This window comes from Oribacterium parvum ACB1 (assembly GCF_000238055.2).
Taxonomy (GTDB): Bacteria; Bacillota; Clostridia; order Lachnospirales; family Lachnospiraceae; genus Oribacterium; species Oribacterium parvum.
The window spans coordinates 1,170,172-1,227,842 of record NZ_KE148312.1 but is presented as its reverse complement, the minus strand read 5'-3'; the positions used below and the strand labels follow the sequence as shown (position 1 = coordinate 1,227,842).

The following is a 57,671-nucleotide window of genomic DNA, read 5'->3' as shown; positions in this document are numbered from 1 at the left end:
GTGGACAGAATGATAAAGGAATTGGAAAGTGGATCTTTGGAAGATATTTGTGCGCTTGGCGGCAATCTCTTGGAGAAAGTCAGTATTTCTCTCAGGCCGGAAATTCAAGTATTGAAGGACTTTTTTATAAAGGAGGGCGCGCTGCTTTCCCTTATGAGCGGATCCGGTCCAACCGTTTTCGGTATTTTCCCGGAAAAAGAAAAGGAAAAAGCGAAAATGATACTTCAAAGCCTTCGTAGTGGAGAACATAAAGATCTAATTGAGAATGCCTGGATTACAGAGGCTTATGCTTAATTAAGACAAAGAGAGTTTCCACTTTATGGCATACATATAATAGATAGATAAAAAAACTCCCTATTAGCGCATCAGACATAACTGCAATACCCCATTCAATATAGGAAATGTTTTTAAAGGAGGATAGTATGGGTAGCGATTTCACAATCAATATGAACGAATATCTCCCGCTTCGGGACTTGGTTTTTAACACACTTCGGCAGGCAATCCTAAAGGGGGAGTTGAAACCGGGCGAAAGGCTCATGGAGATTCAGCTTGCAGAAAAGCTCGGGGTGTCCAGAACTCCCATTCGCGAAGCGATTCGTAAGCTGGAACTGGAGGGGCTGGTACTCATGATTCCTCGGCGTGGAGCTGAAGTCGCAAAAATCTCCCATAAGTCCCTACAGGATGTTTTAGAGGTACGCGGTGCACTGGAAGAACTCGCTACAGACCTTGCCTGCCAGCGCATCACCGAAGAGCAGTTACTGGCGCTTCAAGAGGCGGAAAAACATTTTAAAAAAATCGTGGAGACCGGTACGGAGATGGAGATTGCCGAAGCCGATGAAGCTTATCACGATATCATTTATACCGCTACCGGAAACAAGCGTTTAATTCAGATGATTAACAACCTCCGGGAGCAAATGTATCGTTACCGCTTGGAGTATATTAAGGACGAAGCGCAGCGCGGAACTCTGATTAGCGAGCACGAAAAGATTCTGGAAGCCATCCGCATTCGAGACATCATTCGTGCAAAGGCCTTGATGAAGGAGCATATTGATAATCAGGAAATTACCGTATCCAAGAATCTGAACGAAGCGGAGGAGCGCAGTAGACAATCTGCAAAAAAACGTTAAATCAAGAAATACAGAATTGTTTGAAAAGTAAGAAATATAATCCTTCTCTGAACAAAGAATTTTAACAATTGTATTCTATAATGGATAAGTCTCTAAAGGCTTTTCCAGGAAGGAGCACAAAATGAAGAAAATTGTATTATTGATAGGAGTAGTCGGTTTACTTGGTCTGATGGCTTGCGCGAAGAAAGCCACTACGGAAACGACAAAAGCTGCCGAAGTCTCAACGGAAATCACATCGGGGGATGAAGGCGAAAAAAAGGATACAGAGTCTAAGGACGGTACGGAAAAAGCAAGTGAAGTAGAGAATGAAGCAAAAGGAAAGGAATCCGGCAAGAAAGAAAAGAAGGATTTAACCGTAATCAACGGAACCATTACCGATGCCGCCATGTTTAGTGTAAGCATCCAAGGAAATGACGGAAAAGATTACGAGCTGACAAAGACCGAGAAAAGTGATCTTTCCGGACTCTCACAGGGTATTGAAATCGGCACCAAGGTTGAAGTAACCTTCGATAAGGATATGAACATCATCTCCATGGTTGATCCGGGGAAATAAAGATATGACTTTTCATCAGAAAAGTCATTTTGTATTCATAACACCTACTCCATTATCCGGATAAAGCGTTTGGAGACGTCGGCACTTGCAGAGAGCAAGCTATGTGAAGCTCGATGCTTAGTGCTGCTACGTCGGAACCGAGCGCGAGCGTCTTTAGACGGGTAATGGAGTGGGGTGTTTATTGATTATACAAAACGACTTCTCCCCTCCTCCTGCTTTCTTCAACAAGAATCAACCTTTGGTTCTTAGACCCCCGGAAGAGGAGCGTGATATCTTTTTCCGCTTCTATAAAGCGTCCGTCCACAAGGACGGTAAGGTATGAAAAGAGCTCTTCGAGTTCTTTTTTTTCTTCCCCTTTTCTGGAAAGAAGCTCCTCGTAGGTATAGCCGGAATAGCACCAGATGTCCTTTTTCGGGAGCCTTTCCCTTAGTTTCCGAAGAAGTGGCAAAAGGGCACGAAGATTCGCAGGATATAGAGGCTCTCCGCCAAGTAGACTCAAGCCCTGAATCTCCGCCTTGGAAACAGCCTTAAGAATCTTCTCCTCCACTTCCTCCGTATACTTTTCTCCATATTCATAATTCCAGGCAATCTCGTTAAAACAGCCCGGACAGGCATGAGGACAGCCGGAGACAAAGAGACTGACTCTTATCCCCGGCCCGTTTGCCACATCGAAATATTTCACTTCTGCATAATGCATGGTTTTCTTCCCCTAAAAGATAAAAACATCCACAATGATGTGTATATTGAAATAAGGGGTAATCTGAGCCCGTGGGTACTTGCGAAAAACAAATGAAATGCAGTTTTTCGCTTAGTATCCCCTACGTGGCGAGGTTAGCGAGAGCGTGCCCCTGTTTCAATATACACATCATGTGGAAGCATAATTTTATGCGCAGAAATAAAGTCTACAGGTGCAACACCCGATCCTTTATCTCCTGTGTTCTCCCCTGATTCCAAAACTGCGTTCCGATATAACCGCAGGTTCTTCTTGCCACGGAAAGCTGTTCCTGATTCGTATTTCCGCAGTTCGGGCAGCGCCACTGGAGCTTGCCGTAGCTGTCTTCGATAATCTGAATCTCTCCGTCAAAGCCGCAGGCACAGCAGTAATCGGACTTGGTATTCAGCTCCGCATACATGATGTTCTCATAGATAAACTTCATGAGGCTCAGTACCGCCGGAATGTTGTTTTGGAGATTCGGTACCTCCACATAGCTGATTGCGCCGCCCGGAGAAAGCTTCTGGAAATCCGCCTCAAAGGAAAGCTTCGAGAAGGCATCGATTTTCTCCGAAACGTGTACATGGTAGGAGTTCGTAATATAGTTCTTGTCCGTCACCCCGGGAATCTCCCCGAAGCGCTTCTTTAAAGCCTTTGCAAACTTATAAGTAGTGGATTCCATAGGAGTACCGTATACGGAGTAGCTGATATTCTCTGCCGCTCTCCAGGTCTTGCAGGCCTCATTCAGCTTTTCCATAACCTTTAAAGAGAACTCTCTTCCCTGCTCTGTCGTATGAGAAACACCGAGCATACGGACACACATCTCGTAAAGCCCTGCATAGCCGAGAGAAATGGTGCTGTAGTTGTTAAAGAGGAGCTTATCGATGGTCTCTCCCTTCTTCAGTCTTGCGAGTGCGCCGTACTGCCAAAGAATCGGTGCCACATCGGAAACCGTGCCGAGGAGTCTCTCATGACGAAGACGAAGTGCCTTATGGCAAAGCGCGAGGCGCTCATCCAAAATCTCCCAGAACTTCTCCATATCGCCCTCGGAAGAGCAAGCCACATCCACTAAATTGATGGTTACTACACCCTGATTAAAACGACCGTAGTACTTATGCTTTCCGTTTTCTCCGAGTCCTTCTTTGTCTTCCGTAAGGAAGGAACGGCAACCCATACAAGGATATACGTCTCCTCCCTTATACTCCTTCATCTTCTTTGCGGAAATGTAGTCGGGCACCATCCTCTTTGCCGTGCACTTTGCGGAAAGTTCGGTCAAATAATAGTAAGGAGAGTTTTCAAAAATATTGTCCTCATCCAAAACGTAAATGAGCTTCGGGAAAGCAGGGGTAATCCATACGCCCTTTTCATTTTTCACCCCCTGCATTCTCTGTCGAAGCACCTCTTCAATAATCAGGGCAAGGTCATCCCGTACCGGTCCCTTCTCCACTTCATCAAGGTACATAAACATCGTCACAAAGGGAGCCTGTCCATTACAGGTCATAAGGGTAATCAGCTGATACTGGATAGTCTGGATACCGCTCTTGATTTCTTCTCGTAAGCGGCGGTTCACGATTTTAGTGATGATTTCCTCATCCATGCTTTCACCGGTTTCTTTTCTCTCCTCGATGACAGCTTCTCTTATCTTCTGTCTGGAAATGTCCACAAAGGGCGCTAAGTGGGAAAGCGTAAAGGACTGTCCGCCGTACTGATTGGAAGCCACCTGTGCCACAATCTGTGTGGTTACATTGCAGGCAGTAAAGAAGCTGTGCGGCTTCTCAATCATCGTTTCGGAAATCACGGTTCCGTTCTGAAGCATATCCTCCAAGTTAATAAGGTCACAGTTATGCTCCTTCTGCGCATAGTAATCGGAATCATGAAAATGGATCATGCCTTCCTCATGGGCATGCACAATATCTTCCGGAAGTAAGAGTCTCCTGGTTAAATCCTTGGAAACCTCTCCCGCCATATAGTCTCTCTGTGTGGAGTTGATAACCGGGTTCTTGTTGGAGTTTTCCTGCTTTAACTCTTCATTGGCCTGATCAATGAGTGCCAAGATATCGTCGTCCGTGGAGTTCGCCTTTCTCGCCATCTCTCTCTTATAACGATAACGAACATACTTCTGCGCCACCTCATAGCCGCGCATCTCCATGATGGCGGTCTCTACCATATCCTGAATCTCTTCAACATTTACAGCATAGCTTTTCGCCTGAATCTTCTTGACCACAGACTCTGCAGCTGCCTGAATCTGGAAGCTGTTTAACTGAAAGATGGGATCTACCTCATGATTGGCCTTCTCAATAGCATGAACAATCTTTGAGACATCAAACTTTACTTCTTTTCCATTCCGCTTAATGACATTCTTCATGAGTAAAACTTCCGTTTCCATATTTCCCCCTATCCGTGAAAAAAAGCCGGAAAAGACAATCTTTCCAGGCTTTATGAATCCTTAAACTTGTATGTATAACTTAGCCTTGTTTTCAAAAATGAACATGATATTGTTTTGAATTTTTGATTCTGCACTACATATTGTGTTTTCGCTCCTTATCATACGACAAAAGCTCTATTTTGAAAAGGGGAAATCCTATAAAAATAAATACAAAAAAAGAGGAAAATTTTATACACTTTTCCTCTTTCAAAATAAAACTCTGCATCCCTTAAAGGATCGTCTTTAAGAACTCAAAAAAGGACTGTAAAAAAAACACAATAATAAATATTTTTGGGCAATATAGGTCTGAATGCGGGGGTAGTCTGAGCCCGATACTTGCGAAAAACAAGAGAAACGCAGTTTTTCGCTTAGTATCCGTTACGAGGCGAAGCTAGCGAGAGCGTGCCCCCATTTCAGACCTATATTGCTCAAGAATTAATTTGATTTTTTACAGCCCTGATAAAATTTACTTAAAGAAATTAACCGGATTATAGCTCTTTTCATTTCGTATTGTTGTGCTTTCCTCATGCCCCGGAAAAACCAAGGTATCATCCGGAAGCAGAAAGAGCTTTTCTCGTATACTTTTGATAATGTCCTTCTCGCTTCCGCTAAATAAATCCGTTCTTCCGTAGGACTCCAAAAAGAGCGTATCGCCACTGAAAAGATAGGGAATTTCTCCTGCCAAAAAGTAGCAGACAGAGCCCTTAGTGTGTCCCGGACTTGTGATGACTTTCCATTTCCTTCCAAGAAATTCCAGTTCCTCCCCGTCATGAAGAGGAATGAATTCCTTAATCTCCACACTGTCCTCCGGATCTCTTCCGGAAAGATTCAGTTCTCCGTCTCCGAGCATTTCCCGCTCTTCTTTAGCTGCATATAACGGGATCTTGTACTTCTCTCTAAGTGCCGGTACCGCCAAAATATGATCGAAATGCCCGTGGGTGAGCAGAATCGCTTCCGGCTTTAAGCCCTCCTCTTCTATGAAGGAAATGATTCTTTCCTCCTCCGCACCGGGATCAATCACAACCGCTTCCTTCGTATCCTTGTCATAAACAATATAGCAGTTTGTCCCAACGATTCCCACTAAGATTCGTTTTACTTGCAACATTTACCCCTTACCTCTCTCTATTTCATAAACACCCTGAATCTTTCTGAGCTTTCCTATGATTGTATTCAAAACCTCCCTGTTCGGCACCTCAAAGGACAGAAGAATCGTTACCTTTCCGTTCTTTGCGGAGTGGGTATTCATCCCCTGTATCGCAATATTGTCATCCGCTAAAACCTTGGAAATGTCTACAATTAAGCCGATTCTGTTGTTGGTAAAAAGCTGTAATTCCGTAGAATAGCTCTCTCCGTTTCCGGGGTTATTATCCCACTCCACCTCAATTCGGCGTGCCTTCTCATCCTCAGATAAATCCATGATGTTAATGCAGTCGGTACGGTGAACCGTGATTCCTCGTCCTCTTGTCACAAAGCCGACCACCTCGTCTCCCGGTACAGGGTTGCAGCATCTTGCATAGCGTACCGCAAGGTCATGAATCCCCTTTACAATGATACCGGACTTGGACTTTCGGATTACCTCCGGCTTCTTTGTCAGATCTTCAATATTCTTTAAAACCGTCTTATCATCAATACTCTTGTCTTCCGCCTTGTGCTTTGCATCGAGAAGCTTCGAAATAACCTGTGACTCTTTGATACCGCCTCGTCCCACTGCCGCAAGCACGCTGTCCCAGTCTCTATAGCTGTATCTGCGCAAAACTGCCGCAATATACTCGGGCTTGGTCAACTCCGGGAGGGAAAGCCCCTTAGCCTTCACATATTTATCCAAAAGGTCCTTACCGCGATCCTGATTCTCATCCTTCTGCTCGTGTCTGAACCATTGGTTAATCTTATTTTTCGCCTGGGTGGACTTTACAATTTTCAGCCAATCTCTGGATGGTCCCCTGGAGTTTTGGCTGGTGATGATGTCTACCCGGTCTCCATTTTGTAATTGGTACTCTATCGGAACAAGCTTATCGTTGACCTTTGCCCCCACCATCTTATTTCCCACGGCAGAGTGGATGGAATAAGCAAAGTCAATCGGCGTAGAGCCCTGCGGCAGGTTTTTGACATCTCCCGTCGGTGTAAAGCAGTAAACATTTTCATTGAAGAGAGAGAGGTCGGACTTCACCATGTTCATAAATTCCTTGGAATCCGACTCGTCTTTTTGCCACTCTAAAATCTCATGCAGCCACTTCATCTTGGACATCTCCGTCTCCGTGGCTTTCTCGTTGGATCCGCCCTGCTCCTTGTACTTCCAATGCGCCGCAATACCGAACTCTGCGGTTCTGTGCATCTCATAGGTACGAATCTGTATCTCAAAGGGCACTCCGTCTCTTCCGATAACAGTGGTATGAAGAGACTGATACATATTGGGCTTGGGCATCGCGATATAGTCTTTGAAACGGCCCGGAATCGGAGTGTACATCTTGTGAATTACCCCCAGCACCGCATAGCAGTCCCGCACCGTCTCCACAATGATACGAATCGCAAAAAGATCATAGATCTGGTCTATGGTCTTGTTCTGATTCACCATCTTCTTGTATATCGAGAAGAAATGCTTGATTCTTCCCTTAATATTCGCTTCAATACCGCTTTCTTCTATATGTTCCCGCACCTCTTCCACGATGGAGTTGATCCGGTCTTCTCTTGCCTCTCTCTTAAAGTGCACCTTATCCGCAAGGTCATAATAAACTTCCGGCTCCAGGTACTTTAAAGAAAGATCGTCCATCTCAATCTTAATCTTACTGATACCGAGTCGATCCGCAAGAGGGGAGTATATCTCCAAAGACTCTCTCGCCTTCTCCTTTCGCTTTTCCGGACTCTGGTATTCCAGCGTTCTTAAGTTATGCAAACGGTCCGCAAGTTTTATGATAATCACACGGATGTCCTTTGCCATGGAGACGAACATTTTCCGCAGATTCTCCGCCTGCATCTCCACCTTGTCGGAATTCAGATTCAACTGTGTCAGCTTGGTTACACCGTCCACAAGACTTGCCACATCCGGATTGAATTCCGCCTCCAGGTCCTTTAAGGTCATACCGGTGTCTTCCACCACATCGTGAAGAAGCCCTGCCGCAATCGTTTCCTTATCCATTTCCAAGTCGGCAAGGATGATGGCTACGCAGAGGGGATGAATAATATATGGCTCCCCTGATTTTCTCTTCTGGTCCTTATGTTGCTCCTTCGCCACTTCGTATGCCTTCGTAATCATGGAAAGGTCTTCGGAAGGGTGGTAGGAACGCACATTTTCAAGAAGCATCTGCAAGAGCTCTTCAGGTGGAGTATTGTCCTTAGGTCTTTCTAAGGGTCGGTCTTCCTTCTTGTCTAAAAGCATAATGACTCCATTCTTTGATATAGGAGTATTTTACTCTGTTCCTTAAGCCTTGTCAAAATGAGTCTATTTCACTCGTATTTTAAGTAGATAGCCATCCCTATCCTTTTCCTAAGGATAAGTTTTCAAAATATCGCAGTTCTTTTTTCTTTTTTAAGCTTCCAGTCACAATTCTGTCATATCTTCTTTTTATGCTTAGAGCAAAGGTATATTTTTGTGAATCTTGTCGATATATAAGAAGACGAGAATGAAAAGTGGGAGGTTTCACTTTTATGAATATTTTGTTCTTCATGACTCCTAAGTGTGATGTAGCTTATGTGGAGGAAGAGGATAGTCTGCGGAACACTCTGGAAAAAATGGAATATCATCGGTATTCTTCTATTCCCGTTTTAACAAAGGACGGAAAGTTCGCCGGAACTCTGACAGAAGGTGATTTGCTCTGGGAGATAAAAAATCAGTTGAAATTAGACCTTCGGGAAGCGGAAAAAATCATGGTAAAGGATATCCCCATGTGTAAGCACTATGAAGCCGTGGATATCAACAGTTCCATGGAAAGCTTGGTACATAGGGCTGTAACTCAAAACTTTGTGCCTGTAGTCGATGACTTGGGGCACTTTATCGGGATGGTAAAGAGGAGGGAAATCATGAACTACCTCTATCGCCATGCAGACTTCCAAAACTTTGGGCATAGCGACATCATGGCTTTCCCCGTGGAGGATTCCTCTCTGACAGGGTAGTTTTCTATCCGAAAGCCCGTGCGCCTCGCGTGTGATACTCATAATACAAGATACCGCACAATTCGCGTGTGACACTTGTTATAAACCATATCGCACGATGCGCGTGCGATACTTGTTAAGAATAAAAGAGAGCATCTAGAATTTCCGGATGCCCTCTTCTTCTTTTTCTCCCGTTTTTTCTATTTTCCGAATCTCAACTGTATAGGATGCGCCGGTTTCGAGTCTCACCTCTACCGTTTCACCCTCTCTCTTCCCGACAATCGCCTTTCCCAGCGGGGAAATATTGGAGATTTTCCCCTCCAAGGACTGTCCGCGTATAGAAGTCACGAGTCGATAGACTTCCTCTTCTCCTTCCTCAGGAAAGAACAGGGTCACCGTATCATTGATTCCAACTTCACCGTCCTTACTCTCCGTAGAAATCACCTTGGCAAACTTCAGAATTCTCTCCAGGTAACGGATGCGGGATTCATTTTGATTCTTCTCCCGCTTTGCGGCATAATATTCAAAATTCTCGGACAAATCCCCCTGCGCTCTTGCTTCTTTTACCGCTTCTATCAGCTTCGGACGCGTCTCCAGCTTTCGCTTTACAATCTCTTCTTCTATTTTTCGGACATCTTCTTTCGTTAATTCTTCAGACATGACCCTATTTTCCTTCGTAGCAGATCAAGGATTCCAATTTATAGCCGGAAAGCTTCTTCCTGCCCTCCAAGCCGGCAAGCTCCATCACAACGGAAATCTTCACTACTTCTCCGCCAAGCATTTCTACAAGCTTACAAGCGGCCTCCAGGGTTCCTCCGGTAGCAATGAGATCATCCACGATAACCACCTTTGTTCCCTTCTTTATGGCGTCCTTATGAATCTCCACCTCCGCCTTTCCGTACTCAAGATCGTAAGCAACGGAAATCGTCTCCCGGGGAAGCTTTCCTTTCTTTCTTACCGGAACAAAACCTTTGTGAAGCTCATAGGCAATTGCCGTTCCGAAGATAAAGCCTCGGCTTTCCAAACCGATGACCAGGTCAAAGTCAATCCCCTCTAACGAACGAATGAGCCCGTCCACAGAATCTTTTAAACCGTCAGGATCCTGAATCAGGGAAGTAATGTCTCTGAAAATGATCCCCTTCTCCGGAAAATCCGGAATAGATAAAACATAATCCGCCAAATGCTCTTTTTTCATACTCTCCTCTTTTCTTAATCTCTTGCCTGAACCTCCAATAACAGACAAGGATTATCTCCTATAAGCCGTTGCCGCGTGATTAAGCAAGAGTCCTTGTGCACAAAGTTCCGTTTCTATTTACGCATTGCGAAACTTTGCCGCATAGCTCTGTATTGCCGCTACCGTCTTCCCGTCCGTAAGCTTCCCTGCATAAATTAATTCCTGCAGGTCCGAAAGTTCCCATTCTTCCAAGAAAATCTCTTCATCGATATCAAAATGTTGTTCGCCCTTTTTCAAATCTCTTGCCACATAGATGCCGATTTTTTCATCCAAAAAGGCAACGGTTGTGTTGACATAGAGTAGGAACTCCCAGTTTTCGCTGCTGTAGCCCGTTTCTTCGGAAAGTTCTCTCTTCGCACAAAGAAGAAAATCCTCATCTTCACTGTCCCTCTTTCCGGCAGGAATCTCCAGGGTAAACCTGCCCAAAGCATGTCTGTACTGCCTGACCATAAGAATCTTCCCGTCGGGAAGAACCGGAAGTACGGCCGAGGCTCCCATATGATGAATAAAATCCCAGTGGGTCTTGTGCCCTCCCACATCCACATAGTCATCATACACTTCCAAAACGGAACCCTTATATTTTAGACTCCGTTCAATCAGCTTTACCGGCTTTTTTTCTTCGATGTCTTCTACATGAAAGTCTTTTTGCTCTTCTCTCATATTGTCCTTCCGTTTCGTGATTTTCCATCTCTTTCAAACTCATCTATTTTACCATGATTATGGACGGATTACCATAAAACGGAATGCCTCTTCTTTTAGATTGGCATTCCGTTTTGCATTTTTTTTTTATTTCTTTTCGTTTTTTTCTCGTTTATTTCTTTTCTAGTTTATATCTTTTCCAGTTCTACATGAGAAACGCCGTAGCCGGCCTTATTGATCCACTCTCGAATCTCCATCTCCGTATGCTCTTCCTTCATCCGGACTTCTGCCGTTTTACTCTTTAAATCAACCTTTCCCCAAACACCGTGTACTGCATTTAAGGCACTCTCCACCTTCTTCTTGCAGTTCTCACAATGCATATCTTCAACAGTAACGACTGCTTTAAAGGGATAGTGACTCAAGTCCTGATCCTCCGCTTTTACTTCATGCACGGAACAGGATCCGCCTCCGCAGCAACCGTTCTTTCCTCTTTTTATGACACTCTGCACCGCAAAATATATGATTACGATTACAAGTCCTATAATGATATAATTTCCCATATCTGCCTCCATAATTAATCGGTTTAACACAACTAACTATGCTAGACTTTTTTCGTCATTTGTCAAGTGCATTCTTTATTTCTCTTTTTTTATTCCTCTTCCTCTTTTTTCTCTTCCGGCTCAATCAAGCGCACTATCGTCTTTCCGATTCTGTGATTCTTGATCTCCGCTACATCAATACTGAGATTATCCGTATCCAGATGGAAGCTCGTTCCGTCCTCCGGAACCTTTCCGAGAATTCCCATGATATATCCGCCGAAGGTATCGGCCGCTTCCAAGTCCAGATTAATCTTAAGTTCCTCATTTACATCCTCTAGATCGGCTGTCCCCAGAATAATCCATTCATTTTCCGTTACCGCTTCAATCGGATCCGGCTCCGGTATCTCATCCTCTTCATGCAAATCTCCTACAAGCGCTTCAATCAGGTCATGGAGAGTCACAATTCCCGTCATTCCGCCATACTCATCCAGTACCACGGCATAGTACTTCCGCTCCTTTTTCATGGTTTCAAACAAATCGGAAACCTTCATGTTTTGAGAAATAAAGAAGGGGCGTTCCACCGCATTTTTCATTACGTTGGGGCGGCTTAAGTCATTTAAACGGAAATAGTCTTTGGTGTTCAGGATTCCGATAATGTCGTCATCGTCTTCTCCGCAGATTGGATAACAGGCATAGCGGTGCTCATGTATGGTTCTCCTCCACTGCCTATCCGTATCCTCTATATAAAGCATTGCCACATCCGTTCTATGGGTGCAGACTTCCTCCACTATCAAATCCTTAAATTCAAAGACATTCTGGATAAATTCGTTTTCCGAGGATTCAATGGTTCCTTTCTCCATCCCTTCGTCTACCATCAAAAGTATATCCTCTTCAGAAATGCGTGTTGCATCCTCATCCGGGTCAATACCGATCAAACGAAGAATGGCGTTGGTCGATGCGGAAAGAAGAAAGACCAAAGGTGTACTGATAAGAGAAACAAAGCCGAGTATCGACGCAATATTCAGAGCAATTGCTTCTGTATGTACCTGCGCAAGCCTCTTCGGTACCAGTTCTCCAAAAACAATACTGATGTAAGATAATACAAGGGTAATCAGGACAATAGAAATAGGATGAATCACACCTATGCTGAAAGAGGGAAGGAAGCGGAGCGCCAAAGCATCCAACAAGCCTGCAAAACTCTCCGCCGCAAAGGCACTCGAGAGAAATCCCGCCATGGTGATCGCCACCTGTATGGTCGACAAAAAGCGAGAGGGCTCCTCCGTAAATTGCAAAAGCTTCTTTGCTTTTTTATTTCCCTCTTCGCTCAGTTTCTTTACTTTTGCTTCTCCTACCTGTAGTACCGCGATTTCCGCACAGGAAAAAAATCCATTGACCAAAATCAATACAAATAAGAGTACAACTCTTCCCAGCATAATGCTTTTTTAATCCTCCTTTATGCAACGAGAAAAAGGCATAGCAGCAATCCACTATACCTTCTTCTTGATCCTCAATATAAAAATACTTCTTTTTTCTTACTTAGAGTAGGGTTTTGCGTATTCCCGTCCCCGTCGTCCTCCATGACTGTTCCTTTCCAAAGCTGTATATCATGAATCTTTTTACTTCTTTAACTTTTCTCCGCAAAGGAACATCATTTCTCTATGCTCCCGGCAGGAAATATTATCGGAATTATACGGAAACTTCCTTGTTTTGTCAAATTCTACGCTTTTTTCAGCCATGTGAACTTCAAAAATCACTCTTTAATCGATTACGGAATTATATCTGGAAGTCACATCCGAACCGCATTCTGCAAGATGCTCCAATGAACCGTCTGCAGTTCTTAAAATCAACTTCTCCGCTTCAGAGTATTCTCTCTGCTCCTCTACGCGAGAAATCAGCGCCTGAGTCTGTACCTTAAAGTTTACTACCGCATCATAGAACAGACCAAGCTGTGTACTTTGGTATGTTTCAAAGCCTTCCTTTTCCTGTTCCGCTTTATCTTTGTAGTTTGTTGCAAACTCAGCCAAAATGGAAGAATACTCCTCATACTTAGGCTTAATGTCCGTTACATCCAGAGAAAGAATATTTTCATCCGAAACACTTTCCTGCGTATAGATAACATTCATAATCTCGGACTTCAGTACTGTGAGCTTCAGCATCTGATAGCGAATCGTGTAGCCCTCTTTTTCCAAACGCTCCAGATCCTTTTTCTGCTGCTCTTTCAGGATGTCTCTTAAGCTGTTCAAGAAAGGAACACGCAAATCATCATAGCTGTTTACGGCAGGAACAAAACGAGTATGAATTTCCTCTCCCTTTGCATAATTATCGTCCAGATAGCTCTTCTGCTTTCCGTAGTCCGCCGCTTCATCCAAAACCTGCATCAGGTTTCTCAATGCGGGAATCAATTCCATAGCTGCATTATCTACATCCGGATAGGCCGTGCCGAGATCCGCCTGAGACTCCACGGTATCCAGAAAATCATAATTTGTAGAAGAAAAACCGTTCGCGATATAATATCCGTTCTCCACCGGATGAAAATCGGATGACGCCTCCACGCCGGCAAAGTATCGGTCCAAGGCACTTTCCACATCTCCGGTCATAAAGTTACTCAAATCAACATAATTGTTGTAGGCTTCCAAGTCACTCACCGGAGTATCGTCTTCATAGGATTTTTTATTACCCTGCATTGCCCCCAGAAGATTGTTTAAAGCGGATTTCTTTCCCTCCGCTGCAGTTTCCTTCTCTTCGTTTCCCTTCTTAAATGCATTCTGTGCTTCCTTTAACTCTCCGCAAGCCGAAAGACTCAGTACAAGCACAAGTGCGGTCATTCCTAAAGTTATTTTCTTCACTTCTTCTCTCCCTTTTTTGTAAATGGGCTTTCGGATACTCCACTTTCCCATTCCCCTTATTGTTCTTAATTTTTTCATAATAGTGATGAAATTTCACAATCATCGTTGCCGTACGATATCTTATCATTGGCTGTCCCTTACGTCAAACAGAACAGAGCTGCAAAAACAAAAATAGTTCAAAATAAGGAAGGAGGCAGGGGTGGGGTGGGAGAAAAAAAACACTCAGCTTAAATCCATTTCCGAAATCTGTTTTCGCATATCTTCTAAGATAACGAAAAATTCCCGTGAAGAATAACGACTGACTCCCTTTCCGGAGAAGGCCTGTACCTGTACCGCCTGATCCGAAGTCACGACGCTGACCCTCCTTCCCTTTTCCGAAAAGTCCTTAGCAAGCTTTGTGAGTGTAAAATCCGCCGATTCTCCTTCTTTTGTAAAAATGAGCTCGAGGTTCTTTCCAAACTGCTTTCTGCTTCCCTGATTTCCTTTTACATGATAGGCATCAAAAATCAGATAAACCTCTTTGTCATAAAATACCGCATACTCGGATAAAAGCTGTACCACCTTTTCCCTTCCGGCCATGAGATCTTCCGTCGCAAGCTCCTTTAAGTCATTTTTCGCGAACATAAAATTATACCCGTCCACAAGAAGGATTTCCTTCTTCCCGGGACTCCACTTTCTTTCATACTGTGCTCTGGCTTCTCTCTGCTTTTCTTCCTTTTCCTTCGACAAAACAAGTTTTTGCTCGGAAAGCAAGGCTTCCTGCCCCCGGTTTCGAATTGGGCCGAAGGTCTTTAAGAAGATTTCTTCCAGTTCTATATCGCTGATGAACTCTCCCGTCTTCTCCTTCTTCTTAGGCAAAATCCCCCTCTCGATACATTCCGCCTCTTCTCTGCCGTAGAAAAGAGCTTCCCAATCTTCCTCATCGCCCATGCGTTCTATGAAAACTTTCCTTTCCTTCTCTTCTTCCATTTCCGCAAAATGAGAAAAATGATAGTCTGCATCGATTCCCCTTCTTTGCAGAATCTCGAGAAACTCCGGCAAGCTTTCCCCCGGCATCTTTCCTTTTAGAAGGACCTTTTCCTCTTCCATAAAAAGCTCTTCCTGCTTTCCGGAAAGTCTTTCAATCTCTTGGAGAACCTGCCCCGTAGTATCCTGCTCTGTTCGAATCGCATAGGAAAAAACAGGAGAATAGAGATGAAGCCCGGCATTGTTCTTCGCCATGTTAAGAGCCTCCCAAAGAGCTCCTTTTAAATCCATATAATAGGAACGGCTTTCCGTCCACTCTGCCTCCAAAATCTCTATCCGATAGTTAGTAAAGGGTCCTGAAAAAGCCGGGCCTCTTAGGTCCAAGTCTTCCCATTCATTTTGTAAAAGACTGATCCAGTCCTTTTTTAGAGAACTCTTTTCCGAAATAGAAAGAAGACCTCCTGCTTTTCTTCCTTCGCTTTTCAGTATTTCTTCCTTTTGCAATATTTTTTCTTTTTCGGACAAGGTATAAGAAAGAGGTGAAAGTCGTATAAAGATTCCAAAATAATGCCCCGGACTTTCTATGACGGCTCTTCCGTAGGCTTCTTTCCGCGGACCTTCCCCGTACACAAGCTCCGGCGCGGAGAACTCCAGTTCCTTCCCGGTTCTTTTCTGAAAAATGTTTTTCATAAGCTCTCTTTGCAGATTTCCGAGAGAGTTCAAAAGGACCGTCCTGCTTTCTTCTTCGATATGCAGCTTCCACTCCGGAAATTCCTTCGCGATGGCCGAAATCTCACGAGCGTAGCGCAGAATATCATCTCCCTCTATCGTAAGCTTCAGTCTGAAAAAACCGTTTTCTTTCGTCTTATTCCCGGCCTCTTCCGGAAAATATCCTTGATTGACCTTTTCCGACACAGGGCAGGAAAAAAGCATACCCGGTTCAACAAGAGAAATCTCATCATAGCGCTCTCCCTGCTCCATACGAAGCTCCGTCAGCTTCTCTCCTTCTATCCATTCCTCTCTAAGAGCCAAACTCCCCTTAAAGAGCCGTCCTTTTGCAATTCTTCTTCCCTTTTCGTCGTGGGTGATTTTATATATAAAGCCTGCCTTCTCGGACTTATCTCTTACTGTCTTTACCCCTCGTTTTTCCTCAATTTTCTCCTCTCTTTTCTCCTCTCTTTCTCTCCCTGTCCCATCTTCTCCTGCTTCTTCTTTTCTTTTTTCCGCTTTACGCATCACAGTAAGCGCGGAAAGGGCCTCTAAAAATGCGCCTATCCCCTCTTGTTGCAAGGCAGAGCCAAAAAAAAGCGGCATCAGTTGTCTCTTCTCTATAGACTCCACTACCGTCGAAAGCCTAAGACTCCCTGTTTCCAGATACTCTTCCGTGCTTTCCAGATTGGAAAGGGCAATAGACTCAAGAAAATCACATTGCGCCGGATTCTTTTCCGGAAAATCATTTTGAAAGGAATCATTTTGAAAGGAATCATTTTGAAAGGAATCATTTTGAAAGGAACCCTTTTGGAATAATTCACCTCTAGACAAATCATCTTGAAACAACTCTCTTTGAAATAAATGGAAATCCAGGATATTTTCCTCCGGGAAATTCCTTTTCAAGTCCTCCAGCAAGTCTTTTTTATCCCCGTGGAAAAGATCCATTTTGTTGACAAAGAAAAAGAGTGGAAGCCCTGCCTCCTTCGCAAGTGTCCAAAGCTCCTTTTCCCTCTTTCCTATCCCTTCCTTCGCGTCCAAAAGGAGTATCCCATAGTCTAGAACCTGCAGAGCACGCTCCATTTCTCCGGAAAACTCTCTGTGCCCGGGAGTATCCAAAAGAAAAAAGCGCTTATTTCCCCTTGAAAAATAAACACTCTTTGCATAAATGGTTATCCCTTTTTTTCGCTCCAGCTCATCATGGTCCAGATGGCTGTCTCCATGATCTACACGACCCTTCTTTGAAATCTGCCCGCTTTCAAAGAGAAGGCTCTCCGAAAGACTGGTCTTTCCCCGATCGACATGGGCTAAAAGCCCGATTACAATATTTTCCATTGTTCTTCCCTAAAGTAAATCCTCGCGCCGTCCGCCCTGAAAATTCCGCTTCTCAATATCCTTTATATACGGTCCAAGTACTGCATCAGTTTCTCCAGACACTCTTCCGCCGATAAATTCTCTTCTTCCAGTGTGAATTCGGCATATTTACGGTAGAGTGCCGTTCTTTCTTCGTAAAGATCCTTTAACGTAAAGCCTTCCGGAATCGCTACCCCGCGCTTCACCGGATCACCGATTCTTTTTTCCATTTCCTCATAAGGGACATGCAGGAAAATAACCTTCGAAATCTCCCGTAAATGCTTCATCGCCCTCTCTCCATAGCAGATGGATCCTCCCGGAGAAATGACCGTATTTTCCACGGAAAGAGACGCCCCCGCCTCTTCTTCTATCCGAAGAAAGCCTTCTCTGCCCTCCTCCGCGATGATCTCTCTTAAGAGCTTGCCGGTATTTTCCTGAATCAGCGTATCAAGATCCAAAAATCGCATCCTTCGTTTCTTCGCAAGCATCTTTCCGAGGACGCTCTTCCCGCTGGATGGCATCCCGATTAAACATATATTCATTCCTTCTTCCTCTTTTTGCTTCCTACAGCAATTGTTATTCAGGCTTATTCCTGCACAGCCTCGTAGAATGCTTTTATGAATACAATCCAGTGATTTCCGAGCTATCCTCTATAGCAAAGCGTTTGGAGGCTTCGGCACTTGCAGAAAACGAGCGAGAGCGAAGTTCGATGCTTAGTGCCGCTAAGCCGGAACCGAGCGAGAGCGTCTTTGCGGAAGAGGATGCTCGGGAACCACTGATGATTTATTATAATTATAACTGTTCCGCAAAAAGAGAAAGGGGCGGAATCAGCTGTTTCTTTCTGGAAACCAGCTCGGGAATTCGTGCGGAATAACCTTCTACGCTCTCCCCGTGAAGCGTATAGACCACCTTTTCGCTCTCCAGGGAGAAGGCCATATTGATCAGCTCTCCGGAACGGGGACCTACTGCAAGAAGAATCGTATCCTGACGAAGAATATTCGTAAGCATCACAAAGGCCATGTTCAAATTCTCTTTTTCCAGAGCGCTCTTCGCAAAATGCAATAGTCTCTCTTTTAAACCGTCCAGCTCTTCTTCATTTAGAGAAGTGACCTGGCTCACACCGAAACGAATCTTCCCTGCGGTAAAAATCTTAAAGTCCTGATAAAAGATTTCTTTATCTGTCTTTTGTTTTAAATTGGAGCCTGCTGCAAACATTTCCATTGCATAAGCCTCAATATCGACGCCCGCAATTTTTGCAAGCTCCCGTGCAGCCTTCTCATCTTCGGGTGTACAGGTAGGGGAACGAAAGAGCAGAGTATCGGAAATGATGGCGGACATCAGAAGCCCTGCCGTTTTCTTATCCACCTTCACTCCATTTTCCTGATAGATTTTGTAAATAATGGTGCTGCAGCAGCCCAAGGGCTGATTTCGGAAGCTGACAGGAGAAAGAGTCTGTATGGTTCCCAGCCGGTGATGGTCGATAATCTCCAGAATCTCTGCATTTTCCATCCCTTCCAACGCTTGCCCGAGTTCGTTATGGTCTACCATAATAACCTGTTTTCCATGGGCACCCATCAGGTTTCTACGGGAAATCATCCCGAGGTATTTTCCTTCCTTACTTAAGACCGGGAAGTCTCTATGCCTTTTACTCGCCATAACTTCCCGGATATCATCTACATAGTCTTCTTCCTGAAAACTCAGGATTCCTTCCTTCGTCATGAAGAAGTCAATCGGGATAGATTGATTGATGAGGCGTGCCGCCGTATAGGCATCATAAGAAGTTACCATGATGATCATGCCGTTTTGCTCGGCAAGGTCACGGATGGTCGGAGAGGCATTTGCTCCTTCACAGATAATGATGCAGTCCGCACCGTTATCTAAAGCGGAGAGCTGACTTTCCGCTCGGTTTCCGAGGATTACAATATCATGCGGTTCAATATAGTAATTCATCATCTCCGGATTGGCTGCCGCAATCACGACCTTTCCCTTTTGGCAGAAGCGTTCAATATCTCCCGTAATCCGGGTTGCCTCCAGGGTTTCTAAAATATTCTTATACTGTGTCTTCGCCGTAGAAATGATAGCGGAATCATAGACATTCATATAGGATTTTGCGATATCCGAAATTGTAATCAGCCCCTCTAATATTCCTTGCTTCGTCACCGCAGGAAGAGTTACCACATGACTGTCCCGCATAATCTGGTAGGCCTGTTTTAAGGACATATTTTTCGGGACACCCGGGGTTTTCCGATAAGCCACGTCCGAAACCTGTGTTTTGACACTCTCCAAGAGGCGCGGCTTTTCTTCCTTAAAATAATCAAGGACAAAGCTTGTCTCCGCATTCAAGCTACCTGCCCTGCAGGGGATATAGTGATTCGTTTTATTGTATTTATTTTTAAAACGGGCATAGGAAATGGCGGCACAGATAGAATCCGTATCCGGATTGCGATGGCCTGTGACCAGAATATCTCTTTCCGTATTATGGGACATCTTAGCTTCTTTCGTTGGCATAAGTCCTTCCTTTCTCCACTACTCTCTTGAAAAATCTTATTGCAAGTACTGCACTCTGTCAAGGATAGCTTGACAGTGCTATGGTATGCTCGTTATAATTCCAATGTAGTTTTAAAAACTACATTATTTTTTAAAAAAGACAATACTATTCTCTTCCGGTGTTTTATCACGCAAGAGATTTTTAAACCTATAGATAAGAAAGGGGAGGACTTATGTCATACCAAATTATTGCCGACAGCTGTGGAGATTTTACGGAGGAAATGCAGAAGAATCCCGTCTTCCGTAGCGTTCCCCTCACCCTGGAAATCGCTTCCTACTCCATCTTGGATGATGAGCATTTTGATCAATTGGATTTTTTAAAAAGAGTTAAGGAATCTCCTGTCGGACCAAAGACCGCTTGCCCCTCTCCGGAAGCTTTTCAGAAGGCGATTGAAGATTCGGATGCGGAAGAGGTCTATATTGTGACTCTCTCCGCTAAGCTATCCGGAACCTTTCAGGCTGCAACAATAGGGCAGAGCCTTTACGAGGAAAATGCCGGAGAAGAAAAGAAAAAGGTTCATATCTTTAACTCCAATTCGGCAAGTGCCGGAGAGTGTAAACTCTGTATGGAGATTCAGGAATTAAAGGAAGCAGGAAAAAGCTTTGAAGAAGTTATCTCCCTAATCGAAAAGGAATGTTCCGAAATCACCACCCTTTTTGTACTGGAAAGTCTGGACACCTTGCGGAAAAACGGACGCCTTACCGGTGTGAAATCTTTCCTTGCCAGTGCCCTAAACATTAAACCCGTAATGGGAGCGGTAGATGGTGCCATCGTACAATTCGGGCAACAAAGAGGGATGCAAAAAGCGCTCAAGAAAATGGTGGAGCTTGCCGTAGAAAAAGCAGGTGGAGTCGATGCCGTAAAAAATAAGCGTCTCGTCATCACTCATGTAAACGACCCGGAAAGAGCAGAGCAGGTAAAGGCTGATTTCGAAAAGGCGGCAAAGTTTAGAGATATTGTGATCACGAATGCAAGAGGAGTCGCTACCATCTATGCCAACGACAAAGGGATTATCGTAGCCCTATAGAATGAATCGTAAAGGGACTGTAAAAAATCAAAATAATAAAGGAATTCTTTGCAATATAGGTCTGAATGCAGGGGTAGTCTGAGCCCGTCGGTACTTGCGAAAAACAAGAGAAACGCAGTTTTTCGCTTAGTATCCGTTACGTGGCGAAGCTAGCGAGAGCGTGCCCCAAGTTCAGACCTATATTGCTTAGAAAATTATTTTAATTTTTTTACAGCCCCTTTTTATTTCTTCTTTCTATTTATCTATCTTCACATACTCCTGATACACGGAAAAGAAGAAGTCCGCCGTGCTGCCTTCTCCGGCGTGCAAGTCGATTGTCTTCCAGAAAGGCTCTCTGAAACGCACAATATGCTCTTTCTGATATGCATCATAGCTTTCATTAAAGCGCAACACTCGAATGGATTGCTCCAGTCTTTCTTTTCTATCCTTCGTCGCCTCTTCATCATAGGAATCCAAACATTTAATGATATAAAACTTGCCGTTTTCCGAAACAATGTCGGAAATTTCATTATTGTTCAAGGAAAATGCCGTTTCATAGACTTTATCTTCCTTTTCTCCGAAGGAAAGTTGCTTTTGAAACTCCGGATCCTCCGAATACTGTCTTGCATAGTAGGTGAAGTTTGCTCCGCTTGTTCTCACCTTTTCCAAGAGATCTCTGGCCGTCTCTTCATCACTTACGACAATCTGCTCTATCCGGATTACCTTGGATTCCGCCGCACTCAGCTCCGTATCTACCTTGGAAAGAAGTGCGTCCACCGTTTTTTCCGCCGTAAAATAAGCGGTATACATATCCACTACATCCTTTTCCGTACAATCTCCGAAAAAGACCTTATCTTCCTCGGACAGGGAGGTGTAGAACTTATTTGCCGCCTTTCGTATCCCTTCCATCTCCGTACTGTTGGGCTGGATTCCCTTTTCCTCCGCAAGGAGATTTAAGGTACGGATATCCTGCAGAAATTCTTTGGTTTTATCAATAAAATAGGCTCCATAAGTTTTTTCCAGCTGTCCCGTAATTGGAATATTCCAAACTTCCGGCCCCATGATATTTTGGTAACGGTTTCTTTCCGATCCGAGAACCAGCATGGCTTCCGCCTTGCTGTAGCCCGGTACATTTTCCGTCTTCCCGCTTATGGCAATTCCTTTACAGGAGTTGAAAAACAAGACGGAAAAAAGCAATACGAAAAAGAGATAAGAACGAAATCCGACTCTCCTTCTTCCCTCTTTAAATAAAAATAAATTCATATAAATATCCCATTATGAGTGCTATCATAAGTCCCAAAATAGCCCCCATTAAAACCTGTAAAGGGCTGTGTCCGACGTACTCCTTCAGCTTCTTTTCAAACTCTTTTCCGGTCCAGGAGAAAGGATTATCCAATAAAAGCCGGTTTAAAATCACGGCCTGCTTTCCCGTCTCTCGCCTCACTCCTGTCGCATCATACATAACTACAATAGCAAAGATCAGTGCCACTGCAAAAATAGCACTGTCTACACCATAAGATACACCGGCAGCGGTAGCCAAAGCAACAACCGTCGAAGAATGGCTGGAAGGCATCCCGCCGGATCCGGTCATTCTTTCCCAGTTTATTCCTTTATTGAAATAGGCATCAATAGCTGTTTTAATAAGCTGCGCCACAAACCAGGAAACAAGTGCCGACATCAGTAAATAATTTGATAACAACTGTTCCATGAAAAAGCCCATGTTTCGCTTTCTCTCTATCCCTTTCTATTTAGCGGAATCACGATTTATTCCGCCTGTTCCACTTTTCTTCCGTCAGGGGCAAAATCACAAAGTAATACTAAGTACCAAGCCTTATCTCCACTCTACGAGCCAGTCATAGAGTTCCTGATACTGTAATGCGGAGCTCTTCCATGAGAAGTCCGCCTTCATTGCTCGACTCACAAGTCCTCTCCAGGACTTCTTATCGTCATAGTAAATACGCTCCGCATATCGTACACACGCCATCATTTCATGTGCGTTGTAATTGGAGAAAGAGAAGCCCGTACCTTTCTTCTCATATTCATTAAAGGGCTCTACCGTATCACATAGTCCCCCCGTCTCTCTTACGATAGGAATCGTTCCATAGCGCAGTGAAATCAACTGAGAAAGTCCGCAAGGCTCAAAAAGCGAAGGCATCAGGAAGGCATCACTGCCGGCATAAATCTTGTGACTGATTTCCTCCGAATAATAAATCTGTGCGGAGACCCGATCGGGATACTTCCATGCAAAGTAGCGGAAGAGGTTCTCATAATGCTCATCTCCGGTTCCCAAAATCACAAACTGTACTCTATCCTGACAAAGCTCATCAAAAACACGCTCCACAAGATCCAAGCCCTTTTGGTCCGTAAGTCTCGTTACCATGGAAATCAGCATCGTCTCATCATCTACGGCAAGTCCAAGACTCTCCTGCAAATCCCGCTTGTTCTTTCCCTTTTCCTTATGCACGCTTACCTTATCATACGGATAAGCAAGGTAAGGGTCTCTCTTCGGATTCCATGCATTGTAATCAATTCCGTTTACAATACCGCGAAGGTCATGGTCTCTTGCCTGTAAAAGCCCCTCCAGCCCTTCTCCATAGAACGCGGTCTGGATTTCCTTCGCATAGGTCCTACTTACCGTTGTGATGGCATCCGCATAAACAAGACCGCCTTTTAAGAGATTGGCATCCTTCTTAAATTCGAGCTTATCCGGAGTAAAATAGTAGTCGGAAAGCTCTGTAAAACGCTGTATCGTCTTCTTGTCCCAAGTTCCCTGAAAGCGCAGATTGTGAATTGTAAAAACAGAGCGAATAGAACGGAAGAACTCCCCTCCCGCAAAACGATCCTTTAAAAGAACCGGTACCAATCCCGTCTGCCAATCATGGCAATGAATTACATCCGGATGAAAATTCAAAAGCGGCAAAGCGGAAAGAGCGGCATAACAGAAAAAGCAGAACTTTTCCAGATCCCAGTACCAGTTTCCATAAGGCTTGTTTCCGGCAAAATAATATTCATTGTCTATAAAGTAGTAAAGAACCCCGTCCACTTCCTTCTTCAACACCCCGACATAACGGGATTGTCCCATATAGTCCATGTAAAAGTGCGTTACATACTGCAGATTGTTCCGGTCATCTTCCTTCATACACATATACTTGGGAATCATGATTCGGGCATCAAAATAGTTCTTGTCTACCTCTCTGGGAAGAGAACCCACCACATCCGCAAGACCACCGGTCTTAATAAAGGGAACCGCTTCCGACGCCAAAAATAGTATATTTTTCATCTTGAACTCCTTCGCATTATTTCCGTTCTGCTTTCTTCTTCAAGCTTCTTGCATTCTGGAGAGCTTCCTCAGTCAGATCCTCCCCCCCTAAAAGCCTTGCAAGCTCCTCAACAGACTCCTCTTCCGACAGTGCGTGAATCTCTGTTTTCGTCTTTCCGTCCACTACATTTTTTTCAATGAGAAAATGCCTGTCCGCCTTCGCTGCAATCTGCGGCAGATGTGTAATCAAGATAACCTGGTGCTTTGCTGCTATCTTTTGCAGCTTCTCCCCCACCTTTTCCGCCGTTCTTCCGGAAATACCGGTATCAATCTCGTCAAAGATAAGAGTCGGAACCGCATCCGTATCAGCCAAAACGGTCTTAATGGAAAGCATAATACGAGAAAGCTCCCCTCCACTTCCCACTTCTCGAAGCGCCCTAAGCGGCTCTCCCGGGTTCAAACTGACGAAACATTCTACCTCATCAAAGCCCTTTTCCGTAATCTCCTTCTTTTTTTGAAACTGAAAGGCAAATTGTGTATCCAGAAATCCCATATCCTGCATTTCTTTTTGGATGAGCTTTTCCAACTCTTTTCCAACCTTTTGCCTTACTTCGGACAGGGCTTCCGCCTTCTTTTCCAGCTCTTCAAAAGAAAAACGCAATTCCTTCTCCGCCTTTTCCCGTTCTATCTCATAGTCTTCCAGAAAACGTTTCCGCTCTTCCTTTTCCGTCATCGCCTTTAAGGCCTTTTCCTCCGAACCGCCGTACTTCATCATCACGGTACGAATCGTATCCAAACGTTCTCCCAGAAGATGGAACTTCTCCTCGTCCACTTCTGCATGATCCAGATAATGTGCTGCTCCTCTTAAGCAGTCTTCTCCTACCGCTTCCAGCTCGTAGGCAGTATCCAATAGATTCTGTAAAGAATCATCATATCCGACTGCTTCTTCCAGTTCTTTTACCGGAGCGTGAAAATCCATCCCGGAAAGATTGTCCTGTACGCGTAAAAGCAAAGATTTCAGATGATCCATATTCTCATAAAGGGAGTATTCCTTTGCAATCCGCTCCTCTTCTCCGACTTCTAAAGCCGCATTTTGCAACTCCTCCAACTCAAAGTTCAGAAAATCCAGTTCTCTCAGTCTTTCCGTATCGGGAAGTCGATACTGTTCCAGCGCTTTTTTCTTCTCCCGATAGTTTTCGTAACTTGCCTTTACCGCAGAAAGAATCGTTTCTCCCTTTCGTTCCAGATAATTATCTAAAATCGCAAGCTGTGCTCCTTCCTTAAGAAGGCTGTAATGCTCATGCTGGCCGTGCAGATCCAGGAGTTCCCCGCTGATTTCCTTTAACTTTCCCAGTGTTACGGCAAGGTCATTTACCCGAATATCCGACTTTTTCTCAGAAATCTTTCTGCGAATGAAAAGGCTCCCCTCTTCAATCTCCAGGTCTTCTTCCAGCTCTTCAAGTGCCTTCTCCTCTTCCTTCTTTAACGAAAAGGAAAGCTCGATTACGGCCTGCTCCTTCCCGTGACGAATCATATCTTTATTCGCCTTCTGCCCCAAGGCAAGCTGAATGGAGCCGAGCAGGATAGACTTTCCGGCTCCGGTTTCTCCCGTTAATATATTTAAGCCGGGGCCGAATTCGACAAGCGATTTCTCAATCAATGCCAAATCCTTCACCATCAGTTGCTCAAGCATGCTCTTCCTCCTTTTTGAGGATTTCTTTTATAATGAAGCGCAGTCTTTAGGGAATGTATACCATTCTGTCGGCTCTTCTTCATCGTTCCCCTTTCTGAACGCACTCTAAACCAATGCCATCTTCTCTCTTAAAGTATGCAGAAAGCTTTCTCCCGAAAACTTCACCAGCACCGTCTCTTCTTTAGCCTTTTCAATAATGATCTTGTCTTTGGAAAACAGTTCCACAGGCTCTTCCCCATCAAAGGAAAGGACCTGATCTCCTTTTTCCATGATAATCTCCAGCACACGACGATCATCCAAAACCACCGCTCTGTTGTTAAAGCTGTGGGCACAGATGGGATTCATGATATAGACTTGTGCTTCCGGAGAAATAATAGGGCCTCCCGCAGATAAATTGTAAGCAGTCGATCCGGTGGGGGTGGAAATAATGATTCCATCCGAAGAATATCGAACCAGCTCCATACCGTCGCAAAACACCTGAAAATGATGAATACTGACCCCTCTGACTCTGGAAAACAGAATTTCATTCAAAGCAAGACGGGAAAAAATCTCTTTTCCCTCCCGAACGATCTTCCCTCGTAGCATGGACCTCCGGTCCTCAACATAGTCTCCTGCCAAAAGTCTTGTAATTGCACCGTCTATTTCTCTTCTCTTCCGAATCTCGGTCAAATAGCCGAGGTGCCCGGTATTGATGCCCAAAATAGGCACTTCCATCCCTTCCAGCACTCCCGCCGTATGTAAAATCGTACCGTCTCCTCCAAGAGTAATGATGCAATCGGTATTTGTAAAATCATCCCTTTGAAAATTTTTATTTAAAAACAGCTCCGGATGAATCTTTCTCTCCGCAAGATTCTGCAAAATAATATTCTGAAAACTCTCCGCATCCTCTTTTTTTTGATTCACAATCAGTGCCAGTTTCATTTCATCAGACCTTTCTAGTATAACAATCTTAGCCTTAAAAAACCATCTGTAGATTTCATCTTATTTTACACGATAATCCCTGTCTTGCCTATACTTCATAATCGGACAAGCTTTTCTCCACTAAAAAACCGCAGTCTCTTCATGCATCCCTTACGCTCATCCGAGCATGCACTTAAAAACAGCGGTTTCCGGATTCCCACCTTCCCTCTCTCTAACGAACTATCGTTTTCTACCGGGCTATGGAAATGACCTTATTAAGTTAATTATTCTTTTCCTTATCCTCTAACTTATTCTGCTTACGTATTCTCTTATGTGTTTTCTTACTCGTTTTCTTACTTAATCTCTTAGTCTTCGTTTTCTTACGTATTCTCTCAGTCTTCCTTTTCTTTCTTAAGCTCTTCTTTCATCTCCTCTTTGTGCTTCTTAACTTTGTAAAGCCAAAGGAGAAGACTTCCCGTCGTAAAAAGCGTTGCAAGTCCGTAAAGCATCATACTGCTTTCATCGCTAGTCGCCATTTTCCTTGCTAGTCGTAGAGCTTTGGGAATCACTCCCTGTAATTTTCCGACCATTCCTCGCTCTGCCCCCAGTACCTCTCTTTTTTTTGTATGAGGCGCAGACAGCTGATTGGATGGAGGAAGTCCTTTTTCGGAAAGAGCCAAAGACTTTTCCGTCTTCGTCGCCTTATAGGAGTTTATAAAGGTAAAATACTCCGTTTCTTTATTTTCCCCTTCCTTCTTCCCGTGAACAATTGCATAAAGGTAAGGAGAAACTGCATTTCCTTTGGCATCCATATCCGCTTCCAGCACTTCTATCTCCAAGTCATAGACCGTTCTGTCATAGTGAAAGCCCTCATAATTTTTCTGTTCCTGCTTAATCTTATAAAAATATCGTCCCGGGCTATAAAACAACATTTTTCCGAAGCTGCGATCTTCCCTTCTCGATTCACTTCGAATATCCAGATAGTAGGGTTCCGGCAAAGTTGCGTTGGGACTCTCAACAGAGGGCTCCATATAGACACGAAAATCCGTAACGGGAGTATCATCTCCAAGCAGTTCCACACTAAAGGGAATCTCCACTTTCACCGGTGGAAGTGTGCCGAAGGCACTTTCTCCCGCTTTTGAGGAAAAGACCAGCCTCAAAGAAATCATCAGGGCAAACACAATTAGGCAAACGATTCGTTTTCCCCTCCCCATATTTTCCCTCTCTTTCTATGGATTGATACGGGCAAATACCACCATTCGTCCATTGGTGGAAGCAGAGACACAAGTGGATAAGCTGATAATCTGATCTGTATCCTTTATATTAATCTCTCTATACTGTTGGGCATTTTTCCGGATATATCCCAGAAATCCTCCCATATTGCCATCCTTATCCAAAACATTGTAGATGTAGGGGTCATAGGCATCCCCCTCAAAACACGCAAAAATCTCCAACTTCCTTATCTTGTCCGGTAATATCAGGCTTCCTGTCCGATGCGCTTCGAAATATTCCGGTTCAATGAACTGCATTACATCTCCGTACATCCCTCCACTATCCATGTGGTGTCCGTATGTCAGGATATAGGGGTCGGAAAAATCGGGCTTGTTCCGGTAGCTCATAAAAATGGAACCGGAAAGGGAAAAGTTCCCCATTACATCTTTATTGACATATTCCATATCGTTCTCCCCCTGTACCATAGGGTAGTCAATATGGGTATCGTCAATGGTAATCCAAGCCCGAACATCTTCATTTATCATAAGGAGATCTTGGAAGCTTAAGCTTCCATCCTTATCTGCGAAGGGCTTTAACGCCATCAGTTCATTGTTCAGAAAGCCCTCCTGCATGGTCATATAGGTATACCAAAGGGAGAAGCTTCCGTAGCTCATCAGAAGAACCATGAGTATTACCGCAAAAATGACGATTACTTTGTCCCCGACTTTCGCGGCAATAACGCCAATGTTCATCTTCCGCCTCCCTTGTTATTCTTCTTTTCTCTTAGTAAGGAACATAAACGCCATACTAATGGATACAAAAATCATCATGGCATACGGCACTACCGTAAGGACTACACCGGTCGGCGTAATCTCATCCACATGGTTGTGGTAGAGAAGACCCAAATCATTCGCAGTCAACTGTCTGGTTACTTCAGCGGAGAAAGAATCCGGGTCTGTAGAAGTAGCATCCGGCTTTAAAACCTTGGTCGGCACCGTAATGGTGGTATCCTTATTCGCATCAATCAAATCAACGGACTTATAGCCGGTCAAATCTGACTTTACCGCACCGACAAAGTTCTTGTTCTGCTCCTTTACAACCACTGTAGTGCTCTTCGGTAAACCGATGATTTCCACCTCTTCATCATGCTTCAAATTCCGCACCGCTGCGTTAAATTGATCAATGGTCATAATCTCATAAGTATTGGGAGCTGTCGCAGTGAATCCCGGATACTTTACCTTAATTTGCATATCTTTGTTGTCATTTCCTGCAACGGTCTGTGTTGCGCCGTGCAATAGTTGAATCGTAAAGGGGAAAAGTGTATCCGTCGGTACCAAACCGGAAATTTTCTTTTTAATCTTAACCTTTCTCGGGATATACCTTGTATAACCCTGTGGAGTAAGCTTACCATTTCCTTTTTGTTTACCGCCGTCAAAACCGGAGTTCTTGTGCTGTGCCCACTTATTTCCGGTTGCATTATGATCCTTATCCGTATCTCCGCTATGCATTACGTAACCATAAATTTCATACGTTATGACTCCTGCGTTATCTTTTGATCTGACATAAACATCCAAAAAACGCTCTCTTTGATAAGGAACATCTGTTTCGCCTGCTCCATTATCTCCTTTTCCGCCAATATCTTCCACATCGGTCTTATTGGCTCCCTCCGGATCACTCTCTGTAATAACGAAGCGATATACTCCCGGTTTTGTAAATTGCGTAGTGTCAAAGCTGAAGCTGACCGTCTTGGTAAAGGTCTGTACATCCGGTGCTGTAATCACAGCGGTAGGAATATTATAGGTATCCGCCTTAAACTCCGCCGTCTTCTCCGTACCGCCTGTAATCTGTGCCGCTTGTCCGGGCTCTACAAGGATTGTATTGGTTCCGTCCGAAATCGTAGTTGTCCCCTTTTTGTAGGTCGCCGCAACATCCGGAGCGAGACCGGCATTAATGGTGTCTACTGTACCGTCGTCTTTTACCGGACGAATCGTATATTTCCATTTAACATAGGGTTCATCTACAGCTTCCGTTCCTCCATCTTCCACCAAAATCACCTTATCAAAGGATACCGTGTTTCCCAAAGCTTGACCGGTCGAGTGTACACCGACGTTTGCAGTTCCTGAACCTCCAAAAAAACTAAGGTTCTGGTCTGTATCAAAGTCTCTCGCAAAGCCCGTCGCTCCCATGGCGATGACCATGATTGCCGCTGCTGCGCAACCCAGCCATTTTTTCATTCTTTTTTTCATCCTTCTCCCTCACCTCTTTCTTTATGCTGCTAAACCCTGCCTTCCTGCAGATGTAAATGCTTTCCAACCGCAGTTCTCGGCTTTACCGTTCCTTTTTCTCCTGCTTTTCATCCTCTATTTTCTGCAGGGGAAATATATTAAAATACTACCTCATGTATGTATATCGGTATTATTTTTTAATATATAAGGCAGTTTTATCTTATCGAATGATTATTTTTGAGGGAACGAAAGCCTGATGAAGTCTGCTAAAATCACTTTTTTCATACAAAAAAGGGGCTGTAAAAAAATCAAAATAATTAAGATATTCCTTGCAATATAGGTCTGAATGCGGGGGTAGTCTGAGCCCGTCGGTACTTGCGAAAAACAAGAGAAACGCAGTTTTTCGCTTAGTATCCGTTACGAGGCGAAGCTAGCGAGAGCGTGCCCCAAGTTCAGACCAATATTGCTTAGAAAATTATTTTGATTTTTTTACAGCCCCTTCTTCTATTGAAATGTATTGTTTTTTAGTTTACTGCACGCATAGAAGAACAGGTAAAGTAGAAAATCTGTCTATCCTTTGCAAGCTCCTGCAGTAAAGCAAGACCTTTCTTTCCTTTTTCATCATCAAAATGACTGAAGGGATCATCCAGGAAGAGGACCGGCTTTTCTCCCGGGAACATAGCATCAAAAACAGCGAGCTTTAAAGCAAAACGACAGAGATCCTGTAAGCCCTCACTAAAATACGCCAGATTCCTACGGATTCCCCTTTCTATAAACTCAATTTCCAGCTCATCCGTAATGGCAAATTCCTGCTCCACTCCGCATAGTGCATGGAAGTAGTGAACAAAGCCCTCAAGGATTGGCCCTCTATACTCGGAAGAAAAAGCTTCCTTTGCCTTCTCCATGTATTCTTTGCATGCCTGGAGGATGTGAATCCGCTCCTCCATTGCAATTCTTTCCTCTCTTGTAGCTAAAAGTCTTCTTTCCTGCTCGGACAGGGCTTTCAGGCTTTCCACCCGATCTTCCCTTTCCTCTCGCTTCTCCCTGATTCTGTCCCGTAAGAACTCCTGCTCTTTTCTTACTGCATCAAGCTGTTTCTGACTCTCTTCCAGGGAAACATACTCTTCCTCGGAGATTTCCTTTATTTCTCCTTCTTTTTCCATAAAAGCAGCCAACTCTTCTTTTCTTTCTTTCTCTTCCTTTTCCAAGGAAAGCATATCCTCCAGCTTATGGAAACGGGTAAGCAACTCTTCCAAAGATAGAATTCTAAGGGACTCCGTCTTTCGTCTTTTCTCTTCTTCCAAACTCCTCTTTCCTACGGCCCGCTGTTTTTTCTCCTTCTCTCCGTAAAAAACGGCAAAAGCAATGCAGGACAAAAGCAGCGCAATCAAAAGAGAAAGACTTCCGGGAAGCGGAAGAGGGAGACCTGCAATTTTAAGAACAAAAAGAAGGAGAAAAAGTCCTGCAATAAAAAGCAGAAGGAAGGGAAGCGGATTTCTCTTCTCTTTCTCTTCCTCTACTTCCGGAAGAACAGACTCAACAGGCTGTTCGGCCTCCTTCTTTAGTAAAGCAATCTTCTCTCTGAGCTCCTGCATCTCCTCCTTCCAAAGATTGTCCCGCTCTAAAGAGCTTAAATCCTCGTATCGCTCCTGATAATACCATTTTTTTGCATTTTCATAGCGGAAACGGGCCTTTTCCAACTCTTCCGAAAGTTTCTTGTACTCCACTCTTTTTCCAAGGCTCTCCTTTTCCAGAATGCCCTTCCGGACTTCTTCTGCCAGCTTTTCTTCCTCTTCTTCCTTCTTTCTGCTCTCTTCTTCCAGACGAAGCACTTCTGTTTCTAAAGCAAGCGCCCGTTCCTCCTCTTCCTTCTTTTGGAAGAGTCCTATACCAAGACTCTCCTCTTCCATTTTCTTCTTAAAAATGGCACCGGTTCGTCGATTCGGGGAAAGTGCATTGATGGCATCTTTTAAAGTATCCTGCACCTTCTGGAACTTCTTCATATCTTCGTCATCATCGGAAACATTTCCAAGCTTTGCATGTACGGTTGAATTAAAGTGAAGGGAAAGGTCCTCATGGCTGATCATGCAAACCCTTTGAAAGGCTTCACTATCCAGGGAAAACAGCTCTTCTCCTATATTTTCCGTAAAATCATGGCTATCCTTCCCGTTTTCCTCCAAGAGGCGAAAGCTGTCCTCCGCCTTTCTAAGTCCAAAGCTCCTCTCCAGGATATAATTCTTGCCATTTTTCTGAAAATGGATATTCCCGCCGAAGCTTCCGCCTTGAAACGGCATGTAATGCTTCCTCTCATTTTCGGAAACATCCTGCTTTCTCTCGCCGGATAATCCGTAAAATAGGATGTGAAAGAAATGCATAAGGGTAGTCTTCCCTTCTCCATTTTCCCAAAGGAAAGGATTTAAGCCCTCCGAAAAGTCGAAGTTCTTCTCCTTCCACTTTCCAAATTGTGCTATATGACAAGATTGGATAATCATAATTCTTCTCCCTGTAAAAGCCCGATTCCGAGCAAAATAATCTTTTCCTTTTCCTCTTCACTCAAGCTTTCGCTATCACTGACCATGCGTAAAAACTCACCCTTTAAGCTCTTTTCATGGATATAATCTTCTTTTCGAAGCACAAGCCGACTTTCTTCCTTGACTTCTACATAAGAGAATCTCTCAGAAAGTGCTCTCTCCAGATAGCGAAGATTTCGTTCTCCCTCGGGACTCTTTTCCCCCTTTAAGAGAATCCTTAGGCTGTCTTTCTCCGTACAAGCCTCTTCCTTTATTTTTTCTTCTATCTTTTCCAAGGCGGAGAGGCTGTCGTCTTCTTCACAAAGCTCCAACTCTAAAATCCGGAACTCCCCCTCTTTTATGGGAATAAATTCCGTTTGGATTTCCTTCGTTTCTTCATTTACCTCCAGATAGAAAAATCCCTTCTCTCCCTCTTCATCAAAGCCTCTTCCCTGCAGACAACCGGGATATGCATACCGTATGCTGCCAAACTGTCCTTCTCCCCTTTTATGGATATGCCCAAGAGCAAGGTAATGAACAGGGTAGCGGGAAAGTGCTTTTAAGGAGATTCCTGCATTGTCCTGCACCTCGTTTTCCGCATCCTTATCCTGCTGCTCTTCTCTGTCTCCCCATGTATCTCTGCCCTGCTGTACTTTTCTATCTGTCTGGGCATTTCTATCCTGTTTAGTCCTTCCTTCGCTTCCGAACCCTATACCGGAATCAGAATCTAAAGGATATCGTATGTCCGACTCGGTAAGCTCCCCATGCAGCATGAAAAGATTGCAGTCCTCTTCCTTGAAATCCCAAAAGGACTGCCCCGAAAAACCGTCTTTGTTTCTTTCCGTACTTCCGTAATACTCTTTTCCTGCCAAAATCAACTTCTCATTTAAGCGATATTTCTTCCCTCCCTTTGAAAAAAGAAAGAGATTCTTCGGCAGGTTTTCCTGAAAGCGAAAAGTATTTTCCGTGTCATGATTCCCTCTTAAATAGAAGAAGGAAATATCGGGATTCCGCCTAATTGAAGAAAGAAAAATCTCCATCGTAGAGCGGGATACTACTGCACTGTCAAATAAGTCACCCGCTATCAAAACAGCCTGTACCTTTTTCTCTATACCATAAGAAAGGAGCCTGTTCCAAGCCATAAGTAAGTTCTGCCTCCTCTCCTCCGCCTCTTCCTTCGAAAAGCGGGAAGAAAATGCAGAATCCAAATGCAAATCCGCTGTATGTATCAAACGCACCATGAAAAGTCCTTCCTTCGTCTTATCCTGTTCTTATAGTGTTGTTATCCTATTTCTACGCTGTTCCTATCCTGTTCTTATTTCATTCTTCCTCTTACAGCATCATAACCGCTCGGTCCAAAATCCCCGTCATCTTTGCCATAGCAAGTCCATAATTGCAGATGGGAATCTCCCTATCCAGAAAATCCCGGTACCGAGATTGTACTTCTCTTTCACTCAGCATACAAGCACCACAATGAATCATCAGCCTGATTCCTTGGCGTTTTTCTTCAGAGAGAAAGCCCTTTCCTCCTGTAAAAACAAAGTCAAGAGTTTTTCCGCTGTATTTCTCAATCATTCTCGGAAGCTTCACCGTACCGATATCTCCGCACTGTCTGTGATGGGTGCAACCTTCCGCAATATAGATCTTATCCCCTTCTTCCAACGAATCCAAAGTCGCACAGCCTTCCATTGCATAATCCAGAAAGCCCTTATATCTTGCCATAAGAATAGAAAAGGAAGTTAACGGGATATTCTTCTTAAGGATGCTTTCCACTTCTTTAAAGACCTGCGAATCCGTTACCACAAGCTTCACTTTGTTTCCGAGGCTTTCCATAACGGCTTTTAATTCCTCTACTTGCGTAACTATCGGGATGGCATGGTAATCGAGAAGATCTCGGATTGCCATCTGCTCAGGTAAAATAAGTCTCCCCTTCGGTGCAGACTCATCAATCGGTGTCACAAGAACAATGAAGTCTCCTGCTTCCACAAGGCCGGAAAAAAGTCTTCTTTCTTCCGTTTTAGGAAGAAACTCTGCCAAAGCAGTTTTGATTTCTTCAATGCCTTTACTTCGCTTATCGACTTCGCTCTCCTTGCTTTCTTCGCTTCCGGAAGTATATTCTCTGCATTCACTCCCCTTATCTCCTCCGGTTCCGGTAAAATCACCTCTTCCCTCCGAAAACAGACCGGAGATAAGCTTTATACTTTGGATGCCGTATTCTCCCTTTTTCTGTTCTAAGGTTTCCAGTGCTTCTTCCAGCACTTCCCTCTCCGTTTCGCTTAATCTGTCTGCTTGACTGAAAATCAGCATCACAGGGATATGTTCCTCTTTAAAAACTTCCAAAAGGAGCCGTTCCGTTTCAGGAATCAGCTCCTTTCCGCTTTTCGCCTTTGTAAGACTCTGTTTTTTTTGCTCTGAAACTTTACTATGAGTAAAAACAGAAGGAGACTTCTCCTTTTCAAGTCCCCTTTGAAAAACCCCGGCATTTTCCTCTATAAAAACCTTCGCAGACAAAACAAGCAACGCGATATCCGTCTCACGAATTACCTCTTTACTGCGAGAAACACGCATTTTCCCAAGACTTCCTTCGTCATCGATTCCCGGAGTATCAATAAGAACTACGGGGCCAAGGGGCAATATTTCCATGGATTTTCTGACCGGGTCAGTCGTTGTTCCGAGGGTCTTGGAAACGAGGGAAACTCTCTGCCCTGCAATAGCATTGATCAAGCTCGATTTCCCTGCATTCCTCCTTCCGAAGAAGCCGATATGAATACGCTCACTTTGCGGTGTATCCTGTAAGCTCATAGTTCCTCCTTAAAGTGAAGATAATGGAGTTAAACTTTCTTCATTTTGCATTGCCATATGGGGACACGCTCTCGCTAACCTCGCCACGTAGGGGTTCTAAGTTTTTACAATACCAAAAACTAAGAACCCACGGGCTCAGATTGTCCCCATACGGCAATCACAAAATAACAGAAAATCATCTACTTCCAATTTTCATATATGAAACTAGAAATAGAAATCCCTTTTGTTGGACTGATAGATACTCTCGATATGTTCCCCTGCAATTCTCATTCGCTTTTCGTTCGGAATTGTAGTCAGTTCCTCTTTGATCAGCTCTTCTCCGCTTTTTCTGGTTTCGGGACTTGCATAGTCGGTCAGGTACTCTGCCAAGGTCATTAAAGCATTCGGGTGACAGCAGTTTTGAATCTGTCCTGACTTACAAAGTGCCATAAAGCGGTCCCCGGTTCTTCCCTCTCTATAGCAGGCAGTGCAGAAAGAGGGGATGTAGCCAAGGTCCATAAGCCACTGGACCACCTCATCGAGGGTTCTTTGATCGGAAACATCAAACTGCTCTGTATCATGCGGTCTTTCCTCATCCGTGTAGCCGCCCACCGAGGTTCTGGACGCACCGGAAATCTGAGAAATCCCCATAGAAAGTGCTTTTTTTCGCACTTCTTCGGACTCTCTTGTGGAAATAATCATACCGGTATAGGGTACGGCAATACGAATGCACGCAATAATCTTCGAAAAAATCTCGTCATCAATTCCGTTATCAAACTGAGTCGGATCGATGTCGTCCGCCTTCTTCAGTCTCGGCACGGAAATGGTATGCGGTCCTACCCCGTGCACCGCCTCCAAGTGCTCCGCGTGCATGAGGAGTCCTGCAAATTCATAGCGATATTTGTCGAGGCCGAAGAGCACGCCGATTCCCACATCGTCGATACCGCCTTCCATGGCTCTGTCCATCGCTTCCGTGTGATAACAGTAGTCGTGCTTCGGGCCGGTCGGGTGAAGCTCCTCATAGGCTTTCTTATGATAGGTCTCTTGGAAAAGAATATAGGTTCCGATTCCTGCTTCCTTTAACTTTCTATAGTTTTCCACCGTGGTCGCGGCAATATTGACATTGACTCTGCGAATGTCTCCGTTCTTATGGTGGATGCTGTAAATGGTCTTGATACTCTCTAAAATATATTCAATCGGATTATGTACCGGATCCTCTCCCGCTTCCAGAGCGAGTCTCTTATGCCCCATATCCTGTAGAGCAATGACTTCCTTTCTGATTTCCTCCTGCGTAAGCTTCCTTCTTGCAATCGTCTTGTTTTTCGCGTGATATGGGCAATAGGTACAGCCGTTTACACAGTAGTTGGAAAGGTAGAGCGGAGCGAAAAGCACGATACGATTTCCGTAAAAGGCCAGCTTGATTTCTTCCGCAAGTTTGATCATTTTTTCATTCAAATCCGGAATTTCACAGGCTAAAAGGACAGAGGCTTCTCTATGATTCAGTCCTCCGCAGTGTAAGCTTCCGTTTGGATTGTAAATGGGTTTTGCTTTTTCTAAGATCGATTCGATATAGGCTCTGTCGTTCTTCTTTTCGTCTGCAAAACGAAGAGTCTCCAGAATTTCCTCATGGGAAATGAATTCTTCCGCTTTTAAAGATTTTGGATTGTAGTTCATGATGCTCCCTTCTTTCGGTCCGAAGATCTTTTTGAATTTAATGAGGAAATCTGCCACAATTCCTCTCTTTCCCTCATTGTCGCAGTAAATCCTTCTAACGAAAAAAGAAGTATTCCCTTCGACTTTTATTCAAAAAAGAACCATTCCGTTCAGATAAAATAAATAGACTGTTTTAATATTATAATTTGTTTCTGCACTTGCTTTTGTTTCTCTCGCTCACAGCAAGGCGGTCTGTTGCTCATTTACTTTTTATTGTTCCTTTTACTTTTTGTTGCTCTTTTTACTTTTTATTCTATTTCGCTCTCTTTCTCTTTTTTCGCATCCCCCCTATCCACTAAAAGTTCCGCTCCGATTGCTTTCATTTTCTTCTCTAAGTCCGCTCTGCACTGTGCAGACTCATCTCCCGTACAGATTTTATTGTCGTAAAGGAGATATTTCTTCCTGACTTCTGTCGGTGAGAGATTCGGCATGAGCACATTGGCCCCGGAAAGAATCCCCAGCTCCCTTCCATGCTCATCAATCGTGCCGAGGGCCGTTGTTGCCGGAAGAAGGAGATTAGGCTTAATGAGCCGAAGAAGTGCTAAAAGAAATAAGGTCTCTCTAAGACTTCCCGCCTTCTCCTTTGCAAATCTTGTTGCGTGCTGCGGGATAAATGGTCCGATTCCGCACATATCCGGCTGAAATTCCTGGATAAAGTAGAGGTCCTTCGCCAAGGTCTTTACCGTCTGATGAGGAGAGCCTACCATGAAGCCGCAGCCCACCTGAAAACCGATTTCCTTTAAATCCTGCAAGCAACGCATCCTTCTCTTCCAGCTTAACTCCTTTGGATGGAGGTACTGATAATGTTCTTCATCCGCGGTTTCGTGACGAAGCAGATAGCGATTCACCCCCGCCTTATAGTATTTCTCATAGGACTCTCTGGACTTTTCCCCGATAGAAAGGGTTATCGCACAGTCAGGGTATGCTTCTCGAATTGCCGTAACAATGTCCACAATACGCTCATCCGTAAAATAAGGATCCTCTCCTCCCTGCATTACAAAGGTCCGAAATCCGAGGCGATAGCCCTCCTCACAGCAGGAAAGAATCTCCTCTTTAAAAAGACGATACCGCTCCACCTCCGCATTTTCCCTTTGAATTCCGCAGTAGTAGCAATTGTTCTTACAGTAATTCGTTAGCTCAATGAGTCCTCGTGTATATACTCCATTTCCGTAATGCTTCTCCGTGCATTCCTTCGCAAGGCTTCTTGCGAGTTCTTCATCTTCCTCCGTCCTCTCCTGAAGAATCTTCTCATAGGCGGAAAGACTGAGTTGATGCTTTTCAGAAAGAAGATGCAAGAGTTCGGAAATACTTTTCCCCTTTTCTTCTGAATACGGAATATATCCTTCCTCACCCTCAGACGGAAAAAGCGCCGGAGAAAAGCTCTCTCTACACACTGGCATAGGCCGTTTTCACGCTGATACCGGAAATGTTTCCGATTTTTCCAGCAAGTGCGGAAATGGTATCATTGGGAGCATCCAAGGCAATCGATACGATATGCAGATTTTTCTTCTCGTAAGGTAAACCCATTCTTCCCACGATATAGTTTCCGTATTCATGAAGAAGCGTATTTAACTCCTCCACGGAATCCCGATTTTCCACAATAATCGCCATTACGGCAATTCTGTTTTCCTGTTCCATTTCTTAAGCCTCCTATACATAGTCTGTCTAAGCTTCAATATTCTTCTAAAAAACAAGTTCCCCAAAGACGGCTTCCCTTCTTCACTTTAAAAAAGGCTTGATTTCCAAAGAAAATTTACACTTTGATTTTCTAAGTATAGCATATTTACAGAATTGATAAGTATTCGTATTTATAACAAAATCCGACCTTGTTTTTTGTGAAAAAATAACGAGATACCGCAGGTTTTGCGCGATATCTCGTTATGAATTAAAAAAGGGGCTGTAAAAAATCAAAATATTTTTCTAAGCAATATAGGTCTGAATGCGGGGTAGTCTGAGCCCGTCGGTACTTGCGAAAAACAAGAGAAACGCAGTTTTTCGCTTAGTATCCGTTACGTAAGGACAAACTTTTCATCAGAAAAGTTGTCCTGTACAAGACCAACTTCCGAAGGAAGTTGCTTTGTGAAGCAAAGTGAGCAATGGGCTACCGAGCCCATGCTCAGTCAGGCGAAGCTAGCGAGAGCGTGCCCAAGTTCAGACCTATATTGCTGAAAATTTATTTATCATTTTAATTTTTTACAGCCCCTTTATTTTATATCCTCATTTTTATGCAGGCAACTCAATCCAGAAGTCTAAGGCATGACCGATTAGCTCCTGCGGTTCCACTTTAAATTCTTTTGCAAGTTCCTTTAAACGATCGTCCACCAGATACTTATTCTTTTTTTCATAGGCGGCAAGACGTTCTCCGCGAAGAAAGACTTCACTGATGCCGTGCGCCTTTGCCCCTATTTTCCGCATCATGCTGATGGAAGATTCATTATCCGCATCAACTCTTCCGCGGAATATCCTCTCTCCTGTTCGCCGCTTTAGAGCCTTCATCAACAGCTGTAAACTCTCCGGTCCGATTCCCTGTCCCTGATACTCTCTTTTTAATGCAATTGACAGTTCCCAAGGCTTTGCCTGGAGATTTCGAATTCCGCAATATCCTAAAAAGACACTGTTTAGATCAAAAATACTATAGTAGGCTTTATTTTTCTGAAAGAAGCTCTCCCAAACTTTCTCTAAAAAGCTTTCATCCGTAAATGCTTCTTTGATAAAGGAGGAGTCATACTCCACCTCCAAGTACCCCCTACAATCTTTTTCGGAAATCGCAAGAAGACAGAGTCTCTCCCCTTCGATTAGCAACTCCCCTTCTCTTGGCAAAGCACTCGGGTCGAAGCTGGGACTCCGTTTTTCGGGGCAATCTTCTTCACAAAGTGTTATATCTTCCTGCAAGTCAGAAAAGAGGCTGCCAAACCCCTCAGCTGCCCCTTCCTCCTCGTCATAATCTATATGTAATCTGTCTTGTCTTTCTTCCAGTCGGTCTAACAGCTCTGAAAACATCATTTGTTCCTTCAAATGAATGTTTCTATCCTCCTTCTTCATTTTCATAGGCACCTCTTTCTGTAGGTCGCCAATCTACATTCTTTTTTATTATTCTACTCCTATGAATTACGACTTTCTAGAGGATTTTGCTATAAAAGTTTTTTGAATAGGCTATTGATTTTTACATATACTCTAAGTTAAAATGAACTATTTAAAAGTTTTTTGTTTATTTTATCAGAATAATTTTTTGTCCTGCCGCTTTTTTCATACGATTCATCAAAGCAAATCCCACACCCTCTTCCGGATAGCTTTCTGAAAGAATCAGATTAATCCCTTCTTCATCGCATTCCCGCAAAATCCGAAAAAGATTGTGTGTCATGGATAAAGGATCCTCTCGCCTTCCAAGAATCTTCAGTCTGATGTTTTTCTTTTCTGCCATCTCCTGATAGAGGGGTTTTGTTTCTTCCGCGCAAAGAATGGCTATCTTTTTTTGAAAAGAATCCCCCCTCTCCTCTTCAAGGTACTTTGCCATACTTTCTCTAACCTTACTTTCCGCGCCCTTATGCTCTAAAGTGCGAAACAAAATCATCTCTGCTTTCGGAGCATAATGGCGATACTTCATTCCCGGTGCCTTCGGTACAAAACCGTCTTCCATGCTCTTTCCGAGTAAGGTAGGATCTATGTCCGGCTTCTCTCCGAGTACCTCTGTAAGATCCTCCAAAGTAATTGCTCCCGGTCTTAAAAGAGTGGGTCTTTCCGTACTCATATCCAAAATAGTGGACTCTACTCCGATGCCGACTGCCCCGTCATCGAGTATGCCTTCGATTCTTCCCGCAAGGTCATGGTACACATGAGAAGCCTCTGTCGGACTCGGACTTCCGGAAAGGTTCGCAGAAGGTCCCGCTATAGGAAGCCCTGCCTTTTCTATCAGCTCTAAAGTCAGAGCATTGTCCGGGCAGCGGAGTGCCACGGTATCTAAGCCCCCCGTGCTTTCCAAGGGGACTATTGCCGATTTTTTTAAAATGAGTGTGAGCGGTCCGGGCCAGAAGCTGTCCATAAGGAGCTTCGCCTTCTCCGGAACACTCTCCACAAGAGGAATCACTTCTTCCATTTTTGAAACATGAAGAATCAAGGGGTTGTCCGAGGGACGCCCCTTCGCCGCATAGATTTTTCGTGCAGCTTCCTTATCCAGCCCATTTCCTCCAAGACCGTAAACTGTCTCCGTCGGAAAAGCCACTAGCCCGCCTGTCTTCAGAATCCGCGCCGCTTCCTCGATATCCTTGTTCGAAAATATCCTTGTTTCCATTACTATTCCCCTGTAAGGATAGACCAAAATCCCTCCGGCTCCTGTCCCAGCTTCCATGCCGCAACGCCGTGAATACCATTTTCATGAAGAAGCTTCATCTTCTCTTCCATGGATTTCTCATCTTCCATCCAGATTTCTTTCTTCTCGTCGCCGTCCTGAATACTTCCATAGTTCTGACCGATGTCACTGAGCCATTCAAGAGAAACATTTTTCTCCGTAATCCACTCTTTCGCCGCCTTAATGGAGAGCGCCTCGGAGCGGAGCTTTCCGGACTTATCGGTAATCCAGACTCTCGTATAGAAGGGAAGGGCAATGATGATTCTGTCCTTGTCCATTACTGCCGCAGTCTCTTCGATTCCACGGCTCACATAGGAAAGAGAAGATACCGAACCGGCTTCTTCCGAGCCTGCATAGTGCTCGTCATAGCACATAATTACAACATAGTCGCAGATTGTTCCCAATTCTTTAATATTGTAGTAAGCGTTATAGGGGAAAGGAACATAGCAATCCACACTTAAATATAGGTCATTCTTTCTGCAGGCAATGGAAAGCTCCCGCATAAACTGAAGATAATCCCGTGCCGCTTTCTCCGGAAGAAGCTCAATATCCACATTGATTCCGTCAATGCCTTTTCCCTTCATATCCGAAATCAAAGCGTCAATGAGCTTTGTTCGCTTCGTTCCATTGGAAAGCAGCGTCTTCAGATTGATTTTTCCGGCATCAAAGTTGTTTACTGTGGCAAATACTTTTCTTCCCGTACTATGGGCAAGCTCCACATAACTAGCATCGCTATAGGAAGTTAAATTTCCTTCTTCATCCTTCATCACATACCAAGTGGGAGCCAGGATATTGACCCCTGACGCATTGGGAAGAAGTGTCTGTAAGCCTTGGTTGGACTCCGCATTGGTAATCTGGTGGAAAGCAAGCACCGGATAAGTCCCTTCACCCAGATTTTTATGACTGTACTCCGGGTCCTTAAAATCGCTGCTGCGTTCCTCGCTTGTGGGCTCATTGAGACGACTGTTTCGAAGATAACCGATAAAGCCGTCCTCCGTCTCCACCTTGGACCACTTCTCCATTTTTTCGAGGATAATCACCTTAGCTCCCTCTTCCAAATCGGTAAGGATCGGACTTTTAACCCCACCTTGCACACGAACCGCCTCTTTTTTCTTAAGGCTTGCTACTGTGGCAGGCTTAAATTCATTTTCCAAAAATACACGCTTATGCTCCGTATCCGTATAGCTGCGATTTAAAACCGCAGTATGCTTTTCAATAAGAGACAGACTTATGAAAATGCTCTTTCCCTCGGTAAAGAAATCCACTTTCCCGTCCTCCCCCTTTTCTCCGTCGGTAAAAAGAAGGAGCTTATCCGGAAGCGCATAGCGAAGGTTCTTCTCCGTATCGTCATAGTAAAAGCGGATATTGAGGTTCTTCACTACAAAGCCATAGGGTAGATACACTTCTCCGTCCCGCATCCTGCCCAGTGTCAGCTGTTCTCCATCCTTTACCTTCTCATGATTCAGATATATCTCTACGTTATCTCCCGAGACGGAAAAATAGCTGTTTAAGTCTGCTCTTTCCTTCGTCGGCATATATTTTTTCACATAGTAATATGCACCAAAACCGGCAATCGCCAATAAAAAAGCAAATAAGATAAGAAAGAAAGGAAGGATACTCCGTCCCTCCCTTCTTGCTCTCTTTCGTCCGCGTGTTCTCAGATCTGAATAGTCTCTCTTTTCCATTTTCCCTCTGCTTTAACTCTATTTGGATTTTGGTTTAACTTTCCATTTCATAAATAGATATATTTCTATTTGATTCTATCCCTTATTTCTTTCCTTGCAAGGCTTTCACAGGAATCTCCATACATTTGTAAGGCTTTCTTGCACATTTACCGCAAGCATTCTCCGGGAACTTCTCGTTTCTTTCCGTTCCGCTCATTTGAACCCCTTTTCGGCTTTATGCATTCTCTTCCAGTCTTGCCAGCTTCTCCGCCTGATCTTCGGTAATGAGAGGATCAATCACAAGGTCCAGGTCACCGCCCAAAACGGCGTCCATATTGTAAAGGGTAAGTTTAATGCGATGATCCGTTACTCTTCCCTGCGGGAAGTTATAGGTACGAATCTTCTCCGAACGATCTCCGGTTCCGAGCTGCGAGCGCTTTTCTTCCGCATTTTCCTTCTGCTGCTTCTCCAGCTCAATCTCATAGAGTCTTGCACGAAGAAGACGCATTGCTTTTTCTCTGTTTTGTACCTGAGAACGCTCTTCCTGACACTCCGCAACCATTCCGGTAGGAACATGGATAAGGCGCACTGCAGATGAGGTTTTATTGATGTGCTGTCCGCCGGCACCGGAAGAACGGAAAACCTCCATCTTGACATCGGCAGGATTGATTTCCACCTCCACATCTTCCACTTCCGGCATAACGGCCACCGTTGCAGTCGAGGTATGAATTCTTCCGCCGCTCTCCGTTTCCGGAACTCTCTGTACGCGATGTACGCCGGACTCGTATTTGAGTCTCGAGTATGCTCCCTGTCCGTTTACGATAAATACGACTTCCTTCAGTCCGCCAAGTCCCGTTTCATTAAAGGAAACGAGCTCCGTTTTCCAGCCTCTTTTTTCCGCATAGCTGGTATACATTCTGTATAAAGAGCCTGCAAAAAGAGCCGCCTCTTCTCCGCCGGCACCTCCGCGGATTTCCATAACGATATTCTTGTCGTCATTTTCATCCTTCGGGAGCAATAGGAGCTGAATTTCCTTCGTAAGGCGCTCCTGATCTTCTTTCGCCGTGGAAAGCTCTTCCTTCGCCATCTCGATTAAGTCCTTGTCCTTTTCATTATCCAAAATTAAAAGGGCATCTTTCTCGCTTTCCTCCGCCTTTCGGAAAGCGATATAGGCTTTATAAACGGGCTCTAAGTTACTCTGCTCTAAAATCAGCTTCTTATATTGGTTGATATCGGAAACCACCTCGGGAATCGTGAGATTCTCCATGATTTCCTCATAGTGCTTTTTTACTTCTTCTAAATTCTCAAACATTTTGTCCTCTTTCTGAAAACTTTGCTCTTTTCAGGCGTCTATTTTAAAAAATTCCTGTTCTATCGCTTCGCACTGTAGCCTCTCAGCTCAAAAACAGCTTTCTTCATCATCTCATCAGACTTTTAACCACAGAGACTATAAACAAAAAGAAAGGGGCTGTCAAATTAACTTTACGGAAATAATTTCGGACATTTCCCCTTCATTCTCCTCTTCTAATTTCTTTAAAACAAAGTCCGAGATTACTATGTCTTTCCAAAGAGTGCAGTCCTTCTTTAATAAAATCCCAGGACTCCCTGTAGCTTGTGTTTACGGAAAAATCCGATTCGCAAAGAAATTGCAGAAATTCTCCTAGAGCATTTTTATATTTTTTAGCAAAGAGAAAAGCATTTCTCTCCTTATCCTCCGAGGAACAGTTTAAGAGATTGTGTAAGACATGGTCTAAGTTAGAAGACATATAATAGCATCGATAAGGAACGGAATCCCAAACTTGACTTTGTCTGCTCAGCTTATCCATATTTTCACTTTTTTGCTTATTTCGACTGCGAATTAAGGCGGCATCTTTACAACGAATCTCCGACAAGCTGTATTGCAAAGTTCTAAGGCTATGATCTTCTACCACATTTTCATCGGAAATAAATGCGCCATCCGTATCCATAATATGAATCACTTCCAGAAAATCACTTTTACTGTAGTGATTGGACTTCGCATATTGTTTCAGTAAATCTCCAACTTTTCCTACAATATTTCCACTGTGATTTCCTTTTACACTGGTGATATCTCCATGCATCACTTCCACATAAACAGCATTTTTATCGAAAGCACGGCTAAAGATTACCCCAAGGGCTTCATCATCCGATGGACCTTCTACAATAATGAAGACAATTTTTTTCCGAGTCAAGCTACTCACCCGCCTCTCTCAGAGCCAAGGCTATCTCTGCATTGTTGGTCATCTCATAAACCGGCTCATTTTGCTCGCCGAGAACAATGTCTCTGAAATAAAAATCACGCAGATTATTGGTTGTTTTTATATTGGCAAAGCGAATGTAGCGGTTCTCGGGATTTGTTGTTGTAAAGGCAATAAAGCCCCGGTCTATCGTCTCCAAGGGACGCAGGTTATGTGAGGTGAAAATCAATTGTCCCTTTCCCTTTTCCGAGAGGATGTGCAGGATTTCTCCAAGAAGATATTCGAATATCCCGGCATCCAACTCATCAATCGCCACTGTAATAGAGGACTGATTATACATTCCTATTAGAAGATGCAGCACGGAGACAATCTTCTTTATTCCTTCTGATTCGTAACGAAGCGGGATTTCTTTACTGTTTTTATTGGACATAAGCTGTATGCGACGGCCCTTTTTTCCTTCTCCGTTTTCCATAAGCATAACAGCACCTAGGTCCGCTACGGAGATGGTAAGGCCGGGGATGATTTGCTCCAAAACACCATTTATGTTTTGAATCAATCTCTTCGCCTCCGGAAAAAGTTCTTCCGGTAGTTCAGTCGCCTCATCTAAAGACAGAAAATATTCTCCCGTTATCCCGTGTTCCTGCTTTTCCGAAGCTTTATACCGGATAGGCAGCTCTCCTAAATTAATCTTCCCCGTGCTGGACGCACCAAGGACAAAAAGTTCGGTACGACCGTAATTTGCTAACTTAACCAAAATATCGATATGAAAGAGAAGTTCATCATTCGGAGTTTTACTCGCATTCAGCTGTTCAAAAAGCAGTTGCAAAAATGCCACAGAAAAAAATAAGGACTGCGATTTCTGTTTTGCCATCAAACTGATGAGCTTCAACCTTTCCGCTGTTTCCTTTTTCCTTCCAAAGAGAAGTGCGTAATACTTTTTAGGAGCAATCAATTCCGTCCTTGTGCTTTGCAGAAAAGTATGCTTTTTAATCCTCTTCTCCCCATCCGTATAGGCATAACTCAGCTTTTCGCTTTTTATTTCCAATCGACGCTTCTTTTTTCCCAAGGAATTCCATAGATTCCCCTCTCTTTCCGATAAATAGGGGAGCACCTCCTCCGCCACCACGGAAGTTGAAAATGATTCTTCTCTCTGCTCGTCCACCGTCAAACAAACTTCGTAATCTACATCATAATTTTCCGTTTCCGAAACATAAATCCGGAAACGATAAGAGAGATTTGCCTCCCGGGAATCCACATTGATATAGTTACAATACTCATCCGGAATCGACTTTCCGGAAAGAAGCAATTTTAAAATATGCAAGGCATCGATAAGAGCCGTCTTTCCGGTACCGTTCTGACCATAGAGTCCAAGAACGCTGGCTTTAAATGCCTTTCTTTTATTTACAAAATTCAGTTTTCCGTTTTTTACATTTTTTAAACCGTTTATCTCTAAATCCGTAAGACGCAGATAGTAGTCCTTCATCTCTATTCTCCTCTTTGTTTCCCTCTTAATTTCACTTGTTTTTTATTATATCACAGCACAAAAATCTATCAACAACTGATATATCGAAATATTTTATATCGATTTTTGTTTTTCTTGCTCATTTAATTCTAAACTGTCCCAAATTCTGTGACAATTAAAATATTGTCCCTGCATCACTTACTTTAGATTCTTTGCAATTCATGTTAGAATAATAAACAATATACAGAAATATATATTTGTTTTCGCCATAGTCAAACTAAGGGTCTTTACAACAGTTAAACTCAGTCAAGAAAGGAAGAAAGATGAAAGTACAAATTTATGGAAGTCAGCAATGCCCCGGTTGTGTTGAAGCAAAGAAAGCTTTGAGCGAGAAGGGCGCAGATTTTGAGTTTATTGATTTAAGTGAGAATTTATATAATCTAAAACGTTTTCTTGCATTTCGTGAGCAAGAAGAAATCTATAAGCCCTTCCGGGAACAGGCTTTGAAAAAGGATTATCCGGATGAAGGGCGCATCGGGATTCCCTGCTTTGTCCTGGAAGACGGAGAACGCACGATGGATCTCGATTATGTTCTGACGAAGGTATAGGATTTAGACAGTTTCCAACAGAGAAACTAAGCATGAAATCCATTGTAAGCGAGCATTGGTCTTTTATGCGTTTTACCCACTATGAATAAATTCCCCCGCATACCCTGTGGAACAAAGCGTTTGGAGAGCTCGGCACTTGCAGAAAACGAGCAAAAGCGAAGTTTGATGCTTAGTGCCGGGAGCTTATAACCGAGCGAGAGCGACTTTGTGCAATAGGGTATTCGGGGGAATTATGCTAAGTAAAGCTCTAAATCCGCCCCTTCTCTGCCTGTTCCTTGGCAAAGACTGCCGCCCCGAGGGCGCCGGCGTAGCGTGCATACTTGTCGGAATGGATCGGTCTTCCAAGTACTTCCGAAAGAAGCTCTTGAAAATACTCCGCCTCGCAAAGTCCGCCCGTGAGGTAAATATCGAGTTCTTGGTTTCGAAGCTTCCCGAGCATCTGAGAAACCTTTCCTGCAACAGACTGCAGGATGCCGTAGGCAATATTTTCCCTTGCAATTCCCTGTCCTACGAGAGAAATCACCTCCGACTCCGCAAACACCGTACACATCGAACTGATTTTCACCTCTTCCGTGTGCTTTCTCGCAAGCTCATTCAATTCTTCCAAGGAAATGTTCAAGCGATTCGCCATAACCTCCAAAAACTTTCCCGTTCCGGCGGAGCATTTGTCATTCATAAAGAATTCTTCTACGGCCTTTCCCCGGCAGGTAATGACCTTCGTGTCCTGCCCGCCGACATCCACCACATTCATGGGATTTTCTCCAAAAAGAGTCATTGCGCCTTTCGCGTGACAGGTAATTTCCGTCATGGTCTTTCCCGCAAAGGCTACCGCATTTCTACCGTAGCCCGTTGCGATACAGGCGTAATGCTCCTCGTCCATCGGCATACTGAGTTTAGAACCTATGGACTTTAATGCCTCAAAGCTGCTCCAACCGGTAGGCACAGTGAAGGCCTGTTCAATCTCTCCCTTTTCATCGAGTACCACCGCCTTTGCCGCTGTGGAACCGATATCAATTCCCAGAAATTTTCTCTCCATTTTTTAGTCCCTTTCCGCTTAGTCCATTTTCTTTGAAAGCATTTTTACGAAAAAATATCTCCGCGTTTTCCTTTTCGCCTTGCAAATTTTTCTTATCGTCTTTTTTCTTCGCCTTGCAAATTTCTTTACAGCATTTCAATAAAGGCCGCTACTCTGGTGTTCAGCTGTCCGATGTCCGTCTGAGAGTAATCCGTTTCCACATTGATATAGGGAATGCCCTTTTCCTCCGTAACAAATCGGTGGACCTTATTGGTCTCAATCGCATAGGTATGACAGGCCTGCAAGGTCATATCCAGCACGCCGTCCGCGTGGTACTCATCAATCATCTCCGAAAGGCTGTCAAAACGATTCTTGTTCGGCGTCATAATGGAGCAGCCGATTGCAAGATAACGCCGGGAAAGCGCTTCATAAATATCTTCCGCATCTTCCTCTACTTGAATGCCCACCGCCTTTTCTCCACTGCAGTTCTCATAACCGATAACAACGCCACCGTTGTCCTCCACGGCACGAATGACCTTTTCCGTGGCTCCGCCAATAGGGCAGCCCGTAATGAGGATTCTCGGTCTTTTTTCAAAATGTTTTCCTTCCGTATATTCCCGCTCAATTTTCTCTCGAAGGGCATTGACCTCGTCCGCAAGAGCAGCACGGTCAAAACGGAATGTGGAGCCGTAGAGGACTTTGAAAATGTCGTAGCCCGAAACGGGAGTAGGGTCATGTTTCATAACGGAATACAAATCCTTCAGAGCTTTATTTGCGCGGTTATTCACCCTTGTCGCTTCCCGCACCATTTCCTCCGTAATCTTCACTTCAAACTTCTGTTCCAGATAGTCTTTTAAGCGCACAATCTCGTCTCTGTAAAGCGCCACCGCCTTTTCCGTCTGCTCATGCGGAAGGCGGAGGAAAAAGACATCCTTAAACTCGCTCATCAGCTCATACATTTTCTTCTTTCCGTCACAGGTGCTTTCCCCCACCACCACATCGGAAAAATAAAAGAAGGGGCACTTGTCGGTTTTCGCAAAGCCGTAGCTCGACTTAATCAGTGGGCAAAGATTCTTCGGTAAATCCTTCTCCGCTTCCGGAATCGTTTCATCGGAGGTTGCGCAAAGAGATACACTCGCCGCCCCGGCCGCCATCGCGATTTCCTTCGGAAAATAAGTACAGTACGATCCCACAACCGGCTTTCCCTTATCCTTCCACTCCTTTACGGCAAGAAAAGACTTCTGCCTCTGCTCGGAAAAGCTTGCAAATATTTCCGGTAAATCCTTAACTAACTTCATAGCTTCCTCCTAATCATTGACCAAATACTCTACTCAAGTACAAGCTAATTCTTCACGCCTTACATATTTATCTTAATAAGATTCCATTACACATAGCATGAGAAAAAAACCAAAAACAGCTCGCCTATTTTCATATTTCCTGCTTTTAGCATAGAGCAAGCTTTTTTCTTAGACAAATTCCTTTTATCTATAGCTTTTCGAATTTATAGAATATTGAAATCTATAAAATAGTTCTTGAACGCACTAAATAAGGACGCTTAGCCCCCGCTCTCCTCCGAAAGCGAGCGAATCGAGGAGCTATATTCCGAGGGAGACATTTTGCATTCCTTCTTAAACTGACGAGAGAAATAATGAATCGAAGAAAACTCAAGCTTATCCGCAATCTGCGTGAGATTCAGCTGTCCTTCCCGAATCATCCGCTTTGCCGTATCGATTTTCATTTTGGAAAACAGAGCCATAACGCCGGTATTTCCGACTTCCCGGAAAATCTTCTGCACGTAGGAGCGTCCCATGAGATTATCTCTACAAATCCGCTCCATGCTAAGTTTTTCATAGACATGGCTTTCCAGATATTCCACAAGACGATTATAGCTTTCACTCTGCCTTGAACTTTTCTCCACATAATAGTCCTCCGCCTCCATCGGGAGAGGATAGGAAAAATAACGGCGATAGAGTTGAATCAAAAATTCGGAAAGATACTGGCGGATAAGCTGCTGTCCTCCAAAGCTTTCCGCCTCCAAAAAGAGCAGTTTCTTCTGGTAGGGCTGATCCATTCTCCCTGCAAAAACCCCTTTTCCCTCCGTGATGATTTTCGCAAGAAGACTCTTCTCCTTATCGCTGATTCGTAAGCATTTTTTCTGAAAACGCCAGATAGAGGGGCTGTCACAGTAAAAACTGATTACCACGATGCTGGGACTGCTTTTCCCGTCCGCCTTTACCGAGTGAAACTCATTCGGTGCGTGGAAAAGAATATCTCCCTTTTTTAAGCGATATGTTTCCTCTCCTGCCTGCGCCGTAATCTCTCCTGCATCCACGCAAACAAATTCCCAAAAGGGATGTGTCTCCCCGGGGAAGGTAAAATCACTTCTATATTGAAAATAATGGAGGGAGACAATCTCTCTTATTTCCATACAATCCTTTAAGCAAACACTTTGGTAGTCCATTTTTCTGTCCTCAATTAACTGTCACATCACGCACAGTACCGATTAAAAACGAGATCTCGCATGCTCTGCACACGATACTGATTATAAGCGAAATACCGCATGCTCTGTGCACGATACTCGTTAAGAACAAGGTGCCCCAGACTTCGCCTGCGCCACTTGTTAAGTAAAAATAATACAATACCTCTGTGATCAATTGTACCAATAAAGTAAGCAATAGTACAATAGATGGATATGGCTAGACCCTTGAATTCGTTTTATAATGCGACAGGATAGATTGGTTTTCTATAATAAAAAAATAGCAGATACTATACTAATGATCCTCATTCAAAACAGGATACCTCTACTTTACAGACAGTACCGAAAGCTTAGAAGGAGAACAGCATGAAGAAAACAAGCGGAAGACTTACCCTCCCCAGCGAAAACAATTTTCTAAAAGAAACGGAAGAATTGATTGCACGCCTCGGGGCGGATGCGATACGAGACAGCGACGGAACCAAACTGGACGAGGAAACCCTTTCCCTTCCGGTGAAGGTATACAGTACCTATTTTGTGGCAAGAGGGCACAATGAATTTGCCAAAGAACACATGGAAGAATGCCAGCAGTTTTACCTCATGTCCAAAAGAGTAACCGCATTTTCCCATCATCTGGAAATCCCCTATATGGACGGTTTTTTCAGAAAGCAGGTTACACCGGACTTCCTGCATGACCCGAAGAAGTGGTGGGAGCTCATCGACAGAACAACAGGAGAAGTGATTTCTCCCGAAAGATGGCGACTTTCACCGGATAAATTCGTAAAAAGCTCCGGCGAGAAAGCCGAAGCTTCGAAAGAAAACTCGAAAAGCTCTACAGAAGAGACAAAGGAAACAGGACTTCCTTCCTATTTTCTGCAAGATGGAGAAACCGCCCTTCTTATCTTGGAAGATGCCACTCCCTTTCATGAGTATACTTTGAGTTTCCTCGCCTTTGCTCTCTGGGATCCGACGGAAATGTATAACCACATCACGAACAACTGGGGAGATAAACCTGCAGATATTCCCTTTGATATTCGAAAACCCTACAGCAATCGTTTTGCAAAGGAGGAGTTAAAGCGCTGGCTGGAAGCTCATCCGAAGACGGATGTAGTGCGTTTCACCACCTTCTTCTATCATTTTACCCTGCAGTTTAATCACGAAGAAAAGGAAAAATTCGTAGACTGGTTCGGCTACGGTGGAACGGTTTCCGTAGAGGCTTTGGAAGCCTTTGAAAAGGAATACGGCTACCGCCTTCGCCCGGAAGACCTTGTGGATGAGGGCTATTTCCACAGCACCTTCCGTACCCCGACAAAGGCTTACCTCGACTACATGGACTTTATCGCCCGCTTCGTAGCAAAGGAAGCGAAAGAGCTGGTAGACCTCGTACACGCAGCCGGAAAAGAAGCCATGATGTTTCTCGGAGACAACTGGATCGGGACCGAGCCTTACGGCAAGTATTTTAAGGAAATTGGACTGGACAGCGTGGTCGGCAGTGTCGGAGGCGGTGCAACACTTCGCTTAATTGCGGATATTCCGGGGGTGCGTTACACAGAAGGACGCTTCCTCCCCTACTTCTTTCCGGACACCTTTTACGAGGGAAACGATCCTGTGCCGGAAGCCATGGAAAACTGGGTGAGTGCGCGTCGCGCCATTATGCGGAAACCCGTGGACCGCATCGGTTATGGCGGCTACTTAAGCCTTGCCTATAAGTTCCCGAAGTTTATTGACTATATTGCGGAAGTCGCGGAAGAATTCCGTGATCTTTACGAGAAAGTCCAAGGTACAAAGCCTTATGCAAAGCTGAAAGTCGGTATCGTCAATGCCTGGGGTAAGCTTCGCTCCTGGCAGGCCTACATGGTTGCCCATGCGCTTTATTATCAAAAGGCCTACAGCTACTTCGGAATCCTGGAAGCCCTATCCGGAATGGACACAGATGTGGAGTTCTACTCCTTTGACGAGCTTTTAGAGAAGGGCGTTCCAAAGGATGTGGATGTTCTTATCAATGCCGGAGATGCTATGACCTCCTGGTCGGGCGGAGAAATCTGGAAGGAAGAAAAGCTCCAAAGTCTTCTTCGCGCCTTTGTTTATAACGGTGGAGGACTTATCGGTGTCGGAGAACCGAGCGCCTGCTCTTTCCAGGGAAAATATTTCCAGCTTGCAGACATCTTCGGTGTAGACAAGGAAATGGGCTTTAGCCTCTCTACGGATAAATACTTTAAAACCGCAAAAACGGAGCACTTCCTCTTGGAAGACTTCCCTGCGGAAAACTTAAACTTCGGAGAAAGTCAGAAGAGCATCTACGCCTTGGAAAAGGAAACGGAGATTCTGGAGTACAGTGACGGCTCTGTGCATTTATCCGCTCACGATTACGGAAAGGGACGAGGAATCTATATAGCGGGTCTTCCTTACAATATGGAAAATACCCGTCTTCTCCTCCGCGCTCTCCTTTACAGTGCGCACAAGGAAAAAGAAATCAGAAAATGGCAATGCACGAATCTTGCCTGTGAGCTTCATGCGTATCCGGAAAAGGGAATTTACGCCGTAGTGAACAACAGTAAGGAAAAGCAAAGTACCGATTTTTATGACGGAAAAGGACGGAAGCATTCCGCGGAGCTTCTCCCCGGAGCAATGCATTGGTACACAATAGACTAAGATGAAGTAAATGTCATTGATTATAAAATGATGAGTTCAACTAAAGGCGTTCAAAAACGAAGATAATTCTTCCTTTTCCAAGAAAAACAAAGAAAATCGTTTTTCTTTATTTACAAAAACACAAAAGATCGTTTTGCGAAAAAAGGATAGTACTTAATTATGCAAATTGTTTATCTAAAAAGATAAAGAATTTTATGTTATTTCGACCTATACTGACGAAGAATTCACCCTCTTTATTTGGCACATTGTGCAAAAAGAGGAATTGTTTAGGGAGGTACAAATGAAAAGAAGAATTTTAGGAACAGCCGTAGTACTCCTTTCCAGCTTGGCACTCTTTGCATGTGGCGGAAAGAACGAGGAAGCAAAGCCTGCTGAAACCACAAAGGCAGAAGGAACAGAAGCACAGAAAGCTGATGCGGAAAAAACAGAAGCATCTTCCGACGGTTTAGTGTACTGGTCCATGTGGGAAGCAACAGAGCCACAGGGACAGGTTTTAAAAGAGGCAGTAGAAGCTTTTACTGCTGAAACAGGCATTCCTGTAGATGTACAGTTCAAGGGAAGAACCGGTATTCGTGAAGGATTACAGCCCGCTCTTGATGCCGGAACCAATATCGACCTCTTTGACGAGGATATCGACAGAGTAAACAAGACTTGGGGCGATTATCTTCTGGATCTGGAAGAGCTCGCCAAGGCAAATGATTACGAGAAGACTGCAAATGCAGGTTTAATCAATGCTTGCCGTGAAGTAGGCGGCGGTACTTTAAAGTCCATTCCTTACCAGCCGAACGTTTTCGCTATGTTCTACAATCAGGAAATCTTCGACAAGGCAGGTGTTACAGAAGTACCGAAGACTTGGGAAGAGTTAGACGCAGCTTGTGCTAAGATTAAGGAAGCCGGCTTCACTCCCATCACCAGTGACGATGCATACATCTTAAGCAATTTCGGCTATCACTTATCCAGAATCAACGGTTATGAGAAAGCTTCCGAAATCGTAAAAGAAGGTAAGTGGGACGATCCTTCCGTTTTAGAGGTAGCGAAGGCTTATGAGGATTTTGCAAAGAAGGGATATTTCTCCGAGCAGATCGCATCCAATGTATGGCCTGCAGGACAGAACCAGGAGCTCGCTCTCGGAACTGCTGCAATCTACTTAAACGGTTCCTGGCTTCCGAACGAAGTGAAGGATATCACCGGAGAAGACTTTAACTGGGGATGCTTCAGCTATCCTGCAGTAAAAGACGGAAAAGACGGTGTAGAGGCTTCCAACTACGGCGCACAGGTATTTGCCATCAATAAGAAGTCCACAAAGGCAGAGGATGCCTTCAAGTTAATCCAGTTCTTCACAAAGGGAAAGTATGACGAGAAGCTTTCTCAGGAATCCTTAGGTATCCCTGCTGATTCCGACAACAAGGATTGGCCGAAGCAGCTTGCGAATGTAAGACCGGTTATGGAAGAGTTAAAGACTCGTTATCCTTGGGCAGCCTCTGCAGAAGATAATGTTGACATGACACCGATTCTGAAGGAAAACTTCATGAAGCTCTGCGGTGGAAGCATTACCGCTGAAGAGTTCGTTGCAAACTTGAAGAAGTAAAGTGTCGCGTTTTATAAACGATACTCGTTTTGAATCTTGGGAAGTGGCTCCGAACCATCGCGCCACTTCCTTTTTTTAAGAATTGTTTTAGGAGGTTGTTGTGAAAAAGAATTCCGCCATGCTGATTGCCTTTGTAAGTCCGGCAGCGATCTTTTTTATCTTGATTTTCTTATACCCCATCCTGCGTACGCTCTTAATGAGCTTTTTCCGTATCGAGGGGGTGACAGACGGTCTTGCCAAGTGGCAATTTGTGGGTTTTTCCAACTATGGAAAGCTGTTAAATACGACGCTGTTCCGCATTTCTATGTGGAATCTGTTTCGCATCTGGCTTTTTGGCGGAATGATTGTGCTCTCCCTGGCACTGCTTTTTGCCGTCATTATCACTTCCGGAATCCGTGGAAGAAGCTTTTTCCGCGCTATGATATACCTTCCGAATATTGTCTCCGCCGTAGCCCTTGCAACCATGTGGCTACAATATGTCTACAGTCCGAAATTCGGTCTTTTGAAGAGCTTTTTCACACTTCTCCATCTGCCGAAACTCGCGTCTATTCAGTGGCTGAGTAACGACCATAAGTTTATGGCGCTCCTCATTGCCTACTGCTTCGGAATGGTGGGCTATCACATGCTCATTTTCTCAAGCGGTATCGAGCGAATCAGCAGTGATTACTTTGAAGCGGCAACCCTCGACGGGGCGAACAAGATTCAGCAGTTTCAACACATTACCCTCCCTCTATTAAAGGGAATGTTTCACACGAATATCACTATGTGGTCCGTCAGCAGTGTAGGTTTCTTCGTTTGGTCACAGCTCTTTTCCACTGTAACCGCCGATACGCAGACGATTACCCCCATGGTTTATATGTATATGCAGATTTTTGGAGCCGGAAACAGCGTAACGGAACGAAATGCCGGAATCGGTGCTGCAGTCGGTGTGCTCCTAAGTATCTGCGTTGTCATCATTTTTACAATATGTAATAAGCTCTTACAGGATAAAGAGCTGGAATTTTAAGGAGGGGACTATGTTTTCATTATTTAAAAAAGAAAAAAACTATGCTGAGCCCTTCCGTATGAAGAAGGAGCTGCGTCTTTTACCGGGTTATCTGCTCCTCCTCCTTTGGATTTTCTTTACCGTGGTTCTTCTCGGTTGGGTACTGATTGCAAGCTTTTCCACAACAAAGGAAATCTTTGCCAATAAACTTTTAAGCAGCGGCTTCCACTTTGAGAACTATGAAAAGGCATGGGTGAACTCCGATGTGTCCACCATTTTCTTTAACTCCCTTTTCTACTCTCTGCTTTCTGTTTGTTTACTCATCTTGGTTTGTGCTCCGGCGGCATACGCCCTTTCCCGTTTTGAGTTTTTCGGGAATAAGCTGATGCAGCATTCCTTCGTGGCTTCCATGGGTGTACCGGTTGTCATGATTGTACTTCCGCTCTTTGCTCTTGTGGCAGGGCTCGATATCTTAAACAATGTCACGGCAAATAAATTGACCTTGATTTTCCTTTATGTGGGAATCAATGTGCCGTACACGACCATTTTCCTAATGGGATTTTTTGCCAATATTTCCCGTGCCTTCGAAGAGGCTGCCGCCATTGACGGCTGTCCTCCCGGAAAAACTTTCTGGCTCATCATGCTTCCGATGGCACAGCCCGGCATCATTACTGTGAGTATTTTTAACTTCATCAATGTATGGAATGAGTACTTTATCTCCCTCATCTTCGGAAACTCCGACAAGGTGCGTTCCGTTGCGGTAGGGCTCTACTCCATGATCAACTCCATGAAGTACACCGGGGACTGGGCAGGGATGTTTGCTTCCGTAATCATCGTCTTCCTTCCCACCTTCATCCTCTACCTCTTCTTATCCGAGCGAATCATTGCAGGTGTAACCGGTGGCGGTGTAAAGGGCTAAGATCTTTAGAAAACAGCTTCACAAGAGAAATAAGACGGCAGCGGAAGACCCGTAATAAAACACCGTACTGTGCAAAGTGATAAAACAATGTAGTGAATAAAGTAATAAAATAATCTAGTGAATAAAGTAATAAATGATGTAGTAAGAAATTTGATAAATGAAATAGGACCGCATATCATGAATAAAGAATTAAGTAAAAAAGAAATAGAAAACGCCCTCTCCCACTTTCAAATAAAGGGAGAGGTAAAGGCTTTCGAGCACTACGGCTCAGGGCACATTAACGATACTTTCCTCGTAAAGGCGGAGCGGGACTATATCCTGCAAAGAATGAATACCAACATTTTCAAAAATGCAAAAGAGCTCATGGAGAATGTTTCTTTGGTCTGCGCCTTTATGGAAAAGGAGATTCTAAAGGCGGGAGGAGCCCCCGAACGAGAGGGCTTACGCCTTGTCCCAACGAAAGAGGGAAAAGCTTACTATGAAGATGAAGAAGATAATTTCTTCCGCGTTTATCTCTTTGTAGAGAGGACCAAGTCCTATAATCTCGTGGAGAAGCCCGAGCACTTCTATGAAAGCGCTCGTGCATTCGGGCATTTTCAGAATCTTCTCGCCTCTTTTCCGGCAGAGAAATTGCACGAAACCATTCCGGACTTCCATAACAGTGTAAAGCGCTTTGCCCGCTTTAAGGAAGTGCTGGAAAAGGATGCAT

General features: G+C 44.2%; 47 protein-coding genes (2 of these 47 only partly in view). 11 read left to right on the top strand and 36 right to left on the bottom strand.

The annotated features are described in order from the left end of the window. The 3 genes from ispE to HMPREF9625_RS05575 form a co-directional block, all read left to right on the top strand. Positions 1–294, top strand: the 3' end of a protein-coding gene (gene ispE / locus HMPREF9625_RS05585; RefSeq protein WP_009538427.1) for a 4-(cytidine 5'-diphospho)-2-C-methyl-D-erythritol kinase. Its footprint begins 591 nt before the window's first position; only the last 294 of its 885 coding nucleotides appear in the window; the start codon falls outside the window, past its left edge; it ends in the stop codon at positions 292–294. A 128-nt stretch (positions 295–422) separates the two neighbouring features. Beyond that, complete coding sequence (locus HMPREF9625_RS05580; RefSeq protein ID WP_009534890.1) at positions 423–1,127, top strand: GntR family transcriptional regulator; 705 nt, start codon at positions 423–425, stop codon at positions 1,125–1,127. Between the two features lie 121 nt (positions 1,128–1,248). After that, positions 1,249–1,680 carry a hypothetical protein gene (locus HMPREF9625_RS05575; protein ID WP_009534891.1) on the top strand — a complete coding sequence of 144 codons (432 nt, stop codon included), beginning with the start codon at positions 1,249–1,251 and terminating at the stop codon, positions 1,678–1,680. A 178-nt stretch (positions 1,681–1,858) separates the two neighbouring features. Here the strand turns inward: HMPREF9625_RS05575 and nrdG are convergent, their stop codons facing one another. The 4 genes from nrdG to HMPREF9625_RS05555 form a co-directional block, all read right to left on the bottom strand. Next, positions 1,859–2,377, bottom strand: coding sequence for an anaerobic ribonucleoside-triphosphate reductase activating protein (gene nrdG / locus HMPREF9625_RS05570; protein WP_009534892.1), 519 nt, complete (start codon positions 2,375–2,377; stop codon positions 1,859–1,861). Between the two features lie 205 nt (positions 2,378–2,582). After that, positions 2,583–4,778, bottom strand: coding sequence for an anaerobic ribonucleoside-triphosphate reductase (gene nrdD / locus HMPREF9625_RS05565; protein ID WP_009534893.1), 2,196 nt, complete (start codon positions 4,776–4,778; stop codon positions 2,583–2,585). A 505-nt stretch (positions 4,779–5,283) separates the two neighbouring features. Then, positions 5,284–5,922 (bottom strand): MBL fold metallo-hydrolase, encoded by a 639-nt coding sequence (locus tag HMPREF9625_RS05560; protein WP_009534894.1) that lies wholly within the window; start codon positions 5,920–5,922, stop codon positions 5,284–5,286. Continuing rightward, positions 5,923–8,190: a RelA/SpoT family protein gene (locus HMPREF9625_RS05555; RefSeq protein WP_009534895.1), complete on the bottom strand. Its 2,268-nt coding sequence runs from the start codon at positions 8,188–8,190 to the stop codon at positions 5,923–5,925. It lies immediately after the preceding gene. A gap of 269 nt (positions 8,191–8,459) precedes the next feature. Here HMPREF9625_RS05555 and HMPREF9625_RS05550 point away from each other — a divergent pair, with 269 nt between their 5' ends. Beyond that, positions 8,460–8,924, top strand: coding sequence for a CBS domain-containing protein (locus HMPREF9625_RS05550; RefSeq protein ID WP_009534896.1), 465 nt, complete (start codon positions 8,460–8,462; stop codon positions 8,922–8,924). 135 nt (positions 8,925–9,059) lie between these two features. Here the strand turns inward: HMPREF9625_RS05550 and greA are convergent, their stop codons facing one another. The 9 genes from greA to HMPREF9625_RS05505 all read right to left on the bottom strand — a co-directional run bounded on the left by greA (position 9,060) and on the right by HMPREF9625_RS05505 (position 19,675). Further along, complete coding sequence (greA, locus tag HMPREF9625_RS05545) at positions 9,060–9,563, bottom strand: transcription elongation factor GreA (protein ID WP_009534897.1); 504 nt, start codon at positions 9,561–9,563, stop codon at positions 9,060–9,062. Between the two features lie 4 nt (positions 9,564–9,567). Beyond that, positions 9,568–10,098 (bottom strand): adenine phosphoribosyltransferase, encoded by a 531-nt coding sequence (locus HMPREF9625_RS05540; protein WP_009534898.1) that lies wholly within the window; start codon positions 10,096–10,098, stop codon positions 9,568–9,570. A 117-nt stretch (positions 10,099–10,215) separates the two neighbouring features. Next, complete coding sequence (locus tag HMPREF9625_RS05535) at positions 10,216–10,797, bottom strand: NUDIX domain-containing protein (protein ID WP_009534899.1); 582 nt, start codon at positions 10,795–10,797, stop codon at positions 10,216–10,218. A 167-nt stretch (positions 10,798–10,964) separates the two neighbouring features. Then, complete coding sequence (locus HMPREF9625_RS05530; RefSeq protein ID WP_009534900.1) at positions 10,965–11,336, bottom strand: heavy-metal-associated domain-containing protein; 372 nt, start codon at positions 11,334–11,336, stop codon at positions 10,965–10,967. 89 nt (positions 11,337–11,425) lie between these two features. Next, positions 11,426–12,748 carry a hemolysin family protein gene (locus HMPREF9625_RS05525; protein WP_009534901.1) on the bottom strand — a complete coding sequence of 441 codons (1,323 nt, stop codon included), beginning with the start codon at positions 12,746–12,748 and terminating at the stop codon, positions 11,426–11,428. Between the two features lie 324 nt (positions 12,749–13,072). After that, positions 13,073–14,161, bottom strand: coding sequence for a DUF3829 domain-containing protein (locus tag HMPREF9625_RS05520; RefSeq protein WP_009534902.1), 1,089 nt, complete (start codon positions 14,159–14,161; stop codon positions 13,073–13,075). Positions 14,162–14,383: 222 nt separating this feature from the next. Further along, on the bottom strand, positions 14,384–17,170 hold the full coding sequence (locus tag HMPREF9625_RS05515; protein WP_009534903.1) for an NYN domain-containing protein: 2,787 nt from the start codon (positions 17,168–17,170) through the stop codon (positions 14,384–14,386). A gap of 62 nt (positions 17,171–17,232) precedes the next feature. After that, on the bottom strand, positions 17,233–17,730 hold the full coding sequence (locus HMPREF9625_RS05510) for a shikimate kinase (protein ID WP_009534904.1): 498 nt from the start codon (positions 17,728–17,730) through the stop codon (positions 17,233–17,235). Between the two features lie 250 nt (positions 17,731–17,980). Next, the gene (locus tag HMPREF9625_RS05505) at positions 17,981–19,675 is read right to left on the bottom strand and encodes a putative manganese-dependent inorganic diphosphatase (protein ID WP_036569804.1); all 1,695 of its coding nucleotides are present in this window, start codon (positions 19,673–19,675) and stop codon (positions 17,981–17,983) included. Positions 19,676–19,908: 233 nt separating this feature from the next. Between HMPREF9625_RS05505 and HMPREF9625_RS05500 the strand changes: the two genes are divergently transcribed. Continuing rightward, positions 19,909–20,763 carry a DegV family protein gene (locus tag HMPREF9625_RS05500; RefSeq protein WP_009534906.1) on the top strand — a complete coding sequence of 285 codons (855 nt, stop codon included), beginning with the start codon at positions 19,909–19,911 and terminating at the stop codon, positions 20,761–20,763. Positions 20,764–20,997: 234 nt separating this feature from the next. On the opposite strand, the gene HMPREF9625_RS05495 is transcribed toward HMPREF9625_RS05500, so the two are convergent. The 20 genes from HMPREF9625_RS05495 to HMPREF9625_RS05400 all read right to left on the bottom strand — a co-directional run bounded on the left by HMPREF9625_RS05495 (position 20,998) and on the right by HMPREF9625_RS05400 (position 46,743). Then, positions 20,998–22,005 carry a peptidylprolyl isomerase gene (locus HMPREF9625_RS05495; protein WP_009534907.1) on the bottom strand — a complete coding sequence of 336 codons (1,008 nt, stop codon included), beginning with the start codon at positions 22,003–22,005 and terminating at the stop codon, positions 20,998–21,000. Beyond that, positions 21,986–22,462, bottom strand: coding sequence for a divergent PAP2 family protein (locus HMPREF9625_RS05490; RefSeq protein ID WP_009534908.1), 477 nt, complete (start codon positions 22,460–22,462; stop codon positions 21,986–21,988). The genes HMPREF9625_RS05495 and HMPREF9625_RS05490 overlap by 20 nt, the downstream gene beginning before the upstream one ends. A gap of 111 nt (positions 22,463–22,573) precedes the next feature. Continuing rightward, positions 22,574–24,022 (bottom strand): glycogen synthase GlgA, encoded by a 1,449-nt coding sequence (gene glgA / locus HMPREF9625_RS05485; protein WP_009534909.1) that lies wholly within the window; start codon positions 24,020–24,022, stop codon positions 22,574–22,576. Between the two features lie 16 nt (positions 24,023–24,038). Next, entirely contained in the window at positions 24,039–25,694 is a 1,656-nt protein-coding gene (gene recN, locus HMPREF9625_RS05480) for a DNA repair protein RecN (protein WP_009534910.1), read from the bottom strand. A gap of 105 nt (positions 25,695–25,799) precedes the next feature. Next, positions 25,800–26,615, bottom strand: coding sequence for an NAD(+)/NADH kinase (locus HMPREF9625_RS05475; RefSeq protein ID WP_009534911.1), 816 nt, complete (start codon positions 26,613–26,615; stop codon positions 25,800–25,802). 371 nt (positions 26,616–26,986) lie between these two features. Next, positions 26,987–27,808: a sortase B protein-sorting domain-containing protein gene (locus HMPREF9625_RS05470; protein ID WP_009534912.1), complete on the bottom strand. Its 822-nt coding sequence runs from the start codon at positions 27,806–27,808 to the stop codon at positions 26,987–26,989. 15 nt (positions 27,809–27,823) lie between these two features. Continuing rightward, positions 27,824–28,558: a class B sortase gene (srtB, locus tag HMPREF9625_RS05465; protein ID WP_009534913.1), complete on the bottom strand. Its 735-nt coding sequence runs from the start codon at positions 28,556–28,558 to the stop codon at positions 27,824–27,826. Between the two features lie 15 nt (positions 28,559–28,573). Further along, entirely contained in the window at positions 28,574–30,052 is a 1,479-nt protein-coding gene (locus HMPREF9625_RS05460) for a hypothetical protein (RefSeq protein ID WP_009534914.1), read from the bottom strand. A 503-nt stretch (positions 30,053–30,555) separates the two neighbouring features. Next, positions 30,556–32,523: an ATP-binding protein gene (locus HMPREF9625_RS05455; RefSeq protein WP_009534915.1), complete on the bottom strand. Its 1,968-nt coding sequence runs from the start codon at positions 32,521–32,523 to the stop codon at positions 30,556–30,558. Further along, the gene (locus HMPREF9625_RS05450) at positions 32,520–33,782 is read right to left on the bottom strand and encodes a metallophosphoesterase family protein (protein ID WP_009534916.1); all 1,263 of its coding nucleotides are present in this window, start codon (positions 33,780–33,782) and stop codon (positions 32,520–32,522) included. The genes HMPREF9625_RS05455 and HMPREF9625_RS05450 overlap by 4 nt, the downstream gene beginning before the upstream one ends. Positions 33,783–33,873: 91 nt before the next feature. Beyond that, entirely contained in the window at positions 33,874–35,343 is a 1,470-nt protein-coding gene (locus HMPREF9625_RS05445) for a GTPase (protein ID WP_009534917.1), read from the bottom strand. Positions 35,344–35,547: 204 nt separating this feature from the next. Further along, entirely contained in the window at positions 35,548–36,996 is a 1,449-nt protein-coding gene (gene hydG, locus HMPREF9625_RS05440; RefSeq protein ID WP_009534918.1) for a [FeFe] hydrogenase H-cluster radical SAM maturase HydG, read from the bottom strand. A gap of 287 nt (positions 36,997–37,283) precedes the next feature. Next, positions 37,284–38,435 carry a [FeFe] hydrogenase H-cluster radical SAM maturase HydE gene (gene hydE / locus HMPREF9625_RS05435; RefSeq protein WP_009534919.1) on the bottom strand — a complete coding sequence of 384 codons (1,152 nt, stop codon included), beginning with the start codon at positions 38,433–38,435 and terminating at the stop codon, positions 37,284–37,286. Next, on the bottom strand, positions 38,422–38,673 hold the full coding sequence (locus HMPREF9625_RS05430; protein ID WP_009534920.1) for a TM1266 family iron-only hydrogenase system putative regulator: 252 nt from the start codon (positions 38,671–38,673) through the stop codon (positions 38,422–38,424). Before HMPREF9625_RS05430 ends, hydE begins: the two co-directional genes overlap by 14 nt. Before the next feature lie 585 nt (positions 38,674–39,258). Then, the gene (locus HMPREF9625_RS05425; RefSeq protein ID WP_009534921.1) at positions 39,259–40,083 is read right to left on the bottom strand and encodes a GNAT family N-acetyltransferase; all 825 of its coding nucleotides are present in this window, start codon (positions 40,081–40,083) and stop codon (positions 39,259–39,261) included. A 160-nt stretch (positions 40,084–40,243) separates the two neighbouring features. Continuing rightward, on the bottom strand, positions 40,244–41,323 hold the full coding sequence (locus HMPREF9625_RS05420) for an L-threonylcarbamoyladenylate synthase (RefSeq protein WP_009538421.1): 1,080 nt from the start codon (positions 41,321–41,323) through the stop codon (positions 40,244–40,246). Positions 41,324–41,325: 2 nt separating this feature from the next. Beyond that, positions 41,326–43,065 (bottom strand): glycosyl hydrolase family 18 protein, encoded by a 1,740-nt coding sequence (locus HMPREF9625_RS05415; protein WP_009534923.1) that lies wholly within the window; start codon positions 43,063–43,065, stop codon positions 41,326–41,328. A 214-nt stretch (positions 43,066–43,279) separates the two neighbouring features. Further along, a complete protein-coding gene (prfA, locus tag HMPREF9625_RS05410; RefSeq protein WP_009534924.1) occupies positions 43,280–44,356 on the bottom strand; it encodes a peptide chain release factor 1 in 1,077 nt (358 codons plus the stop codon). A 199-nt stretch (positions 44,357–44,555) separates the two neighbouring features. Continuing rightward, on the bottom strand, positions 44,556–45,263 hold the full coding sequence (locus HMPREF9625_RS05405; protein WP_242822701.1) for a hypothetical protein: 708 nt from the start codon (positions 45,261–45,263) through the stop codon (positions 44,556–44,558). Beyond that, a complete protein-coding gene (locus HMPREF9625_RS05400) occupies positions 45,256–46,743 on the bottom strand; it encodes an AAA family ATPase (protein WP_009534926.1) in 1,488 nt (495 codons plus the stop codon). The genes HMPREF9625_RS05405 and HMPREF9625_RS05400 overlap by 8 nt, the downstream gene beginning before the upstream one ends. Before the next feature lie 302 nt (positions 46,744–47,045). Here HMPREF9625_RS05400 and HMPREF9625_RS05395 point away from each other — a divergent pair, with 302 nt between their 5' ends. Then, positions 47,046–47,330: a glutaredoxin domain-containing protein gene (locus HMPREF9625_RS05395; protein ID WP_009534927.1), complete on the top strand. Its 285-nt coding sequence runs from the start codon at positions 47,046–47,048 to the stop codon at positions 47,328–47,330. Between the two features lie 247 nt (positions 47,331–47,577). Here the strand turns inward: HMPREF9625_RS05395 and HMPREF9625_RS05390 are convergent, their stop codons facing one another. The 3 genes from HMPREF9625_RS05390 to HMPREF9625_RS05380 all read right to left on the bottom strand — a co-directional run bounded on the left by HMPREF9625_RS05390 (position 47,578) and on the right by HMPREF9625_RS05380 (position 50,806). Beyond that, entirely contained in the window at positions 47,578–48,366 is a 789-nt protein-coding gene (locus HMPREF9625_RS05390) for an acyl-CoA dehydratase activase (RefSeq protein WP_009534928.1), read from the bottom strand. Positions 48,367–48,491: 125 nt separating this feature from the next. Continuing rightward, complete coding sequence (locus HMPREF9625_RS05385; protein ID WP_009534929.1) at positions 48,492–49,643, bottom strand: double-cubane-cluster-containing anaerobic reductase; 1,152 nt, start codon at positions 49,641–49,643, stop codon at positions 48,492–48,494. A gap of 257 nt (positions 49,644–49,900) precedes the next feature. After that, entirely contained in the window at positions 49,901–50,806 is a 906-nt protein-coding gene (locus tag HMPREF9625_RS05380; protein WP_009534930.1) for an AraC family transcriptional regulator, read from the bottom strand. 381 nt (positions 50,807–51,187) lie between these two features. Here HMPREF9625_RS05380 and gnpA point away from each other — a divergent pair, with 381 nt between their 5' ends. The 5 genes from gnpA to HMPREF9625_RS05355 form a co-directional block, all read left to right on the top strand. Then, complete coding sequence (gnpA, locus tag HMPREF9625_RS05375) at positions 51,188–53,470, top strand: 1,3-beta-galactosyl-N-acetylhexosamine phosphorylase (RefSeq protein ID WP_009534931.1); 2,283 nt, start codon at positions 51,188–51,190, stop codon at positions 53,468–53,470. A gap of 280 nt (positions 53,471–53,750) precedes the next feature. Then, positions 53,751–55,058: an ABC transporter substrate-binding protein gene (locus HMPREF9625_RS05370; RefSeq protein ID WP_009534932.1), complete on the top strand. Its 1,308-nt coding sequence runs from the start codon at positions 53,751–53,753 to the stop codon at positions 55,056–55,058. 100 nt (positions 55,059–55,158) lie between these two features. Beyond that, on the top strand, positions 55,159–56,064 hold the full coding sequence (locus tag HMPREF9625_RS05365; protein WP_009534933.1) for a carbohydrate ABC transporter permease: 906 nt from the start codon (positions 55,159–55,161) through the stop codon (positions 56,062–56,064). A 10-nt stretch (positions 56,065–56,074) separates the two neighbouring features. Beyond that, positions 56,075–56,962 carry a carbohydrate ABC transporter permease gene (locus tag HMPREF9625_RS05360; protein WP_009534934.1) on the top strand — a complete coding sequence of 296 codons (888 nt, stop codon included), beginning with the start codon at positions 56,075–56,077 and terminating at the stop codon, positions 56,960–56,962. 177 nt (positions 56,963–57,139) lie between these two features. Continuing rightward, on the top strand, positions 57,140–57,671 hold the beginning of the coding sequence (locus HMPREF9625_RS05355; protein ID WP_009534935.1) for a phosphotransferase enzyme family protein. The gene runs 566 nt beyond the window's last position; the window shows 532 of its 1,098 coding nt (coding positions 1–532); it begins with the start codon at positions 57,140–57,142; its stop codon lies off the right edge, out of view.

What these genes read in the sequence shown, in the direction of transcription:
- HMPREF9625_RS05400 (WP_009534926.1), bottom strand. Translation starts at nt 46,743, where the DNA reads ATGAAGGACTACTATCTGCGTCTTACGGATTTAGAGATAAACGGTTTA.
- HMPREF9625_RS05470 (WP_009534912.1), bottom strand. Translation starts at nt 27,808, where the DNA reads ATGGGGAGGGGAAAACGAATCGTTTGCCTAATTGTGTTTGCCCTGATG.
- HMPREF9625_RS05385 (WP_009534929.1), bottom strand. Translation starts at nt 49,643, where the DNA reads ATGAAGTTAGTTAAGGATTTACCGGAAATATTTGCAAGCTTTTCCGAG.
- HMPREF9625_RS05495 (WP_009534907.1), bottom strand. Translation starts at nt 22,005, where the DNA reads ATGAATTTATTTTTATTTAAAGAGGGAAGAAGGAGAGTCGGATTTCGT.
- HMPREF9625_RS05575 (WP_009534891.1), top strand. Translation starts at nt 1,249, where the DNA reads ATGAAGAAAATTGTATTATTGATAGGAGTAGTCGGTTTACTTGGTCTG.
- HMPREF9625_RS05390 (WP_009534928.1), bottom strand. Translation starts at nt 48,366, where the DNA reads ATGGAGAGAAAATTTCTGGGAATTGATATCGGTTCCACAGCGGCAAAG.
- greA (WP_009534897.1), bottom strand. Translation starts at nt 9,563, where the DNA reads ATGTCTGAAGAATTAACGAAAGAAGATGTCCGAAAAATAGAAGAAGAG.
- HMPREF9625_RS05430 (WP_009534920.1), bottom strand. Translation starts at nt 38,673, where the DNA reads ATGGAACAGGAAAACAGAATTGCCGTAATGGCGATTATTGTGGAAAAT.
- HMPREF9625_RS05455 (WP_009534915.1), bottom strand. Translation starts at nt 32,523, where the DNA reads ATGATTATCCAATCTTGTCATATAGCACAATTTGGAAAGTGGAAGGAG.
- hydE (WP_009534919.1), bottom strand. Translation starts at nt 38,435, where the DNA reads ATGCCAGTGTGTAGAGAGAGCTTTTCTCCGGCGCTTTTTCCGTCTGAG.
- HMPREF9625_RS05540 (WP_009534898.1), bottom strand. Translation starts at nt 10,098, where the DNA reads ATGAAAAAAGAGCATTTGGCGGATTATGTTTTATCTATTCCGGATTTT.
- HMPREF9625_RS05415 (WP_009534923.1), bottom strand. Translation starts at nt 43,065, where the DNA reads ATGGAAAAGAGAGACTATTCAGATCTGAGAACACGCGGACGAAAGAGA.
- HMPREF9625_RS05525 (WP_009534901.1), bottom strand. Translation starts at nt 12,748, where the DNA reads ATGCTGGGAAGAGTTGTACTCTTATTTGTATTGATTTTGGTCAATGGA.
- HMPREF9625_RS05475 (WP_009534911.1), bottom strand. Translation starts at nt 26,615, where the DNA reads ATGAAACTGGCACTGATTGTGAATCAAAAAAAAGAGGATGCGGAGAGT.
- HMPREF9625_RS05500 (WP_009534906.1), top strand. Translation starts at nt 19,909, where the DNA reads ATGTCATACCAAATTATTGCCGACAGCTGTGGAGATTTTACGGAGGAA.
- HMPREF9625_RS05505 (WP_036569804.1), bottom strand. Translation starts at nt 19,675, where the DNA reads ATGTCCCATAATACGGAAAGAGATATTCTGGTCACAGGCCATCGCAAT.
- HMPREF9625_RS05445 (WP_009534917.1), bottom strand. Translation starts at nt 35,343, where the DNA reads ATGAGCTTACAGGATACACCGCAAAGTGAGCGTATTCATATCGGCTTC.
- glgA (WP_009534909.1), bottom strand. Translation starts at nt 24,022, where the DNA reads ATGAAAAATATACTATTTTTGGCGTCGGAAGCGGTTCCCTTTATTAAG.
- HMPREF9625_RS05395 (WP_009534927.1), top strand. Translation starts at nt 47,046, where the DNA reads ATGAAAGTACAAATTTATGGAAGTCAGCAATGCCCCGGTTGTGTTGAA.
- recN (WP_009534910.1), bottom strand. Translation starts at nt 25,694, where the DNA reads ATGCTTGAGCAACTGATGGTGAAGGATTTGGCATTGATTGAGAAATCG.
- HMPREF9625_RS05580 (WP_009534890.1), top strand. Translation starts at nt 423, where the DNA reads ATGGGTAGCGATTTCACAATCAATATGAACGAATATCTCCCGCTTCGG.
- srtB (WP_009534913.1), bottom strand. Translation starts at nt 28,558, where the DNA reads ATGAACATTGGCGTTATTGCCGCGAAAGTCGGGGACAAAGTAATCGTC.
- HMPREF9625_RS05380 (WP_009534930.1), bottom strand. Translation starts at nt 50,806, where the DNA reads ATGGACTACCAAAGTGTTTGCTTAAAGGATTGTATGGAAATAAGAGAG.
- HMPREF9625_RS05560 (WP_009534894.1), bottom strand. Translation starts at nt 5,922, where the DNA reads ATGTTGCAAGTAAAACGAATCTTAGTGGGAATCGTTGGGACAAACTGC.
- HMPREF9625_RS05460 (WP_009534914.1), bottom strand. Translation starts at nt 30,052, where the DNA reads ATGAAAAAAAGAATGAAAAAATGGCTGGGTTGCGCAGCAGCGGCAATC.
- gnpA (WP_009534931.1), top strand. Translation starts at nt 51,188, where the DNA reads ATGAAGAAAACAAGCGGAAGACTTACCCTCCCCAGCGAAAACAATTTT.
- HMPREF9625_RS05555 (WP_009534895.1), bottom strand. Translation starts at nt 8,190, where the DNA reads ATGCTTTTAGACAAGAAGGAAGACCGACCCTTAGAAAGACCTAAGGAC.
- prfA (WP_009534924.1), bottom strand. Translation starts at nt 44,356, where the DNA reads ATGTTTGAGAATTTAGAAGAAGTAAAAAAGCACTATGAGGAAATCATG.
- HMPREF9625_RS05550 (WP_009534896.1), top strand. Translation starts at nt 8,460, where the DNA reads ATGAATATTTTGTTCTTCATGACTCCTAAGTGTGATGTAGCTTATGTG.
- HMPREF9625_RS05515 (WP_009534903.1), bottom strand. Translation starts at nt 17,170, where the DNA reads ATGGAAAATATTGTAATCGGGCTTTTAGCCCATGTCGATCGGGGAAAG.
- HMPREF9625_RS05535 (WP_009534899.1), bottom strand. Translation starts at nt 10,797, where the DNA reads ATGAGAGAAGAGCAAAAAGACTTTCATGTAGAAGACATCGAAGAAAAA.
- HMPREF9625_RS05360 (WP_009534934.1), top strand. Translation starts at nt 56,075, where the DNA reads ATGTTTTCATTATTTAAAAAAGAAAAAAACTATGCTGAGCCCTTCCGT.
- HMPREF9625_RS05420 (WP_009538421.1), bottom strand. Translation starts at nt 41,323, where the DNA reads ATGGAAACAAGGATATTTTCGAACAAGGATATCGAGGAAGCGGCGCGG.
- nrdD (WP_009534893.1), bottom strand. Translation starts at nt 4,778, where the DNA reads ATGGAAACGGAAGTTTTACTCATGAAGAATGTCATTAAGCGGAATGGA.
- HMPREF9625_RS05450 (WP_009534916.1), bottom strand. Translation starts at nt 33,782, where the DNA reads ATGGTGCGTTTGATACATACAGCGGATTTGCATTTGGATTCTGCATTT.
- HMPREF9625_RS05370 (WP_009534932.1), top strand. Translation starts at nt 53,751, where the DNA reads ATGAAAAGAAGAATTTTAGGAACAGCCGTAGTACTCCTTTCCAGCTTG.
- HMPREF9625_RS05490 (WP_009534908.1), bottom strand. Translation starts at nt 22,462, where the DNA reads ATGGGCTTTTTCATGGAACAGTTGTTATCAAATTATTTACTGATGTCG.
- HMPREF9625_RS05425 (WP_009534921.1), bottom strand. Translation starts at nt 40,083, where the DNA reads ATGAAAATGAAGAAGGAGGATAGAAACATTCATTTGAAGGAACAAATG.
- HMPREF9625_RS05510 (WP_009534904.1), bottom strand. Translation starts at nt 17,730, where the DNA reads ATGAATATATGTTTAATCGGGATGCCATCCAGCGGGAAGAGCGTCCTC.
- HMPREF9625_RS05530 (WP_009534900.1), bottom strand. Translation starts at nt 11,336, where the DNA reads ATGGGAAATTATATCATTATAGGACTTGTAATCGTAATCATATATTTT.
- nrdG (WP_009534892.1), bottom strand. Translation starts at nt 2,377, where the DNA reads ATGCATTATGCAGAAGTGAAATATTTCGATGTGGCAAACGGGCCGGGG.
- hydG (WP_009534918.1), bottom strand. Translation starts at nt 36,996, where the DNA reads ATGAACTACAATCCAAAATCTTTAAAAGCGGAAGAATTCATTTCCCAT.